The following is a 57,671-nucleotide window of genomic DNA, read 5'->3' as shown; positions in this document are numbered from 1 at the left end:
TTCGTATCGTAAACGTGAAAAATCTTTTCATTATTTCCACCCGCTGGTTTTTGAGAAATCGCTAATGATTGTAGCGATTCTTCTGGCACATCATTTGCTAGTTCAGCAATTGCCTCTTCAATTTTTGGTAATATTACATCTTTAAATTCATCTTCAATTACCGGACCAATTTTAGTCCCAAATTTTTGCATCGACTGCTTCTCTGCTTCTTGCATTGCATACGTAATAAAAGTATCGGTGGTTAACCTGTCATTCGTTTCTTCATATGTATAGGACGTACTCTCCAAATTTTGTTGCCCAGCTGTGCTTGTAGGCTTGTCCGCAGCTTTGGCATTATCAAGCAATATGGAAGGAGGCGTCACTAGACCAAATGTAAATACGGTAATTAATGCGACTAAGGTTTTTCTAAACCAATTTGGCATGTATGTTTCCTCCCCTTTCACTCATTATATTTTATATAACGGTTGTTTCCTCTATTATACAAAATGATTGTAATTTTTGCACTTTACAATTTTGTTAACGTTCACATATTTTTCACTTGAATATGAAATTGTAAGATTTCATACAATAAAAATACAACAATAATGAGGAGGAGATTCGATGACTTTAGATGTCATGTATTCCGCCGCAAGCATAATCGTTTTAGTATATTTTATTTATCAATGTGTTACAGATTAGAAAAAAGAGCCATTTTTCGGCTCTTTTTTCTATGGTAAGAATACTATCCAACCAATCCATACTATAAAAATAATCCCGGCAATTACAGCTGGTAATAAATAAAAATGAGAAAGTATAACTATTCCATACAAAAGTATTACTGGAAACAATAAATAGCGATCTGCCTTCCATCTTAACAATAGTAATTTTCCTTCATCACAATATAAATGAAGAAACATTTTTTTCGTAAATTCGTTCCAATAGTCGCGCGCATAACGGGAAATTGCAAATAAAGCAAATGCAAGAATGATAGCGGCAATCCACTTCGGACTCATAATAATACTGACAGTGCTTATACATACAATTTGAATAGAAAATATTCGTGCACTACTTGTACGGAAAAATTCTTTCAAAAAGGATTCAACAATACGATCATCGGTTTTCTTCCATAAAAACTTTTTAGAACGCGGAAACATCCACGGCTTTTTATTCGAACTACTCGGTTTAGCCGCATGACCACCAACTTGCATAATCCCGCTCGTCCAGCGCATACTTTCTTCTTTTTCTTTCTCAATTTCTTTAAAAAAGAAATTTTTATAATTCAATTTTTCTTTTATCAATACGGTAATGAGAAAAACTGCTAGTCCGATACATAGTATAGAATAAAATGGATTTTTATAAATAAAAAATAGACTCACTCCAAAAAAGGATAGACTTATAGAAAATATTACATTTTTGATAACCCATAGTAACCATCGTTTTCCCACACGTACATGAATACATCTCGTTAATAACGACAACATAAATCGAAATACAGTAAAGAATAGCCAAAATAATACGACTTGTACCTTCGTCACTCCAATACTTTTCAGCAAAACTGGTAACATAACAACTACTACCACTACATTCGTTATTGCTATTCGAATAAACGTATATGTCATGCCATACTGGATTAATTTTTGCATGTGAGCAGGATACGAAATTAAAAATAAACTATCCGCTTGCTCAAAAAATGAGCGAATTCCTCTTCCATATGTAATCACATAAAATGCGAGTAGACCTAATCCGAAATAAACAGTCTCTCCCATCGATAATTCTTCCGTCCATAGTGAACGATAATAAATCCCCATAAATATAAATGCTGGAATAATAATATATAGCGCAACTGTCCAATCCGTTATAGAACGTATGGACTTCCATTTGCGGCCCAGTTCATGGCGCAATCTTTTATAAAATTGTTGTTTAATCATGTTGTTCACGCCTTACAATTACATCAAAACAGTCTAATAATGAACTCCCTGGCATTTCTGCTAACGTTTGAAATGCCTCTAAATGGCCATCTGCGACTAATGTACCTTGTGAGATGAGTAAAAATCTTTCGCAAATTCTTTCAGCTGTATCTAATACGTGCGTACAAAGTAAAATTCCTGCCCCGCGTTCTTTTTCTTTATATAAATAACTTAAAAACTCTTTCGTAGCTACCGGATCTAAACCGATAAAAGGTTCGTCAATGATATAAAAATCTGGTTCAGTTAAGAACGCCAAAATGAGCATCGATTTTTGTTTCATCCCTTTTGAAAACTTTGATAAATACTCATGTTTATGCCTATCCATTCGAAACATATGTAATAACTCTTCCGCTTTCCGTTCCCAGCTTCCGGCTTCGTTCTCGCGAGCAGCCATTAATAATTCAATATGTTCCCAGAGCGTCAAATAATCATAATAAGTTGGATGTTCGGGCACGTATGCATACGGATTTTTCTTTTCACCAAATGATATTTCACCATTCACATTTACAAGTAACCCGAGCATCGTTTTAATCGTCGTACTTTTCCCGGCACCATTTGCGCCAATAAGAGCAACTAATTCGCCTTGCTCAATCGAAAAGGCAATATCATGAATTGTTTTTTCACCTATTTCATATCCAGCAGAACGGATATTTACTTCTAACATACATTCCCCTTCTTTCCATTTCCAATACAAACTAGGAAAAGAATAACATATAACTATCTATATATCATTATAAAATATTTATTTTCATAGCAGGAATACATATTTTTTAGCAGAATATTTAATGTTTGATTACATTTTATTGGAGTGGATAATATGTCTTTTCAAATTCGTGAAGCTACGATAGACGATATAGATGCACTTTGCTCTTTAACAACAGAACTAAAAGGTTCCTCTATTTCATATGAAGATATGAACAATCGATTACAATTCGTACAAATGAGTCCTTTTGATTTTCTATATGTTTATGAAGAAGAGGACACTATATTTGGATTACTTGGGTTTCGTATACGTGAAAATTTAGAAGATGTAACTCGGTACGGGGAAATTTCAATTATTAGCGTTGATTCTACAATACGACGGAAAGGCATTGGGCAAATATTAATGGATTACGCAGAGCAATTAGCAAAGAAGCATAATTGCATTGGCACATGGCTAGTTAGTGGAACAAAAAGAGTAGAAGCTCATCCTTTTTACAAAAAATTAGGATATGAAGTGAATGGATATCGATTTGTAAAACATTTTTAAACTACTTGTTAATTGAAAGGACTATAACTATGACAAACATTCAAGCAATTTTCATTGATCGTGACGGTACAATTGGTGGCGATACTACCATACATTACCCAGGATCCTTTACATTATTTCCTTTTACAAAAGCATCACTGCAAAAATTAAAAGCTAATCATATAAAAATTTTCTCTTTTACAAATCAACCAGGTATCGCGGATGGGATAGCGACCATAGCCGATTTCTCACAAGAATTAAAAGGCTTCGGTTTTGATGATATTTACGTATGTCCTCATAAACACGGTGATGGTTGCGAATGTCGTAAACCAAATACAGGCATGCTGCTACAAGCAGCCAAAAAACACGGGCTTGATTTAACACAATGTGCTGTAATTGGTGATCGCTGGACTGATATCGTTGCAGGAGCAAAAGTGAATGCGACAACGATTTTAGTACGAACAGGCGCTGGATACGACGCTTTACATACGTACCGAGACAAGTGGGCACATATTGAACCAAACTACATTGCAGAAAACCTTGAAGATGCGACAAATTGGCTTTTAAGTCAACTATAATGCAAATGAAAAGAGACGCCTTCAAAATGAAAGCGCCTCTTTTCATTTAATATTATTTAAAACGTTAATTCATAATGGAAATAACGATTATCTCTCAAATATCCATTTTCAGCGTATAATCGCTGTGCTGATAAATTATCAATCTCTGTTTGTAATTTTACACCTTTTGCACCATTTTCTAAGGCGAATCCTTTCGCAGCTTCTAATAATTTTTTCCCTGTTCCTGCCCCGCGCTTAGCAGCTTGTACAAATAAATCATTTAAAATCCATAATTCTTTCATCGAAATAGAAGAAAATGATGGATATAATTGTGTAAATCCAATATATTCACCATCTTCAACTGCTACGAAGATAACAGATTCTTTTCTCTCCATTCGATTTCGTAAAAATACTTTTGCTCCTTCTAGATCGGAATCTTGTCTATAAAACATACGATAGTTATTAAAAACTGATGCTAGTCCATCTAAATCTGCAATTGTTGCCTCATATATTCTCATTTTACTCCATTCCCCTTCCAATACTGTTTCATTATATCCGTTGCCCATTTAGGCTGTACAATTTCTTCTTTCGGCATAAACTCTTTCATTATTGGCTTTATATCCAATACAGGGGTGCCATCAATAGCATCTAACCCCTCAACAATAATTGATTTACCTTCTCTTTTGATTACCTTTACAATGGTTGCTCCTATACGATTCGGACGATTTTTTCCACGCTGTGCAAAAATACCTACTTTAGGATAATCATGATTATTTCTAGGATATCTAGCAAAATATTGAATTTGTTCATCAGTTACTTTATGAAAATAAAAAACAACTTCAATATGAGAAAAATCTTCAATCCCTTGTATACTTTCTTCTGTATACATTTCAGTTAAAGTAATATAGGATTTTACTTCTCCCCACTCATCATCTTTTATTTCCTTTCTTTCATTATGTACAAATGCGATTGGTTGAACTGAAAACACACGCATTCCCCCTTACATGTAACCACTTACATTATAAAATATTTTCTGAATGTTTTCCACATATACAAATTAGGTTACATAATATAATTATAATCTATTTTATAAGGCGAAATGAACTGCTTCAACTGCATGTATATAAGTTGTATCGAATATTGGAACTGATACGTCTTCCTGTTTAACTAATAATCCTATTTCTGTACAACCTAATATGATTCCTTGTGCCCCTTCTTGTACTAACTCTTCTATAACTCTCTTATAATACTCTCTAGATTGTGATACTATTTTTCCTAAACACAATTCCGTATATATTACTTCATTTATCTTATCCCTATCCGTTTTCGATGGAACTGTTACTTTTATATGATTTTCTTCAATACGTGACTTATAGAAATCTTGCTCCATTGTATATTTTGTTCCAAGTAAACCAACAGTTTGAATACCTTTTCTTTTCATTTCTTTCGCAGTTGCATCTGCGATATGTAAGACTGGAATATGAATATTCTCCTTTATTTTCTCAACTACTTTATGCATAGTATTTGTACAAATAATTATAAAATCTGCCCCTGCACTCTGTAACGAATATGCTGCATTCCCTAATACCTCTCCTGCTCCATTCCAATCTCCGTTAGATTGGAACCGTTCAATCTCTTCAAAGTCCACACTATTGATTATACATTTTGCTGAATGTAACCCTCCTAATCTCTTTTTTATTTCTTCATTTATGATTCGATAATATTCAGTAGTTGATTCCCAACTCATACCACCAATTAATCCTATTGTTTTCATAACTACTACACCCACCTCACACTATTTTTATAACCTGATTCAAACATTTTATTATATATATTATACATAATAAAACAAGACTTTACGTTGAAAATATAAAGTCTTGTTTTAACTATTTCCAAGGAAATTTTATAAGAATATTCTGAAATTAAACACCTAATGTTTTTATAGAATCTTCATATCGATAATGAAAACATTCTCGATACAACTGTTTAATTTCATCATATGATGGCACACGTGGGTTATTTGCTGGACTTCCACTTTCAATTGCATCAGATGCCATTTTAGAAATAGCTTTTTCAAATTCAACTTCACCAATTCCGTATTCTTTTAAATTTGGAATACGAAGATCAAAGCAAAGTTTTTTTATTTCCCTGAGCGTGTAATCGGCTACTTCTTCATCACAATAAGAATACATATCTTTATTTAAACAACGTCCAATTTCCGCTAATCTTTTTACCGCACTACCTTTTGTATATTCTAAAACTGTAGGTAATAGTATTGCATTTGATATACCGTGTGGTACATGAAATAATGCCCCAACTGGCCTCGACATTCCATGAACTAACGTAACAGATGCGTTTGAAAATGCAATTCCAGCTTGTAAGGAAGCAATCATCATCGCTTCTCTTGCCTCCATATTCTCTCCATCTTCATATGCAATACGTAAATATTTCATAATACTTTCAATAGCGGAAAGAGCGAGTACATCTGTAAGTGATTGTGAAACTTTAGAAATATATGCTTCGACTGCATGACATAATGCATCTATCCCTGTTGCTGCTGTAATATGAGGTGGTACAGAACGTGTTAAAATCGGATCAATAATCGCTACTTGCGGGGTAAAACTCGGATGTTTCATCATCATTTTTACATCTGTTCGTTTATTCGTAATTACTGCTACACTTGTTACTTCTGACCCAGTACCCGAAGTTGTTGGAATTGCAATGAGCGGTAGCGGATCATTGTCTATTTCCATATCCTTTTGGACATAATCTTCTACTTCTCCGCCATTTGTATATAACACCGCAACTGCTTTTGCTGCATCAATACAACTTCCACCACCAAGACCGATAATAAAATCACACTTTTCCTCTTTACAAATAGTTAACGCCTCTAACACGTGTATATTTGTAGGCTCAGCATTTACTTTATTATATGTAATAACGGTAATACCTTTTGTATTTAATTGTTGTATACAACTCTCAACATATCCCAAATTCTCCATAATTGTATCAGTTACTATAAAAGCTCTTTTTCCAAACTTCTTGGATTGTTCCCCCAGTTTTTCAAGCGAATTTCTTCCATATAATACGGACTTCGGCATACGAAATTCAGCAACTTCTTGCAAGTACTCCACCTCTTCTTTCCCTAATTAATATTTTCGTCTATAAAATATCTATTTAATAAATTCCTGTTAAAGTATAGAACGCGATAACTAAAAATACAGCAAGCGTTTTCAAAACTGTAATAGCAAATATATCTTTATAAGATTGTTTATGTGTTAACCCAGTTACTGTAAGAATAGTAATGATAGCTCCGTTATGTGGTAATGTATCCATTCCTCCTGATGCCATTGATACGATACGATGCATTACTTCTAACGGAATATCGAATTGATTAGCTGCTGCAATAAATTTATCACCCATTGCACTTAAAACGATTCCCATTCCTCCTGATGCAGAACCTGTAATGCCAGCTAAAATATTCGTCGTGACTGCTCCGTTCACTAGCGGATTTGTAAACGTGGCAGAAATGCCATCTCTCATAATCGCAAAACCTGGAAGTGCTGCGATAACACCACCGAAACCAAACTCAGCTCCTGTATTCATTGTCGCAAGTAACGCTCCGCCAATACTTGTATTCAATCCAGCTTGAAACCCTGTTACTACTCGTTTCCAATATAATAATAACGTTGTTACAATACCTATGATAAGTGCCAATTCTACCGACCAAATTCCAACTACTGCACTTAATTCTACTTTTCCAAATGCTTTCATACCAATTGTAGAAAAATCAAAACCATTCGGATACCACTTCGGTATCATGATAGTAAAAACTTTATTCATTACACCTACTAAAACAAGTGGTATAAAAGCAATTACTTGCTGTGCTCTTGTAATTTCAATATTTTTAACCAACGGCATATCTTTTTGTTCTGCTTGTAAAGAAGCTGCCATTTCAGTATTCCCATCGTTAAAACCAAAATATCCTTCTCCAGCTGCTTTCGCCTTCTTACGTCTACTCTCTAAATATAGTAACCCTAACGTAAGTACAAAAATTGCCCCTACAATACCAAGTATCGGCGCAGCATAAATGTCTGTTTTAAAAAACGTCGTAGGTATTACGTTTTGAATTTGTGGTGATCCAGGTAGCGCATCCATCGTAAACGTAACCGCTCCAAGAACGATTGTTCCAGGGATTAAACGTTTTGGAATATTCGCTTGTCGAAACAACTTAGCTGCGAACGGATATACAGCAAACACTACTACATACACACTAACACCACTATACGTTAAGATAGCACCCATTAATACAATCGCTAATATTGTACGTTTTTCACCAACTAACTCTATAATTGTCTTTGCAATTGAGTCCGCAATCCCTGACATTTCTACTACTTTCCCAAATATTGCCCCGAGTAAAAATACAGGAAAATATAGTTTAATAAAACCTACCATTTTCTCCATAAAAATATTCGAAAAGAAAGGTAATACAAAACTAGGCTCTGTCAAAAACACTGCAAATAAAGCAAAAATCGGTGCAAATAAAATAACAGAAAAGCCTCTATAAGCTACAAACATAAGTAAACTAAGTGCTAATAATATAATAACTAGCTCCAATTATACCCCTCCTTTAACAGAAGATTCAAACTTTTATTGATAAACTTCTACTACTAATCTTTTGATTCTGACATCCCTCCTCTTATTCATACAAATTTTTCATGCTAAAAATGTCTAATTATAAGTATTCGATTACATATGAAAAATCCCTTTAAACAAAAAACGATTTCATCATCATACGTTATAAAGGGATTATTAGTCTCTATATTTACTTCTTTATCAAACTATTTTCTAAACAAAAATGATGTAGTTCTTTTACATCATTTACGATATGAGTCGCACCAACTTCAGTCAATTCCATTTCACTACCATAGCCATATAAAACGCCGATCGATGCAATTTCATTATGATTCGCGCCGATTATATCGTGCTTTCTATCTCCAATCATAACAATTTCTTCTTTATTAAGTTCTTCATTTGTTTCTAAAATATGAGCAATGATTTCTTCTTTTTTTATTCTTGTACCATCTAAATTACTTCCAATGATACCTTCGAAATAATTTGTTAGTTGAAAATGCTCTACAACTTGTTCAGCAAATATAGTAGGCTTTGAAGTTGCTATAAATAAACGATTTCCAGTATCTTTTAATTGTTTTAAAAGATTTGGAATACCCTCGTAAACATTATTCTCCAACAATCCACGTTGCTTTAAATATTCTCTGAAATAAAAAACAGCTCGTTCAACTTCTCCTTCATTCATATTATATCTCTCTACAAATGATTGCTGGATGGGTGGACCAATAAATGAATCTAACTCGCTTATATGTAATTCTTCAATGCCAACCTTTTTTAATGCATACAATACTGAATTGACAATCCCTTCTTTCGGATCCGTCAATGTTCCATCTAAATCAAATAAATATGTTGTGTACACGTTTCAATCCCCCACTCATTTTACTTTATAAGTAACCTATAACAGATCTCCCCTCTTTCCCTTCTATTATAATACTATCATTATCTTTTTTTCTGAAAAATTACTTTTCCTATGTCACATACTTTCAGTTACAAAAAAAGATACATATGGTAAAGTGAAAAAGTTACAATCATTTTAATAGAAACTGGTGAAACAAATGTCAATTACGTTAATTTTTATAATGGCTTTCACAATTATTATCCATGCGGTTGAAACTAGCTCTTATAGTATTCGATTAGCTGGTGTACGTTTAAAAAAGATTGCCGTTGCCTTATCCGTCGTAGGAATGGTACTGCTTATTTCTAGAACATCTAACTTACTACAAGCCTTTTTAATCGGTGGTATTGTCGATGAAGCAAAACTAGATTCTTCTATTGATTTAGAGCATATTATACGTCTCGTTCTATTATCTGCTTCTATCGGTACATTACTTGCGATTATACTGTATCCAACTTTGACAAAACTATTTGGATACGTCATTCAAAATTTTGAAACAGATGGTTCATTCATTCGAATGATGAAGACGAATAACATTCAAAAGTTAAAGTACACAAAAAAATATGTACGCTTTCCAAAGTTAGAAATGATTCATAGACTACGCATTGGTGGTATTCCAAAACGTATTATGCTTATTAATATGTTTGCTACTGCTATTTATACAGCAGGTGTTCTTTCTGCCCTTTACGCTTCATTTCTAAATCCAGATTATGCAACAAACGCAAGTACAGCTTCTGGTCTTGTAAATGGTTTTGCTACAATTTTATTAACCGTACTACTCGATCCACGCATCGCTCTTTTAACAGAACGTGCTTTACAATCAGAGAATGGTGCTGAGTCTATGAGTAAAATGTACGGTTGGCTAATGATTTCTAGACTTTTCGGTACATTATTAGCACAACTACTATTTGTACCAGGTGCTTACTGGATTTTATGGATTATTGAACTAATACATTAATTTACTAGAAAGGTGAATATATCAATGAATATCCAAACAGAGCAACATATCATTCGATTAATAGAAAACGACGAATGGATGATGGACGTATTACAATTAGCAAAATCACTAGAATTACCTGATTGGTGGATTTGTGCCGGGTTTGTTCGTTCTAAAATTTGGGATACTTTACATAACTATGAAGCTAAAACGACTATGCCTGATGTTGATGTGATTTATTATGATAGTCTACATAAAGATGAGATATACGAACAATCATTAGAAACGAAATTAATGAATATGGATGCTACTATCCCTTGGTCTGTAAAGAATCAAGCTCGTATGCACGTAGTAAATAATATGCCACCGTATTCTTCTTCTGTTGATGCTATTTCTAAATTTCCTGAAACAGCAACGGCGTTAGGAGTTACATTAGACGAAAAAAACAAAGTTATATTAACAGCTCCGTGCGGCATTGAAGATGTTCTTTCCTTACAAGTGAGACCAACAGCTCATTTTCTGGAATCGAAAGAGCGTATACATATGTACAAAAACAGAGTTATTAAAAAGAACTGGCAAAGTAATTGGCCCAACATTACAATCACATATCCATAAATTAAAAAAGGTGCTTCTCATTTATAGAAGCACCCTTTTCTTCATTTCAAAAAATGTATGACTGTTTCTGCAAACCTATCTGCTTCCTCATAATGAGGTGAATGACCACTTTCTTCAAATACGATATACTTGCCGTTTCGGGCATCTTTATTAAATATTTCAATTTGTTTTTCACACGTTACAACATCATGTTTTCCTACAATTAATAACATTGGATTCTGTACATCTTTTATTTTAGATAATAATGACGTATGACATGCTCCCTCTAATTTTAATCTATCAAAGTGAATTTTGGAACGCTTTGAAAATATTTCCCACTCTTCATCACTATATAAACTCTCATCTGTCTCATCTTCCTTATTATTGTAAATCTCCATTCTTTTTTCTTCTAATTCATCACTTAATCTTATATAAGCTTCTAACAACTCTTCTGAACAAGCATTGCTAGATGAATAAAATAAACACGCTTTTGCTACTTCTTCTTTTCCATACTTTTTTAATAAGTCCGCTGTCTTTTGTAACAAAGCTTTACTTGTTAATGCAAAATCGAAAGTTGGTCCTTCAAATATTATTTTCTCTATTGAACTTGGATATATCGACGCATATAACAACGCTACATATCCACCGAAGGAATGTCCAATTATAGACCACTTTTCAATTTGTAATGATTTTCTTAATTCCTCACAGTCTTCAATCAAATCATGTAATCCAAAAGCTTCGTCTTCAGTAATTTCTTCTGAGCGACAAACACCTCTTTGATCTATCATAATTACATATAAAGAATTTTTTAAACGTTCTGCTTGATGAAATGAAAAATCATAACAACTTTCTCCTGGTCCACCATGCAAGTATAGAACTGGTTTATTTTTAGGATTCCCATGCGTTTCAACGTATAGCTTTTTCCCTCTAATATTTATATATTCCCCTGTTTCTATCAAATTCGCCATAAACATCATCACCTTCTTTTTTTACTGAATATTATAACATTTATTATTAAATAATCCCTATTACATTTAAAAAGACGATGATGATTGCAAGTGGCGCTACAAATCGAAGTAAAAATGCCCAACAAGTAAATACTTTCTTTCCGTAATTTCCACCTACAAAAAACTCTGCTTCTAGCACCTTCTTCTCCATTTTGAATGAAACGAAAATACTAATAAATAGTGCTCCAAGCGGCATTAATATATTACTAGATAAAAAGTCTACCGCATCAAAAATATTCTTTCCGAAAATCGTAATATCACTCCATATTCCAAATGATAAAGCTGATGGTATACCTACTAAGAAAATGCCGAAACCGATCATCCATGATAATTTCGTTCTCTTTTCTTGTTCCCCATTTGCTAATGCTGAAACAACTGTCTCTAGTAAAGAAAATGCCGATGTTAATGTCGCAAATGTAAATAGTGCAAGGAATACTGTTAAGAAAAACCCACCAAATGGAATTTGACTAAATACTGATGGTAATACGATAAAAAGTAATCCAGGCCCTTCTGTTGGCTCCATTCCTAATGAAAATACGGCCGGAAAAATTGCAAGTCCTGCAAATAATGAAACAAATAAATTCAATCCAACAATTGTTATTGCTGATTTTGGTAAACTTTCTTTTTTATTTAAATAGGAACTATACGTGACCATAATCGAGATTCCGATACTAATCGCAAAGAATGATTGACCCATTGCGAACAAAATACTTTCTGAAGTAATCTTTGAAAAATCTGGTTGTAAGAAAAACTTCACACCTTTCATTGCATTATCAAGTGTTAATGAACGAATAATAAGAGCAACAAATAAAACGAACAACGCTGGCAACATATATTTACTTGCTTTTTCAATTCCGTTTTGTACACCTTTTGATACAACCCAAATCGTAATGAACATAAAAGCGAAATGTCCCATAATTGCCCAAACGGGATTTCCAATTGTTTCAGTAAATAATGAACCGTAATTTTGTCCTGGAGTAATAAGTTGTCCCGTTACTCCTCTGAATAAATAAATGAATACCCATCCACCTACAACACTATAAAACGAAAGTAGTATAAAACACGTTCCGACGCCAAGGCGTCCAATCCAGTGCCACCCTGTATTTGCTGCAATACTTTTAAATGCACCAATTGCTTGTTTCTGCGTACTACGTCCAATCATAAATTCAGCTATAAGTAGTGGTAATCCAATTAATACAGTAAATAATATAAAGATTAAAAAGAATGCTCCTCCCCCGCTCTTGCCGGCGATATAAGGAAACTTCCATATTGCGCCAAGTCCAATTGCCGATCCGGCTGCAGCCATTATAAAACCTAATTTCGAAGTCCATTGCTCCGTCTGTTTCATCTCATTTTCCTCCTAATAGAATCATTTTATATAAATAATTAAATTTTATAGACCAATCCGAATAAACCCTCCATTTCTATTTCCATAAAATAAAAAATGGCTCAACGTCTCTATATAAAGAGACGCTAAGCCATTTACTTAACGCGGTACCACCCTTATTGATTCCATTATGAATCCACCTTAGTAGTAATCGTTTGATTACAAACCTAATATCGAAGGTTAACCGTTAAGATTTACTAAGAATGTGATTCCGTTCCACCTTACTGCTCCTAGGCGAGTTCAGGATGTCATTTGACTATGTCACACCAACCCATAGCTCTCTGTACAAATATACGACCTTACTACTCCTATTCAACACATTTAAATATTTAGAATATATTTTCTTTTGAAATTAATATGAAGTATATCGGTTATATTAGTAACTGTCAAGGGACATATTAAATTTTAATGAGAAAATGCGGAATTCCTTCCCCTATTATTAAGGGATAAGCCTTGTACAGTCCCTTGGAAAAGCACTCGCCTCTCGTACGTTTGTTAATTCTAACAATTTGCAAACAACTCTCTCTAAGCCAATTCCAAAACCACCGTGCGGGGGACAACCGTATCGAAATGTATTTAAATACGATTGAAACTTATCGGGATGTAATCCTTTTTCGTTAAACGAAGCGAGTAACATTTCATAATTATGAATTCGCTGTGCCCCTGATGTTATTTCTAATCCTTTATATAGTAAGTCGAACGAATCAGTAATAGATGGATTCTCGTTATTCGGCATCGTATACATCGGTCTCGCTTCTTTCGGATAATGTGTAATGAAAACAAATTCACTCTTATATGTTTCCTTCACATATTTCCCTAGTAACTTCTCACCTTCTGTATCTAAATCCCCAATTGGCGATTCTTTCCGATACTTACTTTTCAAAATTTCTTGCGCTTCTAACAATGTGATTTTCGGTATTTCTGTAATGACAGGTACTTCTATTTGTAATAGTTGTAGTTCTTTCTCACAGTTTTTTGCTACTTGTTGAAACATATATCGTAATACATCCGTTTCTAATTGCATCACTTCATGAAAATCATTTATAAAGCCAATCTCTACGTCTAACGATATATATTCATTTAAATGACGGGAAGAATTGTGATGTTCCGCTCTATATACAGGTGCAATTTCAAAAACACGTTCTAATCCTCCCGCTACCATCATTTGCTTGTAAAACTGTGGTGATTGAGCTAAATACGCTTCTTTTTGGAAGTATGGAAGCTTAAAAACATTTGCTCCTCCTTCTGCCCCTTGCGAAACAATTTTTGGAGTAAATATACGTGTGAAATCGTTCTCTATAAGGAATTCACTAAAGCTCTGGACGAGCGTAGATTTCACTTTAAATATAGCCGCGATTCTCTCATGTCTTAATGATAATACCCGTTCATTTAGTAGTTGATCTAAGCCAACTTGTAACTTCTTTTTATTTATTTCAAATGGAAGTGGTTCTGCGCCATTTAATATTTTCACTTCGTGAGCAAGCACTTCAATCCCTAATTCTGTTTTCGAAGTCTCTACTATTTGGCCTACGACTTGAACAACACTCTCCACATCTACTTTAAATCCAGCTAGCTCGTTTTCTAATACGCATTGCATAACCCCTGATCGATCCCTTATTAATAAAAAACTAACATTACCTAGATGACGAATCTTTTTTACCCATCCTTGAAGTAATACAACCTTTCCGCTTTGCTTCGTACATTCTTTTGTGAGTGAACGCTTCATTATTGACTCCATTATTTTGCCCTCCAATAATTTTATATTTATTTACGTTATTGTTGTCATCGTCATCATCCACGGTCACTCACCTCCCTTCAAAGAATACAAAAATCCGCCCCTATAAATAGGGACGGATTTTTCCGCGGTACCACCCAAATTGTCATAATGACCATCTTAGCCCTGATAACGGTAGGTACCGTTTGCTTTTACTAATTATCACGTTCAAAGCAACACTCACAGGTGTCTTTCCATCATGCGGTATCGCAATCTTCTCAGCAACCGATTGCTCTCTGTAGACCTTTGCATCATGTACTTTTCCTGATCATCACTTTTTATATTTACAGAGTATTCTATCTCTTCGCACTATAAAATGCAAGCACTTTTAAATATATTTTAATTTTTCACATCCACTTTTGTACAATTTCCTCTAAAGCCATTCCGCGTGAACCTTTCAATAAAACAACATCTTTTTTCGTTACTACTTTTAATACTTCCTCTGCTATCTCGGCTTTATTATCAAATGATTGTACTTTTCCTGCATGATAGTTCTTTCTTGCTTCTTCCGCTACAATTTTGGCTAACTCTCCATACGTAAATACATATTGAATGCTCTCCTCATTTAACATTTTACCAATTTCTCTATGATATGTTTCACCTTTCTTCCCTAACTCCAACATATCCCCAATCACTATCATTTTTTTCTTATAGGCATTTAAATTCTGTAACGTTTCAATTGCAGCCTTCATGGAGGAAGGACTGGCATTCCATGCATCGTTAATAATTGTAAAACCTGTTTTAGCGGTTAAAAACTGAAAGCGCATTTGTGTAATATTTATTTGTTGCAATGCTTCTTGTATTTTTTCTGTAGAGACTTTGTAAAATTGCCCTACAGCGATTCCGACAATCGTATTAAAAATATTATGTTCTCCATGTAAGGGAACATCGTACTGTATTTTTGTATGATTTAATTTAAAATGAACACCATATTCATCTAATTGTACGTTCATTGGAAACAAATCATTTGTATACTTTCCACCAAACGACTTACTTTCTATACCTAGCGTATTAATATGTTGAGAAAGTAATGGCTCGTCGCCATTATATAGGAACAGTCCATCGTCATTTAATCCGTCTATAATTTCAAATTTAGCCTTCGCAATCTTTTCTCTTGATCCAAGCGTCTCTAGATGTGACTGTCCAATCATTGTAATAATCGCTACATCTGGCTGTGCGATTCGTGATAAATTTCGAATTTGTCCTTTTTCACTCATTCCCATTTCAAGTATTAAGAACTCAGTATTTCGTTCCATTTCTAAAATTGTTAACGGCAAACCGATTTGACTATTAAAATTACCTTTTGTTTTATGCACTCTATAAGTTGAACTTAAAATGCCTCCTATTATATCTTTTACGGTAGTCTTGCCATTACTACCAGTAATTCCGATCACTTTTACATTTATCTCGCTTCGATAAAATTGTGCCAATTGTTGCAAAGCAAACAAAGTGTCATCTACAAATATAATTGGAATCCCTTTTGGCGGAGTACCGTAAGACTTTTTCCATAAGGAAGCGACAGCTCCATTATCCATTGCTTCTTTCACATACTCATGCCCATCTTTCACCCTAATGATTGGAACAAATACATTTCCTTCTTTCATGTTTTTGGAATCTATGCAGACACCATGCATCTCTATAAGATGAAACGATTCTTGTAATCCTTCTCCATTTACTACCTCTTCAAGTTTTTTCAAATTCATTTGAATCATAGCATCACCTATTTTCCATTTAATTACATATTTACCGTTTGATTTACGCATATTAATAAAAATTTTATAGTGAGGTGTTAATATGAAAAAAGCGATTAGTTTCTTTCTTCTTTTGTTATGCTTAATTGTAGTGAATGAAACGTACGCCTATTCACCAAAATCTTTACCTATCTCTCAAAACTCTGATCAATGGCAAGTGAATATTGATGAACCGAAAAAAGTAAACAAAAAAAAGCTTCAAGCTAAAAAAGATGAATTTCAAACATATCAATTTTCAGTAAAAAATGTTGGAAACAGTGAAGTATATAACGTACAAGTCGAAGTATTCCGCAACGAGCCAAAAACAAAAACGAAATATGAACTCTTCTCCCTAAAGGAAAGTCGTTTAGCAAGTGGAAAAACCGGATTTGAACATGCTAATTTTCCACTTGCTACAAAAGCAGATGAAGTTGATGTAATCATTACATGGCAAGAACACCCTTTCCGCTCCATGAGAAATGGTCAAAAAGTGGAGTCTAGAAAATTTAAAGAGCATTTTGTTTTTAAAGATGAAAAAAAATAAAGTGAAACTTTAATCAGTGGGGGTTTTGTTCATCCCCCACTGATTATTAGTTGAACCAATCGGACTTTTACGGACAGTTGATCCCCCACCTAACTTCTTTGCTTCCGCTGAATTTTGAGGTGGGGGTCTTACTGCCCGTTAAAGCGGGATAAATGGAATGCGAATAAATTCACATTATCATCTATATAGCTTACTTTACTAGTACCAGTTCTAAAGCAAATTAAAAAGTCGTGGCTTATACATGCCACGACTTTTTATATTAATTCGTACTAATTCCTCTCGCTGCCCAAATACGATCGATATCCGCAGCATGTTGTCCGCCATATAAAAGAGCATCCGCTTGCTTAATTGCTTTTGCTCCATCACTGAATTTAGAGTTTGGTGTTAACGACCAGTGCGATTGTAAAATAATTTTCGTTGCTACATCACGACCAAATGCTTGCGCCATCTCATATTGTCCTTGAGCCCAAATTTCTCCATCATCATGTACTTCATTCGTAATATCTTTCGGATACACTTTATTATTATCTAATCGGCGTAAGCACGTCGGATCTGAACTAGAATAAGCAGTCGCATCCCATTCTCCAACACATGCTTTTCCGTAGCCTGTTGTCGATACTGCATCTTCATACGTAGCACCTAAGAAATCACCAAATCCTTCTCCCATCGCTCCACCTTCTGCAGAACTACCGAAGCCAGGAACTTGGTTATCTTGAATTGAATGTCCATATTCATGTGCGATAATACCTGCATCTTCTGCATCATCTACTCCGCCAGTACCAAAGGTTAAAGCTTTCGTTGTCGGAGAATAAAATGAGTTGTCCGCCGTTGTTCCATTCACATTCACTTTAATAGAGCGATTATTAATATTTTTAAAACCTAGACTTTGAATGTAACGTTGTAAAGTATCGATATGATAATACGACATCACATCTTCAAAGCTATCATTTGCACGTGTATAGTTAAATTGTAAGTTTGTAGATTTCGTTTTTGCTTTTGAGGAAATCGTTACATACTCTCCAATTAAAAATCCTGTCCCATCTAAGCCTTTTAACGTAACAGTCTTTAATTGGTTCGTTAATGCTGTTGAATCTGCATCATTGTTATCTTTTAAACCTACTTTACTACCGCTAGATACGACTGGATTAGGTAAAAATACTTTTCCTGATCCTTCTGCTTTACGGTTTATATCAACTTTTTTAATTAACTTTCCATTTTCTGCATCAATAAATGTTTCCCATGCACCAAACGGATTATTAGAATGTACTACAACTTTGTATACTGGACGAGCAATTCCTTCTTCAACAATATATCCAAATTCTTTCTCTGTAGGAGCCCATAAGTTTTGTTCACTTACTTCTCCAACATACGCCATTGATTTCTGTATTGCATCTTTTTCACTAATTTTTGTTGTAACTTCCTTCACACCTTTAACAGATTGATAATCAGAAACAGCAAGTACTCCCTTTCCCTCTCCGTTAAGAGTAACTGTTATTTGTTTTGAAAATACAGGTGCACCATTAACCACTTGTTGGAACCTAACATATGAAGCTACTGACGTTTCTGTTGTAGAAATATATTGTAAGTCTGAAAGGTCTGGCTTTAATCCGTACTGATTGGCATTCCCTTTTAAATATTCAATAGCTTTTTTCTGTGGCGAATAAGCTTCCACCTTTACTTGTTTCCTTGTCTCTACTGCAGAAACAGTAGAAAGCGTTCCCATTACTAATGGCACAGTCATCGCCATTGCCACCATTTTTTTATTAAACATAGAACCACTCCCCCTAATAAAGTAGCTCAACCTTTTCCCATTCCCACTAGGCAATCATTCTTTACAAAATGGATGGATAAAAATTGAATCTACGTTTAATTCTCTATAAACAATTCTATTACCTTTCCATTTAGGGTGAGTGAAAGTTTCTCAATATTTATGTGTAAAGTGAAAACAATACTGTAGAAATATACTTCTACAGTATTGTTTTTGGTAAGATATGTGCTAGAGGTTCTATCGAATGGATTATGCGGAAAATAACCGGATACATTTCCAGCACACAAAAAGGAAGTTGGAATCATTCCAACTTCCTTTTCTTTAATTAGCTGAACTTAATTTAATGCGGACTTTTGTCTCACCTAAAGAAAGTTCATCGTCTTCATTCGTTAAGTGACCAAATGTAAATTGTTTAACGAGTAAGTTTTCTTCCAACAACTCTTTATGATTCGTTAACGTTTGCTGTAGCTCTTCCTCTGTATCAAGAATAACATCCACTCGTAAATTTACTGGTAAATTCAACTGCTTACGATATTCTTGAACGGCGCGAATAAACTCACGTGCTACTCCTTCTTGTAACAATTCTTCCGTTACATTCGTATCTAACATAACTGTATATTGTCCGTTAGTTGTATTAGAGAATCCAGATTTCGCAACTTTCTCTACTAATACATCTTCAGTCGTTACAACTACTTCTTCTCCTGATGCTGCTTCGTAAACCGCTCTTTCTGTAGAGACAAAGTTTTGTACCTCGTCTTGTGATAATTGTTTTAACCAGCCATTTACTGCATTTACATTCTTACCAAACTTCGGTCCTGCCGTTTTAAAGTTCAGCTTTAATTGATATGATGTGTATTTCGTTTCATCGAGTTCAACATGGAACGCCTTCACATTTAACTCATCCATGACGATATCACGATAAGATTCCCAGTCCATATCACTTTCATTATGCTCAAGTAGTACAAGTTCCGCTAACGGCTGTTTTACTTTTAAAGAATGCTGATTACGGTTACTTCTTCCAAGTTCAACAACTTGTAAAACTGCATCCATCTCTGTTTCTAATTTCGGCTGAAGTAGTGATTCATTTACAATTGGATAATCCTCTAAATGAACGCTACTTTCAGTTAAATTCAAATGAATATCTTCAGCGACAAACGGTGTAAACGGTGCGATTAATTTACTAATTGTCACAAGCACTTCGTGAAGTGTCTCATACGCAGCTGCTTTTTCAGCATTCATACCAGATTCCCAGAAACGATTACGTGATCGTCTTACGTACCAGTTACTTACTTCATCTACAAGTGCCGCAATTTCACGAGCCGCATTCGTAAATTGATAATCATCAAGTGCTGTTCTCACTTTTTTCGTTGTACTATGCAATCTTGATAATACCCATTCATCCAATTTCGTCCGCTTTACGTCATATGTTTCATTCGGATTATACTCATCTAAATTTGCATATAAAACGTAGAAGCTATACACATTGACTAACGTATCTACAAATTTAGATTTCGCTTCCAGTACTGTTCTTTCAGAAAAACGTTTCGCATTCCACGGAGCACTATCAACAAGTAGAGCCCATCTTAAAGCATCTGCACCAAACTGATTTACTAAATCAACTGGATCTAGTGCATTCCCTTTACTTTTAGACATTTTCTGTCCTTCTTCGTCTAATACATGCCCTAGTGATAACACTCGTTTATAAGGCACTTTTCCTGTATATAGTGCTGATACTGCTAATAAACTATAAAACCAGCCACGTGTTTGATCAATACCTTCTGCAATTACATCTGCTGGAAACTGTTCTTCAAATAACTCTTTATTTTCAAATGGATAATGATATTGCGCAAATGGCATGGAACCACTATCAAACCAAACATCAATTACTTCTGGTGTACGATTCATCGCACTTCCGCATTTTTCGCAGTTAACTTGCACTTCATCTACATACGGCTTGTGCAATTCTAAATCTTCAGGTGTTTCTTTCGTACTATGCTTTCTTAAATCACCAATGCTTTTCGGTGCGAATTGATGATCGCAACTTTCACATTCCCATACGTTTAATGGTGTTCCCCAATATCTATTTCGGCTAATATTCCAGTCCACCATATTTTCTAAAAACTTACCAAAGCGTCCATGTTTCATATGGTCTGGATACCAAGTAACAGAATCGTTATTTTGTAAAAATGTATCTTTAATTGCAGTTGTTCGGATTAACCAACTCTCTCCTGCATAATAAAGAAGTGGTGAATCACAGCGCCAGCAATGTGGGTAACTATGTTCATACTTTTCTTTATGGTATAGTAAGCCTTCCTTCGCTAAATAACGAACGATATCCACGTCACAATCTTTTACAAATTTCCCTTTCAAAAATGGTACTGCTTCTGTATACTCACCTTTCTCATCTACAACATGCAAAAATGACAACCCTGCACTTTGAACGACTCTATAATCGTCCTCCCCATATGCTGGAGCGATATGAACGAGTCCTGTACCACTATCTGCCGTTACGAAATCTGCTGCGATAACGTGGTAGCCATTTGTAACTTCGTTCCTTGGAAATGGCGGCATATAAGATGTGCTTACTAATTCTTCTCCTTTATGAACAGATAATACTTCATAGTTTTCTTTTAATACATCTCGTACACGTTCTTTCGCAACAATGTATACATGACCTTCTTGTTTCGCTTTCACGTATTCCATATTTGGATGTACAGCGAGCGCGACATTTGCTGGAAGTGTCCAAGGTGTTGTTGTCCAACCTAGGAAGTATTCATTTTCACTATCTTTCACTTTAAACTTAACGGTTGCACTTAAATCTTTTACTGTTTTATACCCTTGTGCAACCTCATGTGAACTTAGTGAAGTTTGACAGCTTGGGCAGTATGGTGAAACTCTATGTCCTTTATACAATAAACCTTTTTCATGAATCGTCCCTAAAATATGCCATACACTTTCGATATATGGATTCTCTAACGTAACGTATGGATCATCCATATCGACCCAATAACCGATGCTTTCAGTGAATTCACGCCACTGCTTCTCATATGTGAATACACTCTCTTTACACTTCTGAATAAAAGGCTCAATTCCATACTCTTCGATTTCATGTTTACCAGAAATACCAAGTTGTTTCTCAACACCTAATTCTACAGGTAAACCGTGTGTATCCCATCCCGCTTTTCTTAACACTTTATAACCAGACATCGTTTTATATCTTGCTACTACATCTTTAATTGTTCGTCCAAGTGCATGACCTACATGCGGTAGTCCGTTCGCCGTTGGTGGTCCTTCATAAAACACAAAAGATTGTGCGCCTTCTCGATTCTGAATTGATTGCTCGAAAATACTTTGCTCGTTCCACTGTTTACGAATACGTGTTTCTCTCCCTACAGCTGACTCTTTTACATCTACTTTCTTCATCTACAATCACTCCTTTTGAATGTTTTAAAGCACACAAAAAACCCGTCCCTATAAAATAGGGACGGGTTTACCCGCGATACCACCCTAATTCTATTAGCTCTTCACTAATAGCACTTAGCAACGTACGATCATACGTGTTCTTTGTAACGGTAGACATCCGTCCGGGCTTACTCTCTTTCAGCCTCGGCTCCTCGGAGATGATTTTCAAATAACGTCTGCACACCGGCTTTCAGCAACATACCGGCTCTCTGGGGAACAGTACACTATTTTACTCTTTCTCGTCTTCAGATTTGTATACTTTGTTAAAAGCTATTTTATGCCATTTGGTAACCAATTGTCAACTAATTCGAAATATATATTTAATTATGCCCTTTTTTCACTATTCTTATACAATTACTTTTCAAATTCTCGCAGTGCTGCTAAATTTTCATCATCCTCGATAAGTTCAGCGAAAAATCCCGACTCATCCTCACGAAGTACAATTTCAAGCTCTTCCTTCGCCTCTTTATTCCTGTTTAACTGTGCTAAATAACAAGCACGATCATATCTTGCTAACAAATCACTCGCATCCATTGTTACTACTTCATTTGTTATTTTTTCTGCCTTTATCGTTTGGCCAGCACCATGATATGAAGATGCTAAAGAAAGAAGAATTGCTGTTCCATTCGGATGATGGATAGAGGCATTTTCTAATACGTGAATTGCCTCTTCAAACCTCTCTTGACTTTGATATATTTCTCCTAAAGCAAGAAACGCTCTACTTACAAACGGTGTTTGCTCCGTTAATTGTAAGGTAATCTTTTCTGCTTTTCTTTCTTCTCCTGCTTTAAAGAATACTTGTGCCTGAAGAAGAAGCGTATCGTAATCATCTGGTAACTCTCGAACCATTTGCTTCGTTAATTCCATAGCATCTCTTAACATACCTTCTTCCTCGCACTCAACGAAAAGATTTACAAGTTGCTTCGCTACATCGTAATCCCATTTACTTTCTAATGATGTTTGCAATACATCTATCGCCTCTTTATACATCGCCACATTCTCGTAAAATAGTGCAAATCGCTGCGCTGCCATACTATTTTTTTGATTCAACTTTAATGAGATTTCATATAAATCAATGATTGTAGTAATAATCGAAATTTCTTTCGCACGGTTTTTCATGCGATAAAAAGCTCTTGTAATTATGGATTTCTTTGGCTGTTCATTTTGTTGACGTTCAATCCATCTTTCCGTCACCGCAGATGCTGCATACATAAATGCCATACTTCTTTCTGCCTTTTTCACTTTTAATATGTGAAGAAAATCTCGTATGTTAGACCATTTCTTATGTTGTTCTATCGCTTTTACATATACATCAAATATACGTTCATTATTTACATCTTTTTGTATAACCTTCATTGCAATTTCAATTGCTTTTGCATTTCTTTTTTTCACTAATACTTTTGCATAATGATATAAAACTTCTGTATGCTCACTATCTAATTGTAGTGCCTCTTCAATCTGTGCTTGTTCTTTATCTATTTCATCCATCGCTCCATACACATATGCAATCGCATCTAATCGCCATATTTCAGGTACTTCGTTCGCTAATTGTTCTAGCTCAGTCAGCAATTCTTCCTGAAGATTCATTTCTACTGAAAGTTGTGCCAAATATTCCATATTAATATGCAACGGCTCTTCTTTCATCGCCTGAACCATATGACTTTGTTCTTTAGAACGATTTTCTTCTTTTTCGTATATTTCTGCAAGCTGTAAATGTACACCAATGAAATTCCCATCAAGCTCTAAACATCTTTCATACGCTTGTTTTGCTTCCGTTAATTGTCCTAATGCCATAAGTGTTTCACCAATTTGGTAATACGGTAATGCCGTTTCCTTTTGTTCTATCGCCTTATTATATCTTTTCATCGCTTGGCCATACTGTCCGATAGATTCATATAAAATACCTGTATAACAGCCATATTCACTTACGTCATTTCTTTCTTTTTGTAACGTTCTTAAGAATGCTATTCCTCGTTGTACAAATACGGTTCCTTTCATTCGATTCACATATTCATCTAACGCACTTGCTACATTATATTCGCTCTGCTTTATACCACTCTCTAACTTAGACAATGCTACTTTAAACCCTTCTTCACTTCCACCAAGTTCAACTTCAGCATCCCATAAAACCATTCCCGCATTCATAAGAAAATCTTGGCTCTTTTCAATTTGTTTTTCAATACCGAGAATATATTCTTTTGCTTCCTTATATTGTTCTCTTGCCATATAAACTTGCGTAAGTCCGAAGTGAGAATAAACATCATCATGATTTTCTTCTAAAGCACGAGTATACAACGATTCTGCTTCTTCCAGGCTATCATTTTGAAAATGATAGTCACCCAGTTTTACATATAGAGGTGCCTTATCATCACAATTCTCAATACCTTTTAATAAAATTTCTTTCGTACTTTCCTCATCCTTCAAATCAGATTCGTATATTTCCGAAAGTTTCGTATAAATGTAAGGTGCATTACTATCCAAATGAATCGCTATTTTAAGCCCTTTTATCGCTAAATGTAATTTCCCTAATTGATGTGCACATCTCGCTCGCTCATACCATACATGTGCTTCATTTTTATATTCTTTTAACAAATCATTAAAGATTTCATACGCTTCTTCATATCTTTCTAAATCTATTAATATTAACCCGTGATTCGTTAAAGTAAATCTTTCTGGACTACGTTCTAAAGCAACTTGAGAAAACTGCAATGCCTTATCAGATTGATCGATATACATATAGGATAACGCAAGGAAACTCCAAGCAATCGGCTGATCTGCGTCTAATTGTAACGAGGAACGAAAACTTGAAATTGCTTCTAAATAACTTTCCTGCTCAAAAGCATACCTTCCGTTTATGAAATGATATAAGGCACGACTATTTTTCTTCTCAACACTCGCAAGCATGTGCCCAGCTTTTTCTAACTCTTCCAGGCGAATAAAGCACTGTGCACCATGTAATTTAACAAAATCTGAGTTAGGAAATTTCTCCATTAACTTTTCTATACAATATAAAATAAATTCTTTATCTACTTCAACATCTAAATGCTTAACCGTATATAACCACGTATTCGGATTATCACTTGTCTCTTTTAAAAACTGTACTAACTTATGAATCCCCTCTTTATCTTGTTCATCTAAATGATCCGTTAAAGAAAAAATTGATTTGAAATAAGTATTTTCTTCTTCATTTAAAAATGATAGTTGTTCCTTCTTTTCTTTTGGAACAAACGTAATCGCTAAACAACCTGTATAACGATATTTTTCTTGTAACTTACTATATTCCACAATAACTGGCTCTATAAAGTTCGGATCTTGAACATAAAAGGCCTGCAATGTATCATCATATCCAGATAGTACTTGTACATGTGAAGCATGCTCAATATCTATACTTAATAAAACAGGAATTCCTTCATCAATCAGTCTCTTATAATTCTCTTCATTACCTTTAAAATAACGATATTCATAACCTAATTCTTCTAAATAAGAAACAGTATCTGAAAACTTCGATCCTGTCATATCAAAAATAAACTCTGCTATTTCATCTTGTGTACGTTTTTCTCCCCAAATTTGCAACATCATTTCTAAACTTGTTGGTACGCAATAATTATCCTTTTGTACAATTGGAACGATTGGTAAGTGAACCTTTTTTCCATTTGGATTTTTTGCTAAATTATGATATAAAGACCCTTTTAAACTTTTTTCTTCTTGTAATAACTGTTGTAAATCTATAAGTTTATTCATTTTGTACAGTGCTTCTGCTCGTAAATGTACGAAATAAGCTTTATACGCATGATAAGGAAGCTGTTTATTTATGTTATCTATTACCGCTAACATTTCTTCATACTTTCCTAAATCTAATAAATATTTTACCTTTTCAAAATGAAAATATGGTACTTGCGGGAACTTTACAATCGCATCATCAATTAACTGTAATGCACGTTTTTGTTCTCCTTTATTCGCATATAACTGTGATAATAAATAGGTAGATAACTCTTCACAATCTTTATGCTGCATACCAACTATAAATTGTTCTTCTGCTTTCTCCCATTCACCTGTATGCATATAGACGTAGCCCCATTTATCAAATACAGCACGTTCACTGTACTCTTCTGCCTTTTTCATATAAAAAAGGGCTTCTTCATTTCGTTTCATTTCCAACAAACATCGTACTAATGTAAAATATGTTTTCGCTAAAAGATCAACGTCCATCTCTTCTTTATTTACCTCTTCTAATGAGTCTTTTAGCAACTGTTCTGCTTCAAGAATTTTCCGCTCATCAATTAACTCATCACAATATAAAGAGAGCGTTCTCATATTTGGGAATTTTTTATAAGCGTAGCGAATGAGGAATGAACTGTATTGGTGCATAAGCCCTTCATCAGTAAGGCGAATTAATATATCAAACTCCTTATGTGAAGGAATATTAGCAAGCCAATTCTTCACATAAGATAAAGTATTCTTTTCTTTTATATATGAAATTTCATTATTTATTTCCTGTAATCCCTCTATAAATCTCTTGTCTTTCAAACAAGCATCTAACTGCTTAAAATCTAGCATGTATTCACCTCGAATATTTATTTATACTGCTACTTGCTTAGATTTTACACATCATATTGTATGTATTCAACTAAAATCTCCTATAATGGATAGTATTATTTAATATTATTCAAATTTATAACAAAATATAGTAAAAATGATTGTTTTCCTCTGTATTTTGTTTGATTATATGGAATAACGTAACATGTGGATCTTATTTTTATATAGCTGTAATCAGTACATGAAATTATATCGGCGATAATTCAAATATATCAGCGATTCTTAAAATATATCGGCGATTTTCTAGATATATCAGCGATTATACGGTGAATATCGACTTATCGACAAAAAATACATACTTCGACACACAGCTATCTTTCAACATTCTACGTCACCAAATGTAATTTTCATATTCGGAGCATATACTAAAGAAGAATATAGATGAAATGCTTTAAAAAATCGTAGTTCAGCTTCATATTGAGCTAGCGCATCATCATATGTTAATCCTCTGTCTATTAAACGTCCTATAAATTGCTGATTATCACCTGGATTCCCCGCAATCCCCTCTTCCTTTAATGAATGATACAACTTCGCTTTACCATTATGGGGCATATTAGAATCTAAAAAGTTCACTTTATCGCTTACTCTACATTCAATATTTTTCACGCCTAATTCACTTAAATATATCGGTATTTTCATGCCTATATTTCCATCTTTTCCGTTTCTCTGTGTGTCACTTTCAAATAACTTCTGCAAAGTGCCTAACCTAATAATTTCCGATTGATTCTCCCCATCTAAAAAGTATGAAGACATATTTGATATCCAATGTGGTTCAAAACAGATTATTTTTCCACCCTTTTTAACTGAATGCATCATTTTTTGTAGCATCGTTTTTGGTGAACTCATATGTAATAAGAAGGCATGACAGATTGCTATATCATATGTATCGTTCAATTCAATTTCTGTAGCATCTCCTTCAAGAAATTGTGTCTCATATGGAAGTAAACGAAACAACTCTCTCGCTTCAGCAAGTAATGTTTCTCCACTATCAACGCCTGTATACTTTGAACCTATTGGAAGTAATGGCATTAATACTAAGCCTAAATAACCATATCCACAACCGAAATCAACAATATGTACTGGCTTAGTAATCTTCCAAACTGTATTTACTAAAAAGCTTACATAATCGTCGTTGTAATATAGATCTCTCGTATTCTTTAAATACGCTAGTTTACTGTTCCAATCGTACGTTTCCAAGTTTAACGCCTCCTTTAATATACACCTATTACAATTCTCCATTTAACAAAAACATTCCTACGCTTTAAACAATCCTTCAAATATAGTTTTGATAATGTGAAAATACTGCTTACACCGTTCCTATACAAAATAAAAAAGGCATACATATCTGTAATGATACATACACCTTTTTATGTTACATCTCCTCAGGTGCCTCCACCCCAAGTAAACGTAACCCCTCTTTTAATACAACCGTCACAGCATACACTAACGCCAGTCTACTGTCTTTCTCTTCACTCTCTTCTAATATACGCACATTCCCGTAGTATTTATTAAACGATTGTGCTACATCTAATACGTATTTCGAAATAACCGATGGTTCATTTTTGTTGAAGGCTATTTCAATTACTTGTGGGAATTTATTAAGTAATTTTACAACGCTCCAGCTATGATCATCTTTTAATGCAAACGTACACGTTTCAAATTCTACGCTTTCTTTTCTTAAAATAGAGCAAGCACGTGCATGTGTGTATTGTACATATGGACCTGTTTCCCCTTCAAATTTCAGCATATTTTCTAATGAGAATTCAATATTATGCATACGCTCATTTTTTAAATCGTGGAAGATAACTGCGCCAGCGCCGACTTGCTTTGCTACTTCTTCTTTTTGTTTTAAGTTTGGATTTTTCTCTTCAATATTTTGTTTTGCAAGTTCGATTGCTTCCTCAAGTACTTCTTCTAGTAAAATAACTCTTCCTTTACGTGTCGACATTTTCTTACCATCTTTTAAAATGAAACCAAACGGTACATGTTCCATGCCATCAACCCAATTGTAGCCGAGCTTTTTTAATACAGTGAAGAATTGATTGAAGTGTAAACTTTGTTCTGGGCCAACTACGTATAACGCTTTATCAAAACCAAATGTGTTTTGACGATATAGAGCTGCCGTTAAGTCACGCGTTGCGTAAATCGTCGCACCATCTGATTTTCTAATTAAGCAAGGCGGCATGCCCTCTTCTTCTAAATTAACGATTAATGCACCTTCTGACTCTTCAAGTAAATCATGTTCCTCTAAAATCCCAATAAAGTCTTCCATTAAATTATTATAAAAAGCTTCTCCTTGAAAATTAGTAAATTCCACACCGAGAAGTTCATAAATACGAGAAAATTCTTTTAAGGATTCGTGGCGGAACCAATTCCAAAGCTCAACTGCTTCTTCATCACCTTCTTCTAATTTCTTAAACCAAGCGCGTCCTTCTTCTGCTAATTCTTCGTCGTCTTTTACCTCTTCATGGAATTGAACATATAACTTAAATAGTTCACGTATTGGATCCTCTTTCACTACTGCTTCATTTCCCCATTTTTTATAAGCGGTAATTAACTTTCCAAACTGTGTTCCCCAGTCTCCAATATAATTAATCCCTACAACTTCATACCCACATTTTTCAGCGATATGTTTCAATGAATTTCCAATCATTGTAGAACGTAAATGCCCCATTGAAAAAGGTTTCGCGATATTAGGAGAGGAATAATCGATAACGACCGTTTTTTCATATCCAAAATGATTTTTACCGTACTCTTCTTTCTCCGCTAAAATCGTTTTTAATACTGTATCACTTACAGTTTCACGATTAAAAAATACATTTACATAAGGACCAACGGCTTCTACTTTCGTAAAAAATGGATCGCTTAATTTCTGTGCAACTTCCTTTGCAATAATAGCCGGTGCTTTTTTATATTGCTTCGCTAATGAAAAGCATGGGAACGCTGCATCTCCAAATTCATCTTGTTTCGGTGATTCAATTAAATCTAAAATTTGTTTTTGCGTTAATTCATTCGTGAAAATATTAGATAAACTTTCCGCAAAATGCATTTTATAATCCATAATTTAACCTCCTTATTTTTTAAAACACAAAAAACTCGTCTCTAAAAAAGAGACGAGTTTGAACCCGTGGTACCACCCTTGTTGTTCGTTACGAACCACTTTCCCGTTTATAACGAGGACAGGGGGCCTCGGCTTACTCTACTATTCGTTCAAGAAGCATCTCCAAAGTGCGCTTCATCTTTTTCTTCCGTACTAGGCTCACACCCTCCCTAGCTCGCTTTCCTTCTAAAAAAGACTACTCTCTTCATCACAGACATTATATTTAATTAATTATTGCTTATTATACATCTTTTCAAACAATTAGCAAGGGTCAATTACACCAAAGTGAAACTTAGCACTTTTTCTTTTGTATACGTGAAAATTGTGTTTTTCAAATCTAGAACTACGGAAATGATCTTTCAGAACGACACGTTTTTTCGCCACACGCTTCGCTTCCGCAATTGTTTCGTCGGTAATATCATGATACAAAGCGAAGTGTTTTAATCCTTTAATTCCATCTGATTCTATAACAGTTTCTTCAAACATCGGATCGAGATAAACGACGTCATAGCTATTATCTCCACATTGTTTTAAAAATGCGAAGTGTTCCGTTTGCTTTACATCAATTCGTTGCATTGCTTCATCAATTTCAGAAACGGATGAAGACCATGTTTTCAAACCATTTTCCATAATATAAGCCATATACTCATTGCCTTCAAGTCCTGTTACTTTTCCGCTTTCCCCAACAATATAACTCGCTACAATACTATCTGATGCCATCCCGAGCGTACAATCTAACACTGTCAATCCTCTCTCTAATTGCGTGGCTTGTACAAACGGATCGTGTTCTCCGCGCATTAACCTTTTCACACGAAACATCGCTGAGTTCGGATGAAAGAAAAACGATTCTTCCGTACCTTTTGGATAAATAGCTAATCGGTTCTTCCCTACGACAAGTACATCTTGTTCATACTGTTCATGCAGCTTATGTACTGGTATGTCATTACGTTTAACGAAAGAAGCATTTAATTCTGCTGCTACCCTGTTTGCATAAGCTGTCATTTCTTTGTTCGTTCTTCCTGCTGTTGTTACTATCATTGTTTCACCTCTATATAAAGAAAAGAGGGAGATTTACTCTCCCCCTTCTTTAGCAATTCTTTTCGAAAGCTTGTTCTAAATTCGTAATAATTTCGTCCATAGTTGCACCTTCAATTTCATGACGGTGAATGAAGTGAACAACTTCTTTTCCTTTTAATAATGCCATAGATGGTGAAGATGGAGGAATTTCTCCGAAGTATTCACGCATTTTTGCAGTAGCATCTTTATCTTGACCTGCGAATACAGTTACAAGATGATCAGGTTGTTTTTCAGCACGAACAACCGCTTGACCTGCTGATGGACGTGCTAAACCAGCTGCACAACCACAAACAGAGTTTACAACTACTAAAGTTGTACCTGATGTATTTTCCATAAATTCTGTTACAGCTTCTTCTGTAGTTAACTCTTCAAACCCAGAACGCACTAACTCTTGGCGCATTGGGATTACCATTTGGCGCATGTATTCTTCATAAGCATTTGACATCTTGTAATCTCTCCTTCAACTTTCATTCCAAATTCATCATATCACGCTCTATTAATAGGTGCAAAAGAAAGATAACGATGATTTCATTTTTTTGTAGGGATTTCACAAATCCCTTCGCGGCAATGTCCAACTGGGACAAGTTTTCTATTGTTAGCGATATAATCGTATACTTTACTTCCAAAACCAAGTACGATAGATAGCTTTATAAAAGGTACGGCAAACCAATAAGATGGAACGGCCTTTGCTAATACATATATGCTATGAATGCCGTCATACCACTTATTATTTTTTAAAATATACAATCTTTGTTCCATCTTACTTTGTAGTTCTTGAGAAAGTTCATACTTCTCAACTACATCTTCATCTCGAAATGAAAAAAATTTCACCTTACCCTTTTTATCTAATTTTTTCGTACGTTCTGCAACCGCCGTACACATCGGACACCAACTATCATAGAAAACAATCATACATTATTCCCCTTTACGAGACTCCGTCATTTGTTTCCATACAGAACCTTTTGCTTCTTCTCCGCCTTCAATACGCTCTAACGCTAGACGTGCTTGCATTGCTACTTCAAACTCTGGATCATCTTGCGCTGCTTTTAATGCTGGAATCGCACTTTCGTCTCCTAGTTCAAATAAGAACATCGCTGCACGCCATCGTACTAATTTACTTGGATCTTTCAGAGATTTAATCATAACGAACATCGCTGCTGGGTCACCTACGTCTGATAAGCAATCACCTGCTGTACGACGAACACTTACAGAGCGATCTAATAAGGCTTTATATAATAACGGTAATACTTCATTACCTTTTACCATACCTAAATATGCTGTTGCTAAACGGCGAATCGAAACTTTTTCATCATCTAACGCCATCTTCAACACTGGAATATCTTCTTCAGTAGGATCCATTTGTTCTAAAGCTGCAAAACGTTTTTTCCAGTCAGCATCTTTCATCATCTCTTCTGTTACTTTATATGGCTCACGCTTTTGAATCGTTACTTCAACAGCACCTGCCTGATTTAATAATTCTTTAACCGTTTCATTTACACGTTCTTCCGGATAAGCAGCAACAATCTCTTCTACTACTTCTTTCCCGATTTCTTCAAAATTACCGTAACGTGTACTTTGTTCCACCCATTTACGTTCTTTTACAACGTTTGGTGCAGACATTTGCACTTTCATAATTGATTCTTTAAAACGGTCAGGTAAACCAACACGTTCTTCCGTCGTTCCATCTGTTAACTTTACTTGCATTGGAATTGTAAAGAACATTTGAACAAACACTTTCACTTCCCCAAAATGAGCAAGTTGTTGTTCTTCACTTTCTTCCACTACTTCTTCGCCAAAAACAGCACGAACTTGCTGTAATAAAACTTTCCAGTCATACTTTGCATTTCGCTCCACTGCTAAAAAGTCGGCTACATGATATACACCTTTAATGCCTTCAATTTTCAAAATTTCTTGCACTTGCATTGGTGCTTGTTCTTTATTTTCATTTGTATAATTATTACGTGCTCCTGATGGTAATACTTCATTCAAAATAACTTTCATTGTATTTGGACTTGGCGTCGGTTCAATTGCTTTAATCTTCACGTAAAAAACTCTCCTTTATTGCATGTTCTTAGCTGTATTGTAACATGTTATCACGCTATACTCCTACTCGAATGCTTAATTTTACTATTTACCTTTCTACATTGCTGGAAAGTTTCATTCATTCTATTTTCACCTAATCATTCCATAACTATAGTTAAAAGTATAATTGACAATTACATAAAAAGGGATTAACCTTAACTCATAAAATGACCGTGGTCATTTTATGAGTTAAGTCATTCAAAGGTGGAGTGATAACAAATGAACAATGTCATAATTATTGGTGGCGGTATTGCTGGACTTTGCGCAGCAATTTCCTTACAAAAAATAGGAATAGAAGTAAAAGTATATGATAAAAACAATGAGCCTACTGTTGCTGGTGCGGGTATTATCATTGCTCCAAATGCAATGCAAGCACTTGAGCCATACGGAATTTCTGAGAGAATAAAAAAATTCGGCAATGAAAGTAACGGCTTTAAACTTGTATCCGAAAAAGGAACGATTTTCAATAAATTGATTATCCCAGCTTGTTATCCTAAAATGTACTCTATTCATAGAAAAGATTTACATCAATTGCTACTTTCTGAACTACAAGAAGATACTGTCGAATGGGGAAAAGAATGTGTAAAAATAGAACGAAATGAGGAAGACGCCTTAAAAATAGTATTTCAAGATGGTAGTGAAGCATTTGGCAATATACTGATTGCTGCCGATGGTATTCATTCTGTCGTTCGAAAACAAGTAACACAAAGGGATAATTATCGTTATGCAGGATATACGTGTTGGCGTGGCATAACTCCTACTAATAATCTTTCTTTAACAAATGACTTTATTGAAACTTGGGGAACGAACGGTAGATTTGGTATCGTCCCTCTTCCCAACAACGAAGTATACTGGTATGCGCTCATAAACGCGAAAGCTAGAGATCCAAAATACAAAGCTTACACAACAGCAGATTTATATAATCATTTCAAATCTTACCACAATCCCATACCATCTATTTTGCATAATGCATCGGACGTTCATATGATTCATCGTGATATTGTAGACATTATGCCAATGAATCAGTTTTTTGAAAAACGCATCGTTTTTATTGGGGATGCTGCCCATGCACTTACTCCGAATTTAGGCCAAGGTGCTTGCCAAGCAATTGAAGATGCGATTATTTTGGCTGAATGCATCAAAAATAATGCCCATTATCGTCAAGCATTTATAGAATACGAACAAAAAAGACGGGATAGAATTGAAAAAATCTCAAACACTGCGTGGACAGTTGGAAAAATGGCGCAAATAGAAAGTAAACCTTTAACTATAGTAAGAAATGAAGTAATGAAACGTATTCCAAAATGGATTTCTGAAAGGCAAGCACATGAACTATACAACTTTCATTTATAATAAAAATAAGAAACAGCATTCTCTATCCTTCTTTCGATTACATTAAACTTAATCATGAAGTAAGATTTCATTTGAGATTATCTATTAAACAGATATAATTGTTTGTGTTAGGAGTAGATTATATGCTGAGAGAAACGAGAAAAAAAGAATTAAAAGAACTTATATTCCTAAAAGCAGTACAACTCTTCCAAGAACGCGGGTACGAAAATGTAACGGTTCAAGATATTACTACTGCATGTGGGATAGCGAAGGGCACTTTCTTCAACTACTTTCCGAAAAAGGAAAACATATTATTATTTTTAGGTGATTCTCAAATTGAGCTATGGAATGAAAGTTTAAAAACTTACGAAAATGTGGAACATCCAAAAGAAAGAATCAAACTTGTTTTAGGCGATTTACTGGATCGATTTACTGGACATGGTGATTTAATGAAGCATGCCGTCTTTGAGATTATAAAGTCAAACTACTTAGTAGAAAATGAATTAAAAAGTATACAACAGCTACAAGAAGGTTTGTCTTCAATTATTACAGAAGCGAAAGAGGCAGGAAAATTAAACAGTCAATGGGATATACATATTATCACTTCTACTGTTATGAGCACTTATTTTTATACACTAATGTCGCATTCGCTACTACATGGAAATGAAATCAATGCGAAAAATATTCTCAATCAACAATTAGATGTTGTTTGGGAAGGTATTAATCAAAAGTGATAGAGGGCTATGTTACTAGACCCTCTTATTACGATGCCCCCTCCCGCCTTCTCTCCAAAAAGGTTATACTCTCAATCACAACTTCAGTTCTATATATTCTCTTGCCTTGTTCATCATCGTAATTACTCGTCTGAATACGCCCTGTAATCCCAACAAGTGAGCCCTTCTTACAATATTCAGTTACATTCTCAGCCGATTTTCGCCATACGACACAATTAATAAAGTCTACTTGTTGTTCACCTAAACTATTTCGAAATCCTCTATTCACCGCAACACATGCTCGTGCATACGCGACGCCTTGCTTTGTGTAGTATAATTCTGGCTCCTTTGTCAATCTACCGATTAATACAACTCGATTCATCATAAGTTATACCACCTCACATATTTTTCTTCATTGTAAATAAAAATGTATGAAGGGTAAAAAGCGTAAAATAATATATTTTAAAGTAAAAAAGATTATTTTTTATGCTATAAAAGAAAAAAAGAAACCTCACATATTTTAAACATGTAAGGTTTCAAAATTTATACTTCACTGCATGAAATGTAATATCCTCCACGGGCCATCTTTATTTCCGCACGATACAATACTTCTTCTAAGTAAAAAGTTATCGGTTTTACTTTACTCTCAAATTTAAGTTGTTCATTACATTCAGCCGCATAACTTTCAATAGCTGAAGTAATAACTTCTCCCGATGGATACGTTAAAGCATCATCTAGTTCTATGAAAAAACTTTTAGAAAATAGTTTTTTCATAATCCCTTTCTTCTCTTTCATCATATTCCATCCCCTTCAATTTAAGGTTACCAACATCCATATTATACCACATCATCAATTTATCTTTGAAAATAAAAAAATCCTGCATTTTTCATGCAGGATTTTTTATTAGTCATTTTTCGTAAAGTAAGAAACGAAACGAAGAATTTCTAAGTATAACCAAACTAATGTAAGCATTAGTCCCATTGCAGTGTACCACTCCATATATTTCGGAGCTTGACTACGTACACCATTTTCGATTAAATCGAAATCTAGTAATAAGTTTAATGCAGCAACTACGATAACAACTGCACTAATAATAATACCGATTGTACCGCCTTGGTGAATGTACGGAACCGTTACACCAAACATGTTTAGTAGAAATACGACTAAATACATAACCATAATTCCAAGTGTTGCTGCCATCACGCCTGTACGGAATTTATCCGTTACTTTTACTACACGTGTTGCATATAACACTAACATTGCAAATAGAATTGAGATTGTTAGTAAAACAGCATTTAAAACGATAGAATCGCCAAATTTCATTGTATAAACCGCTGAAATACTACCTAACACAACCCCTTCTACTGCTGCATAGATTGGTGCACCAAAAGGTGAAATACGTGGGAAGAACATAGACGCAAATGCGATGATTGCCGCAACGATTAAAGCGCCAATTAATACTGGCATCTTCATCGTACCCTCTATCATCTGTATGTATGAATAGACAGACGTTGCAAGTAGCAAGATAAGCATAATAAACGTTTTGCCTACTGTTCCGCCAATAGTCATCGCAGAAGCACTTGCTCCTTCTTTACGGAATGCCTCTTTTTTCAACATTGGATTAGATGTTCTCATTTTTTCCCTCCTAAAATAGGTTCTACCAATAGTGTAAAGTTTTTCTCTTTACTTTTCAATATATGCAGCTTGTTTTTATTTTAATCCTTCAACAATGTCCGATAGTTCACTCCATCTTTCCATCGTTTTTTCTAGCTCTTCTTCTGTTTTTTGCTGTGCTTCAGACAATTCTTGCGCTTTCGTAAAATCAGAACCAACATTCGCAAGCTCTTCTCCAATTGATTCTAGCTTTTCTTCAAGTTCCGCAATTGTATCTTCAATTGTTTCCCATTCGCGCTGCTCGTTATATGAAAGTTTACGCTTACGTTGTTGTTTCGGTGCTTCTTCTACTACTTTTTTCTCTTTCTGCACTTCCGCTTTCTCAATAAGTTCTCTCGTTTTTTCCATTTCTAAGTAATCCGTATAACTACCTAGAAATTCGCGCACTTCTCCTTCTCCCGTAAAGATGAACAATTCATCTACTACTTTATCTAAGAAGTAACGATCATGCGATACAGTTAAAACGACACCCGGGAAATCTTCTAAATAATCTTCTAACACTGTTAATGTTTGTGTATCTAAATCATTCGTAGGCTCATCGAGTAATAGTACGTTCGGTTCTCCCATTAATATACGTAATAAGTATAAACGTCTTCTCTCGCCACCAGATAGTTTGCCGAGCGGTGTACCATGTGAATGCGGCGGGAATAAGAAACGTTCTAACATTTGAGACGCACCAATTACTTTTCCATCTGTCGTATGAATAACTTCCGCGATTTCTTTAATGTATTCAATCATACGTTGATTTAAATTCATCTCTTCATTTTCTTGCGTATAGTAAGCGATTTTTACTGTTTGCCCAACTTCAATTTCACCACTATCAGGAGATATTTTACCTGCAAGCATATTTAATAGCGAAGATTTCCCGCTTCCATTTGCTCCAATAATTCCGATACGATCGCCTGGTTTCACGATATGATTGAAGTTGTTTAATACTGTTTTATCGCCAAATTTTTTCGTTACATCTTTTAACTCAAGTACTTTTTTCCCAAGGCGACTACCGCTAAGCGCAATATCAACTGACTGTTTTGCAGCTGGCCCTTCTTGACCTTTTAACTCTTCAAAACGTTGAATACGTGCCTTTTGCTTAGTCGAACGAGCTTTTGCACCACGGCGAATCCACGCTAGTTCACGGCGATATAAGTTTTGACGTTTTGATTCTTGTGCAAGTTCTTGTTCTTCACGAAGTGCTTTCGCTTCTAAAAACGTACTGTAATTCCCTTCATAACTATACAATTTTCCATTATCTAATTCGAAAATACGATTCGTCACACGATCTAAGAAATAACGATCATGGGTTACAAGTAATACCGCACCTGTGTACCTTGCTAAATATTCCTCTAACCACTCAACTGTCTCATGGTCAAGATGGTTCGTAGGCTCATCTAAAATTAATAGATCCGGTGTTTCAATAAAACACTGCGCCATCGCAATACGTTTTTTCTGCCCACCAGATAAATTTCCAACAATTGCTGTGAAATCCGTAATTCCTAGTTTCGTTAATAACGATTTTGCATTCGCATTTGCTTCCCACGCACTCATTGCGTCCATACGTTGTTGCACTGCAAATAATTGTTCCTGTACCTTTTCATTACTTGGATCTTTTTCGATATGTAATAGCGCCTTTTCATAATCACGAAGAAGACGAATTAAAGGTGTATCACCATGGAAGACTTGTTCTAATACTGTTAATTGTTCATCAAACTCTGGTTGCTGTGATAAATAACTAATTGTATACCCACGTGAATGAGTCATATCACCTGTGTCAGGAATTTCTGCCCCTGCAATAATTTTTAATAAAGTTGATTTACCAGTACCATTTACACCGATAATTCCGGCACGTTGTCCTTCTGCAATACTAAATGATAATCCATCAAATAACGGTTTCTCTCCATATGATTTTGATAAGTTTTCCACAGTTAACATTTTCATATTTGTGCATTCCACTCTTTCATAAATTGTTCAATAAACTGTTCCATATAACGATGACGAACTTCAGCCTCTTGTTTTGCTGCATTCGTATTCATTAAGTCTTTTAGTTTTAAAAGTTTTTCATAAAAATGATTTAAAGATGGGTCATTATTTTTTCTATATTCATCTTTCGTCATCACTTCACGAGGAGGAATAGTTGGATCATACATTAGTCTCCCTTTCGCCCCGCCATACGCAAATGTGCGAGCTATTCCAATAGCACCAAGAGCGTCTAAGCGATCTGCATCTTGAACAATCTTCCCTTCAATTGACTCCACTTTACCGCCATGACCACCTTTATAAGACATATTGGCGATAATATGAAGAACATGCTTACTTTCCTCTTCTTCAACATGTAACTCTTCTAACCAATCAGAAACTTTTTTCATTCCTGCTTCTTCACTTTCATTTAACTTCTCATCTGCCACATCGTGAAGTAATGCTGCCATTTCAATTATAAAACGATTTCCTCCTTCTTGCTCGGATAAAGAAATCGCCAGTTTATGTACACGCTCAATATGATACCAATCATGCCCACTGGCATCTTTTTCTAAAATATGTTTTACAAAAGTAATTGTTTTTTCTATCTTTTCTTGTTTTGTCATTTTATCTTCACCCAGTTACTTATTGTAACACGCCCGCATTTTTTCATCACATATTTTCTTGTCCGCCCATACACTAGGTGGTAGGCATCATCATGAAGGAGGAATAAATATGTTCTATAATAATCAACCGCCTTACCCACAACAACCATTTTACCCTCAGGTGCAAGAACAAGAACAAAGATATACAGAACAATATGAAGAACAAGAGCAACAATATGAACAAAATCCATATGCAGCGCCACAAACTCAAGAACAACAATTTCAACAAAATCCATATGACACACGTCCAAGTTACGAATATCCTCAAAATCCATATGCAGTACCACAAACTCAAGAGCAACAATTTCAACAAAATCCATATGTAGCACCGCAAACTCAAGAACAACAGTTTCAACAAAATCCATATGTAGCACCGCAAACTCAAGAACAACAGTTTCAACAAAACCCATACCCAACTCAGCCACAACAAACTCAAGTACAACAACAAATGTATCAACCAAACTACGACGCACGTGTCTCACCACCTAAACCGCCAACTTTCGATATTACACAACCACAAATTTTACCACCTGGACCAACATTGGATATTACACAGCCTCAAATTTTACCACCTGGACCAATTACAGAACCAACGCAACAACAGATTCAACAAGTTGTCGGTACACAGTTCTTACCTTTAAAGAAACCTGTACTAGATTTCGTAAAACCTTGGGTAGATTACGGTTTAAATGAAGCGAAACATACATCACACAAACACGCTTTAACAGAAGTTGCTGCGATTATGTTTTTAGTTGGGAAAGGATTTAATCCGACAATTGCTCATTATATTGTAGAATCTTGGGAGAAGAATGAGCAGTTTTAGTTTCATTCATTTTATGCTCTATAAAAAGATAAAAGTGCCACAAATGTCTGCTGTACAAACATTTGTGGCACTTTTTATTTTTCACGTTATATCTTTTCTAAAATAGTATTAAATTAATCTTGTCTTCCGCTCTTCTATCCGAATTACTTTTCCACTTTGATATATAAATGATTGTTCACCAAATCCACTTTTGGGTGGTTCTATTAGCTGAACCTGACCATTTTCAACAATATATATTCCGTTTATTTCTAAATCAATTTCAGCTGTCATTTCAACAAGATTTTCTTTTCTAATTCCCACCAAGATTACTCCCCTGTGCTATAATTACTTTGTCGAAGTAAGTGGTTTTATTCACCCACCACGCGAGTAAAGGTGTGAAAATTTTTGAGTAATATGAATAAAAGCCGAATTGAAATTCTAAAAATGAAAGCAAAAAGAACTGGTAGTAGAAAAGAACTCGTAGACGAACTTTCTAATATTGTTACAGTTTCTATGGACTCATTTATGGATCCAGAATCTAATGATTTATTTTGTAAAGACTTATTTAACATGCTAACACAAACTTCAAACATAAAAAACTTTGGTAGCACTAATTATGAAGAAAACAGAAGACTATCAATAGTACTGTTAAAAGAAACAGCTAAAACCATTAAATTTCCAGTTGATCAAGGGAGACTCTTTTTCTCTAAGGGTGGTAAATTTGAAGCAGTTAAACTGAACATTGGTGAAGTATTTGAGAATTTAGAAGAGTTATCAACCATATCAAAATTTCTAACTGGATATGCAGATTTTGTATTAGCTGGGGATGATTTAGAATTCGGGATCGTTATTGAGCGCACTGAATACCACTACGAATTCAGTATGTGGGGTGTATCCATAATATGAAGTACGAAAATACAAAAGACCACTTCAAAATGAGAGTGGTCTTTTTATTACTTTATCTATCAGTTTTTTCAAATCCCACTTATCAATACTCTTTTTAAGAACGTTTCTTCCTAGGACCTATAATCAATTTAATCGCCGTTCTTTCTTGATCATTAATAGTAACCTCTTGAAATGCTGGAACGAAGGCTAAATCGATACCACCTGGAGCAACAAATCCTCTTGCGATTGCAATTGCTTTAATCGCTTGGTTTAATGAACCAGCTCCAATCGCTTGAATTTCTACATTTCCACTTGTTCTTAGTACACCTGCAATTGCACCTGCCACTGAATTTGGTTTTGATTTTGAAGATACCTTTAATATATTTTCCATGTAAGTTGCTCCCTCTATTATTTAATCGCTCTTTTGTTACCGTATAAAATATTTCAACGTATCTTTTACTACTATTCACACCAAAAGCAAACAATACTACATATGTACATTCATTCGATACTTTTTCTCTTCTTCCTGCCGTGCTACGTAAATAAAGGTCAACGACTCCAAACCTTATATATACAAATATTTAAAAGATATAAATTCACTTAAACAATCACATCATTGTAACTGAAGATACTCGTTTTACTTTTGCAGGTGCAATTACAATTTAAAAAGCATCCCTACTACATTTCAAGAATTCTCTACCAAATACTTAACCTTTGTGCCTTCAAAAATTCCCATTATACCTTTCTGTTAATCTAATAAACATGAAAAAAGTACCGAGCTCTTCTACTACAAAAATTCGGTACTTTTTTCTCATTCTTTCTTATTTCTCCACATAAACCGACTTAACGATTGTACGATTATATGGTTGTCCTTCTTTATTCATCCCTTTTATATCCATCGTAACGTTATATACTCCTGGTTGCTTTATGTCCTTCAAAGCACCAGTAAATGTATTGTTATTCACATTTTGTAATTCATTATATTCAGAGACTAGTTTCCCTTCTTTATTCACGACTCTTACTGTTATGGAAAGATTTCCTTTCATTTCAGGTGCCATAGGTGATTTTTTCAGTTTATACTCAGATTTATTTGCTTTTACTTTTGTAGGCATTTGAAGAACAAATGGTGCGCTATTCTTGTAATCGCTTACAACTAAATATGCATCTTTCGACTGCTTCGCCATCATTTTAACTTTCCATTCTCCTACATCCATTTTATCAAATTTAAATGTTTTAATTGTCGCGCCACCAAAGAAAGATTCATCTTCACCAGTAGTTATAACACTATCTTTATTTGTATACACTTTTCCTTTTGGTGATATCATTTGTACTTCTACATCCGACGAAGCAGTTAATATAGAAACAATTCCTTCTGCCTTTTTATCAACCGCAACAGTTTGCTCTATCCACTGATTTTGTGGCAATTCCCCTCCTAAAATGCTTTGATTTGAAGTTGTATTTAATTGTTCTATATTTTCATTTGAACTAGTGCTGGATGCTACTAAAGCTGGAACCGGTACATTTGCTGTACGTAAATACGGTTCAATTCGTGAGAACACAGCAGATCCTTTTCGTATATTATCATGATCAAATCTAGAATCTGTAAATAAATGCGTTCCATACGGCAGCTTAGCACTCCACTCATTTACTAGTCCATCATTTGAACCGTATGATGACAAATATAATCCACCCATTGATAACGCCGAAAATACAGGGCCCCAGCTAGTCCCAGTAACTGTATAATAACGGTTTAATTTAGCTGCTGGATTATTATCAATCGTTGAACGAAATTTTGCCATTTCGCCCATTTGTAATGAATACGTACCATCATCTTTTTGACCTAATATAGAAGCAAGCCATCCTGCCCACCAACTATATGATAAATCCGCTAAGTTTGATCCATGATGTGGCGTCGCAAGTGTAATAACATTTCCGACAAATCGATTTGCCCCATATTCTACTAATGCAGCTTGTGTATCGATACCACCTTTACTATGTGCTACAATATTAACTTTTTTACCGAAATGATTATATATTTCTTCTAATTTTTGTGCTAACAATTTTCCGTTATCCCACTGACTAGCTGACCCTTTCCCAGCAGCATCATATAATTGTATAAATACTGTTTGATAGCCTGCTTTCAAAGCATAGTCATACATATCATTCATATCGTGATATACTGTCTTTCCATACCAACTATCAGCATTACCATTCCTTCCTTGCACAAAGAGAATTGGAGGCTTACTTTCATCATAATTAGCAGGTTTTTGACCTAAAAACCATTCTCCTGGTGTAAAGACTTCTTGATCTGGAAAGCCTGTTTTAAGCTCTTTTACAACTTCTGCTCGCACATTTGTGCTAATCATTGGAACCATGATAAAAAATACAATTAGTACGGCAACACATCTTCTCATCAATCGCATGTTACTCCCCCCACTTTTTTTGAAAGAAGGTGCTCGTTGTAATATTTTTTATCTTCTCTCTTAATACTAGATAATCTTTGTACTTAAACAAGACCCTGTCCCTATTCTTAAGAGATTACTAGTCCCCCTTCTTCCTTAACACACGTTATTCTCTTTGTTTCTATCTCTTCCTTTTGAGTGAATGCTACAAAAAAGTTTCTCAACAATTGTTAACTTTACTGAATCTAATATCCCCCAATTATTATTGTTTATATAAAGCATACAAATCTTGAAAAAACTTTAGTAAAAAAACACTTTATTACCAGCTAGTTATAAAAAAAGTTAATGAATATATGTGCTTTTATTTAATTAAATACAAACTAAACAAAATAGAAGCTAATATTGTAAGACTTTCCTATCATTAAATATTAAACTGAATTTTATGAATAGATACTAATATTTCCAGAAACATATATTATGATAATTTTCGCAGACTTGAATTAAACTTTTAAAAGTACTAACCTATCGGTGAGCAGAAGAAAATTCTGTAAAAAGAAAGGAGAATGCTTTATGATGACCGATTTACAAAAGGAGTTTTTTAAACGATTAAAAATTCCTGCAAAAGAAATAACATTTGATGATTTAGATGCAATTCTCTTAAAAATGGGATTGATTCTCCCCTATGAAAATCTCGATATTATGGCTGGTACTATTAAAAACATCTCAAAAAATAACTTAATAGAAAAGTTACTTATTCAAAAACGAGGCGGTCTTTGTTATGAATTAAACTCCTTATTGTATTACTTTTTAATGGATTGTGGATTTCAAGTATATAAAGTAGCTGGTACTGTTTATGACCTTTATGATAATAAATGGAAACCCGATGATGGTCATGTCATTATCATATTACATCATAATAATAAAGATTATGTTATAGACGCCGGTTTTGCCTCTCATCTACCTTTACATCCAGTCCCTTTTAACGGAAAAGTCATCTCTTCTCAAACGGGTGAATATCGAATTCGCAAACGAATTACCCGAAAAGGTACACACATTTTAGAAATGAGAAAAGGAGCTAACGGGGAATCTACAAATTTCTTGCAATCTGAACCTTCAGATGAATGGAAAATAGGCTATGCCTTCACTTTAAATCCAATAGATGAGAAAAAGGTTAATAATATCCAGAAAATCATTGTAGAACATAAAGAATCTCCTTTTAATAAAGGAGCTATCACTTGTAAATTAACTAATTATGGTCACATATCATTAACAAATAAAAATTATACAGAAACCTTTAAAGGCACCAAAAATAAACGTCCAATAGAATTAAAAGATTATGCTCGCATTCTTCGTGAATCTTTTGGAATAACGCAAGTGAAATATGTAGGAAAAACACTAGAAAGAGGTTAGTTGACTAAAAGTATTTCATAATAAAGCAGATTCCATATTTAGAATCTGCTTTATTTTATATTTTGTTATAAAGAAATTTGTTTTGCTCTTATCCTTTAATTTTCAATTATATACTCATCATCATATTTATCGTATTGGAGCCCTGACCCTATTTTTGATTCCGTAACTTGATCTCTTAAAAACGGTGCAGCTTCCATTTTGCTAGTTGCAATTTCAATTCCATATTTCTTCGTTAAATGGGCTAATTCTATTAAAAACCACTCTCTTCGCAATGTAACTGGAATATCAAATGTCCTTCTTTTCATATATAATAGCACCTCTTTAATTTTCATAACTTAAAAAACATTATAGTATATGCATGTCCATTTTAAATGTGCTATTAATAAAATATAATTTTAGTTTACATAAAATTATTATGTAATAGTAGAAAGAGGCTTGTCCTCCCCTTTCTACTGCAGAGATTTAAATTAAGAACATCTTGGTACACCGAAAGCTAAGAATAAACCTGCTACTCCCGCTGTAATCGGTACTTTCAAAGTAATTACATCGTCTACCTTCGTTACTAGAAAGTAAGCATTACCTTCTTGTAACACACAATTCACTAACAATTGAAATTCCATTCAAATTCCCTCCTCTCAATCTATATATTATACTTTATGGATTTTATTCAAAAATGTACTAGGAAATTCATCCATTTTCCCCTATATTCAAATAAATGTTTATCAGTCTATTAAAACTACTAATTTTATATAAATCGTGTAATACCCCATAAATCCCTATATAATTAGCAATGAAAATCTTACAAATGGAGGTATACAAATGGCGATTTTGAGTAATATTGGTACAGCTTTATTTTTAATTGCTTTTATTCTTTTCATTCTATGTATCATCTCGTTTTTCAAGAAAAATGGAAAAGCAAAACAGTATGGTCGTCCTGCCGTTATTCTTTTTATGATTTCGATTGTATTAATAATAACTAGTGCTGAGACTGCTAATAACCCAATTGTTGAATTTTTTTCTATTTTAAGTTTTGTTTTATTTGTTTTCTTCCTCGTACTAGCAATCTTATCTGTAATTAAAAAGACAGGTGTAGCAAAAAAACAATTTATTATCACAGCTATTTTATTTGTCATTTTTGTTGCACTCTCAAGTATTTCAGCTCCTTCTTCTGAAAAAACGACAGCAACTAGTAAAAAAGTTACTTCTAACAATGCAGAAGAAAAAGAGAGCAAGAAGAAAAAAGAACTAGAAAAGAAAGAAGCGGACGAAAAAGCTCAAAAGCAAGAAGATGAGAAGCGTCAAGCCGAGGAACAAGCTCGTAAGCAAGAGGATGAAAAACGTCAGGCTGATGAACAAGCTCGTAAACAACAAGAAGAACAAAAACGTCTTGCTGATGAACAAACTCGTAAACAACAAGAGGAACAAAAACGCCAGGCTGATGAACAGGCTCGTAAACAACAAGAAGAACAAATACGCCAAGCTGATGAACAAGCTCGTAAACAGCAAGAAGAACAAAAACGTCTTGCTGATGAACAAGCCCGTAAACAACAAGAAGAGCAAAAACGCCAAGCTAATGAACAAGCTCGTAAACAACAAGAGGAACAGAAAAAAGCACAGCAAGCTCAAACACAACCTGCTGCTGGAAATACTAGTAATGCATACTACAAAAATTGTGCCGCAGTTAGAGCTGCTGGGAAAGCTCCCCTATATAAAGGACAACCAGGTTATGCCTCACATCTTGATCGTGATGGCGATGGAGTCGCATGTGAAAAATAGCAATAAAAAAGAAGCTTCTAGTAAGCTTCTTTTTTATTATTACGTATAAGATCTAATTACTCTTCCATTCTTTTAAGCCCTATATCAATTCAAAATGGCATCTTATTTTTTAAATACTTGTACTATTAACCATTAACTGGAGCAATACTCCAATTAATGATTTCAATATTTTTCACCTCCACTTTCCCTTTGACAAGAACATGTGGAATTAAGTGAAACATCCCAAATCTTCTACTATTTTTGTATTCATCTCTATAATATTCTTTGGTGCAGGTATTTAATTGCTTTAATTCTTTATATTCATTAAAATTGATGAATTCTATTTCACATTCTTTTAATTCGCTATTTGCTCCACCCCAATTGTGCTTTGAGTACTTGTATATTGCCATACACTGACCCTTCAATGCGCTAATAGGAATTTTATAAAACAATTTATTTGTATGAATGTTTACTCCTATTTCCAACAATACTTTATAAATCTCATAAGGATGCAGTGGTAAAAAATGCACGACATCATTCCATAAACATTCTAGTTTTGGTATTTTACGTGTTAATAAGTTCTCTCTTTGAGTATGATCTTTATATTTTTGTATATACTCACGATATAAATTTGGATATACCCTTTTCAATTCATTTAATAGGATTAAATATTCTCCTTTTAGTTCTTCTGGTACCATATGATAAACATATTCCATAAAAACCTCCTATAAAAGATATACTTCCTATCCCAAAATTCTTCGCCATCTTTTCTATAATGTCCTCTGTTGAAGAATAATCCTATTATTCTCAAATCAGACACATAATAAGTGATTTCAATCACCACGTTGTTTTTCATTTATCGCTATTCTTAATTTAGATATTACATTTAAACTTTATGGAGGCATTCATATGGAACATACATTTACTGAAACTTCTATTGTCGGTGAGATTGTTACACAGTTTCCGAAAGCTAGTGATCTTTTTAAATCCTATAGAATAGATTTTTGTTGTGGCGGTAATAAGCCACTTATTGATGCAATTCATGAAAGAAATTTATCAGCTACTGAAGTAATTACAGAGTTAAATACGCTTTATCATAATACGAAACGATTAAATGAATCTGAAATTGATTGGAAAAATGCTTCTTATCGTGAATTGATTGATTATGTAATTCATAAGCATCATCGTTATTTAAATGAAGAGTTACCACAGTTAAGTCCTTATGTGACGAAAGTATTACGTGTTCATGGAGCAAATCAGCCGCATTTAGCTAAGATTCATAAGCTATTTCATGAACTTAAAATGGAATTAGAACAGCATTTAATTAAAGAAGAAACAGAAGATTTCCCATTAATTTTAGAATTTGAAAAAAATCCAACTGATGAAAACTATGCAAAGTTACGTAAAGTAGTAGATGAACTAGAAAATGAACATAACCACGCTGGCAACATTATTAAAGAGCTTCGTAAAGTTACACATGACTTTACTCCTCCAGAAGGAGCTTGCGGCACTTATCGACTTGTTTACAATCGCCTTGAAGCGTTAGAGTCTGATTTATTTGAGCACATTCATTTAGAAAATAATATTTTATTTCCACGTGCCATTACGAGAGCGTAAATAAAGTGCAGGACATGAGTATACATACTGATGTCCTGCTTTTTCATTTTGCGAAACCTATCCACATCACCCTCACATAAATCCGAATTTTAACAATTTGTGAATCATTATAAAAATGTGATAAATATCACATCTCCCCCTTTCTTGATTTTCTATAATAAAAATATAATCCTTTGTTCAACATTTCACATAAAAAGGGGAAACGAAAATGAAAAAACGTTTAGTTATGATCGGAAATGGTATGGCTGGCATACGTTGTATGGAAGAAATATTAAAACATGATTGTGATTCATATGAGATTACTATTTTTGGAGATGAACCACACCCAAACTATAATCGCATTATGCTCTCTCATGTTTTACAAGGTAAAACAAATATACAAGATATCATTATGAATGAATACAGTTGGTATGAAGAAAACGAAATAACTTTGTATACAAATGAAAGAGTCCAAAGTATTGACCGAGAAGAAAAAGTTATTATTACAGAAAAGAATCGTACTCTTACATATGACAAACTTATTATTGCAACAGGTTCTAGTGCTTTTATTTTACCGGTTGAAGGTTCCACTCTTCCTGGTGTAACAGGTTTTCGAACTATTGAAGATACACAGTTTATGATGGATACTGCTAAAGAAAAGAAAAAGGCCGTTGTCATTGGTGGTGGATTACTTGGTTTAGAAGCAGCAAGAGGTCTTATTGACTTAGGAATGGACGTACATGTTGTTCATTTAATGCCTAGCTTAATGGAGCAACAACTAGATACGAAAGCAGCTTCTCTACTGCGTGAAGATCTAGAAGCACAAGGCATGAAGTTTCTAATGGAAAAGAAAACTGTAAAAATTCTTGGTACAAACCATGTTGAGGGCATTCAATTTGAAGATGGTGAAGTTGTAGATTGTGATTTAATCGTAATGGCTGTCGGAATCCGACCAAATACGCAAATAGCAAGAGATGCTGGTTTAATTGTCAATCGCGGCATTGTAGTCAATGACTATATGCTAACAAACGATGAGTCCATTTATGCAGTTGGCGAATGTGCAGAACATGACGGTATCGCATATGGACTTGTTGCCCCTCTTTATGAACAAGGTGCAATATTAGCAAAACATATAACAAATTTACAAACTGATGGATATTCGGGCAGTATCGTCGGTACGCAATTAAAAGTTGCTGGTTGTGATTTATTCTCTGCAGGCCAAATTTATGAAGATGATCAAACGAAAGCAATATCCATCTTTAATGAATGCAAACGTTCCTATAAAAAAGTATTAATTCGTGACAATAAAGTCGTCGGTATCGTTTTATATGGTGACACAGCTGATGGTACACGCCTCTTTAGCATGTTAAAGAAAGAAGAAGATATACAAGAATATACACCAGCGTCCATTCTTCACAAAGCTGGTGAAGAAAGTGAACTTGATGTTGCTACAATGAGTGCGGATGACACAATTTGTGGATGTAATGGTGTTACGAAAGGAACAATCGTACATGCCATTTTAGAACAAGAGTTAACGACTTTTGAAGAAGTTAAAGGCTGTACGAAAGCCGCAGGGTCATGTGGTAAATGTCGTCCACTTGTAGAACAAGTTTTATCTCATACACTCGGAGATGCTTTTGATGCCTCAGCCCAGTCTGCTGGTATGTGCGGATGTACACCTTTATCACGTGATGAAGTCGTAGCGGCAATTCATGAAAAAGGCTTAAAATCACCAAAAGAAGTACGAAATGTTCTTGGTTTTGTACATGAAGATGGCTGTTCGAAATGTCGTCCTGCTTTGAACTACTATTTACGTATGGCGATTCCAGAAGAATATGAAGATGATAAAGCCTCCCGTTTCGTTAATGAAAGAATGAATGGTAACATCCAGCACGATGGTACATTCTCTGTTATTCCACGTATGTACGGAGGCGTTACAACAGCAGATGATTTAATGAAAATTGCTGAAGTTGCGAAAAAGTATAATGTTCCACTTGTGAAAATTACCGGTGCAAGTCGAATTGGCTTATACGGTGTTAAGAAACAAGATTTACCTAACGTATGGGCTGACTTAAATATGACTTCTGGATATGCGTATTCAAAATCTCTTCGTAATGTAAAATCATGTGTTGGCTCTCGTTTCTGCCGTTTCGGTACGAAAGATTCATTAGGACTTGGTATGCTCCTTGAACAATCCTTAGAAATGGTAGATACACCTCATAAAATGAAGATGGGTGTAACGGGCTGTCCGCGTAACTGTGCGGAAGTACTTACGAAAGATTTTGGCGTTGTTTGTGTCGAAAATGGATATCAACTTTATATTGGTGGAAATGGTGGTACAGAAGTACGTAAAGCTGATTTTGTAATGATTGTCCCTACTGATGATGATGTTCTTCGCATCGCTACAGCTTACATGCAATATTATCGTGAAACTGGTATTTACGGAGAGCGTACTGCCTACTGGACAGAACGATTAGGCTTCGATCACATAAAAGAAATACTGCAAGATGTAAATATCGTCACTAAGTTAAATGAACGTTTCCAAACAGCTCGTGGCACATATAAAGAAGCTTGGGGACAAGCACTAGAAACAAAATCATTAAAAGGGATGTATGAAGTAGAAACTGTGAAATAAGGAGCTGTGATCTATATGATACAAACGAAAGAAAAAATAAAAGTTATGCGTGCAGAAGATCTTCCTATTCAAATCGGTAAAGAGGTACAAATGAAAGGTATGTCTATCGCCCTATTCCGCCTTTCAAATGGTGATATTCGAGCTGTAGAAAATCGTTGTCCTCATAAAAACGGACCGTTAGCAGAAGGAATTGTATCTGGTGAATTCGTCTTTTGTCCACTGCATGATTGGAAGATTTCATTACTAACAGGTGAAGTTCAACAACCTGATGACGGTTGTATTCAAACGTACGAAGTAGAAGTCATTGATGGTGACATTTATATATATATGTAATTTACAAAAGGAAGCCTCCCCCCTGGCTTCCTTTTAAATAAAACTAGATGAGGTGCAATTATATGAACGGATATGTATATTTAGTTGGTGCAGGACCAGGTGATGAAGGGCTTATTACAAAGAAAGCGATAGAGTGTTTAAAACGTGCAGATATTGTTTTATATGACCGTTTACTAAACCCTTTCTTTCTTAGCTATACAAAACAAACATGTGAACTTATGTATTGCGGAAAAATGCCAAAGAATCATATTATGCGACAAGAAATGATTAACGCACACCTTCTTCAATTTGCAAAAGAGGGAAAAATTGTTGTCCGATTAAAAGGCGGAGATCCATCTATTTTTGGCCGTGTTGGTGAAGAAGCAGAAACTTTAGCAGCAGCAAATATTCCATATGAAATTGTACCAGGCATTACATCTAGCATCGCCGCTAGTAGCTATGCAGGTATCCCCCTTACCCACCGTAACTACAGTAATAGCGTTACTTTACTAACCGGACATGCAAAAGGTCCTTTAACCGATCATGGAAAATATAATTCATCTCACAATAGCGATACGATTGCCTACTACATGGGTATAAAAAACTTACCTACAATTTGCGAAAACTTACGACAAGCAGGAAAGAAAGAAGATACGCCAGTAGCAGTCATTGAATGGGGTACAACTGGTAAACAGCGCGTTGTCACAGGGACACTATCTACCATTGTTTCTATCGTCAAAAATGAAAATATTTCTAACCCTTCTATGACAATTGTTGGTGATGTCGTTTCCTTACGTAATCAAATCGCTTGGAAAGAACGTAAACCATTACATGGTAAAAAAGTTTTATTTACATCCGCAACAAATAAAACAAGTGTAATGAAGCAAAGGTTACAAGAAGCTGGTGCAGAAATATATCAAATTCCAACTTTCAAAAAGGAAGAATATACATTAACACTTGAACAAATCAATGAAATTTTTAACGTTGATCGCCTTGTTTTTTGTTCAGCTAAAAGTGTAGAAATTTTGATGCAATCATGTAGTAAATACCAGAAAGATATTCGTTCTTTACAGGCAGAGCTGCAACACATGAACGTTGCCACTCAAGAAAAACTTATGCAATATGGCCTACTAAGTAAAGAAGCAAAGTTCTCTTCCGATACAACTGTTTATTTAGGCAGAAATATTAATCGGATTGCTTTTATTCAAGAGAAAATTGGTGCCGGCTCCTATATGATGACTCATAAGTATACAATTGATCATCGCTTCGATGAAGTCCATTCTCGTATGCTTTCAGAATTCTTATGGGATAGCATTGTATTTGAAGGACGCGCTTCTATTGATACGTTTCTAGCAGAAGTAAAACGTCTTGGCTTTATCGATATTGTTACTCTCCCATTCTCGTATACCGACGTTCCAACTTTACACTATGCAAATAAAGTCGGGTTTCATAACGTAGATCATCAATTACAAGAAACTCTTATGAAAAAAGATATGGTAAGACAATGAAAGGAATTGTATATGTTGGACACGGGAGCCGGTTACAAGAAGGTAACGAACAATTCATTCACTTTATTCAATCTGTTATGAAAGAACGTAACGAAAGAATTCAAAAAATAGCTTTTCTAGAACTAACGACACCTACCATTTCGGATGCAGTTACAGAAACGATACTAGAGGGAGCAACTGAAATAATGATTGTACCTGTTTTATTATTTGCAGCAGCTCACTATAAATGTGATATTCCTTTTGAGATAGAACAAATGCAAAAGCAATATCCACATATAACATTTTCAGTTGTACCACCTTTTAGTACGCATCCGCATATGGTTGAACTTGTAGTGAAAAGAATACGTGAAGCTATGCCAATGCAAAATAGTAGTATTTTACTCGTAGGAAGAGGTAGTAGTGACCCCCAGCCCATACATGAGTTACAGCAAATTGGAGTAGCTGTCGAACAAAAACTCAGTATACCAGTATCGTGCTCCTTTTTAACGAAAGGAACGCCCTCTTTTACTGCTGAGCTCAAGACTATAACATCGACTGCATCTCATGTATATGTCATGCCGTACCTTCTCTTTACTGGATTATTGCTTCAAAAAATTAAGTTGCATACAAAAAAATACGATCACGTTACAACTTGTAACTGTCTTCAGTTTGATACATATATGAAATTAACATTGTTAGAACGAATGGAGGAATATGTGTATGTATAACATGTACCCTCTTATGTTTAATCTACATAATAAAGTGGTCGTTATCATTGGTGGAGGTAAAATCGCATATCGAAAAGCGTCTAGATTAAAAGATACAGGCGCTTTTGTCACCGTTGTCAGCCCAGAAATTTGCAAGGAAATGAAGGAACTTCCTTATATTACTTGGAAGCAAAAAACTTTTAGTAATGATGATATTAAAGATGCTCATCTTATTTATGCAGCTACAAATCAACATGCTGTAAATATGATGGTCAAACAGGCCGCCCATGATTTTCAATGGGTTAACGTTGTAAGTGACGGTACAGAATCATCGTTTCACACACCGGGTGTCATCCGAAATGGTGAATATGTTGTAACGATTTCAACTTCAGGTAAAGATCCATCTTTTACGAAGCGTATGAAGCAGGAACTAACATCTATTTTTCCTACTCTTATAAAAAAGCTTTCTCGTACTCACAAATTATAATCTATTTCTTAGCTAAAATAGTAATTACCTTTGGACGAACGTTTTTTAGAAGCGTTTGTTCTTTTGGTTTTGGTTTCCTTTTTTGAATTAAACCGCTTAATTATCAGACATGATACAATTGTAAACGACACCTAATATATGAAAGACTGCTTTTTCTCATATCAATCCCCTTCCATCACTCGCCACCTCAAATCTATTCGTTTTTGCATGTAAATTCAAAACAAAATATATGACAAATAAATAACGACAGTTACTGTAACAATACTAAAAAGTGTTGAAAATAAAACGATTTGCGCATGTAGTTCAGGCTCTATTTGATACTCCATAGCAATGGTTGCTGTATTTCTTGAAGTAGGAAAAGAACTTGCAATAAATAATGATTGTGCAACAATACCATCAATCTTTAGTAGGTAGATCATGGTAAGTGCTACTAATGGCCCCATCAGTAACCTTCCAATTAAAGCCCATGTTATGACTCGATGGAAAAATTTAAGCTTAATGTTGGATAATTGCGCCCCTAGCAATATGAGTGCTATTGCAACAAAACCATTCGCAAGCTGATTAAGAGGTAGCAAGATAGAATTAGGTAATTGAATTGTAAAAGATTGAAAGAGAATCCCTAATACGAGCGCATGAAATACAGGCAGTCTTAGAAATGATTGAATAATACCTCCGATTGTTTTTGTTGCTGATAGTAAGTTATATATTCCATATGAATAGGTTAAAAGATTCTGGAAAATAACAATGAAAATCTGAATGGAAACCCCCACTGGATTGTGACTGAAAATCAATTGACTTACTGGTAATCCATAATTACCGGAATTCATTAACGAAATGCTATTTTTTAGAGCTGCACTTTCTCCTTTTTCTAACTTTAATATTTTTGAAATAAAATGACTTACTATGATCAGACTTAGACTGTAAAGCATTAAATAGTATATTATCTGGAGCAACAAATCTATTTCTATACGAATATCATATATATTCACAAATACAGCCGCAGGCATCAAGCAATAAGTAATAAGTGTAGATAGTTGCTTTAAGTCAAATTGAAACTTTCTTTGTAAGATTGCACCAATTAGCATCAATATTAATATCGGTAATATTACGTCTAATATAATAAAAACAAACATTTACAACCTCATTCTACATATATTTTAGTTGGATTAAACACTTTACTACATATGGACCACATTTAATTCATCGGAAAACACATTCAGTTCTCAATAATCAGAAAAAACACTTATTTTATTCCCCCCCCTCTCTTTTCTTTAACATAACAAATATGAGCCATAAAGAAAATTATGGATTATTTATAGAAATTTATAATTTTATCTTATCGAACTGAACTGTATTCTTTAGTTTAAGTATACTTTTTCACAATACCCATTAGCCTTATCAAAAAGCTGGTTCTAATAAAATATGAAGTTTTTTCTTGTTATAGATACCGTCATATGTTTTTTAAAATTCCGAGGAATTTCAATTTTTATATTTCTTGATATAGATTGATAGATATTCTTTAGAAAGGAGTGACTATTAATCGATTTATTAGCGATCAATAGTCATATCGTTTAATTCAAAAGTTATTGTTTTCATTCTCGATATATTCCGAATGTTTTATGAAGATGTTTCGTTTATTCATTTCAGTCTTATAACAATCGTACTGTTTCTTTTACTTTGGAAACTTTCAATAGACAAAAAACTGAGTTCTCGATTGTAGAATTAGATTTAAGGTCATACATTTATCCCTTAATTTCTTTATCTGTAGGCAAAACAATTGCAGCTATTATATAAATTAACACTGTAAATCCGCTAGTAAAAAAGGCTGATAATGCAGTTACTATGCGAAGGATACTAACATCAATTCCATACTTGTCACTTAAGCCACCTAACACACCTGATACTTGTTTATCTTGAGTGGACTTATATAACTTTTTCATCTAAACACCCCAATTCAATTAAATATTTGCTTTCTAAAAATTAGTTTAATCTTTGTGCTTGAACTAACCTGCCCTTTAATTGAATAACATCTGATATCTATATTTTAACATAAAATCCCATTACTCTTCTGTTTTTCATTTTAAAACCACATTATTTTAGAAAACAAACGTTCGTTAAGATATCAATAGAAAACATGTTGAAGCCTATTACTAAAAGAACCATCCCAAAATACTTTGGGACGGCTCTTTTTCTTTATTAATGATTCTTTAACATCACTAACAGCTTTTCTTGACTATACATCCATACTGTAATGATTAAACAAGCAAGTGCGACTTCTGATAACGCCATAAACCCAATTGCATAATGACCTGTTAGTTGGAACAGTAATGTTAAAATTAGTGGCGGGAAGAATCCTCCAAGTCCGCCTAAAGCTGAAACGAGCCCATTTACAATACCAGCTTGTTCTGAGAAGTACATTGGAACGAGCTTGAAGATTGTACCATTACCGATACCTGCACAAAATGCGACAAGTAGGCAACCAAATGTATATACGTTCATGCTAGGCATAAATGATAAAATAATACCTGAAAGTGTTAAACCGATAAATACGAAGATTAATATTTTAAATGGATTAAACTTATCACCGAGCCAACCACCAATCGGACGCATAATTGTTGCGAGTACGATGAATCCGGCTGTCCGTATACCTGCATCTACTTTCTCTAATCCGAAATGAGATACTAAAAAGTTTGGTAAATATACTGTAAATGCAACAAATGATCCGAAAGTTAAAAAGTAAAAGATACATAAAAACCAAAGTTTCTCATTTTTATATACACCTTTTATTTGTTCCATTAGTGGTGTATTCACTTTTTTCTCTTTACGATCACCTAATAAAAAGTTCATAAGTGCAAACGCTGCAAGTAAAACTAAATAACATTGTACTGTCGTTCTCCAGCCAACTGAAGTTGCGATAACAGGCGCTAAAAATGAAGTAATTGCTGTTCCAGCGTTACCGACACCGTAAATACCATTTACAAAACCGTGACTCTCTTTTGGAAAGTATTTTGGTAAAGAAGTTACTCCTACAGAGAATACAGCACCACCGATTCCTACAAATAATCCACCAATAATTAAATCCATCATAGAATTGGCAACACTAATATAAAAAACAGGAAATAATAATAGAATAAAACTAATAAAGAATAATTTTCTTGCTCCGAAACGATTTGTCCAATAACCAATTGGAATGCGAAGAACAGAACCTAAAATAACGGGTACTGCTGTTACCATAGAAATTTGTCCCGCAGTTAATGGGATATCCACTTTAATATAGGGCATTAATGATGATAAAATAACCCACACCATAAAACCGATAATTAGATTAGAAGTTTGTAAACTTAATTGAAAATTAGGACTTTTCATCCTGTTCCCTCCTATGTATACGTAGTTATATTCATTCCCTCCAGCCTAATCACGTTCTTACATGATTAGGCTGAAAAGAATCAACCACCACTTACTGGCGGAATCATTGCTACGACATCACCAGTTTGAATGATGTCATCCTCATTTGCGTATTCTTCATTTATTGCGACCATAATC

Annotated in this window: 54 protein-coding genes and 4 other annotated features (2 of these 58 only partly in view); of the genes, 17 read left to right on the top strand and 37 right to left on the bottom strand. The window is 34.5% G+C overall.

Annotated elements, in window-relative coordinates:
* The 3 genes from MR147_RS03205 to MR147_RS03195 form a co-directional block, all read right to left on the bottom strand.
* Positions 1-422 carry the 5' portion of a YpjP family protein gene (locus MR147_RS03205; protein ID WP_001134414.1) on the bottom strand. 166 nt of this gene lie to the left of the window's left edge, so the window shows 422 of its 588 coding nt (coding positions 1-422); its start codon is at positions 420-422; its stop codon lies beyond the left edge, outside the window.
* 285 nt (positions 423-707) lie between these two features.
* On the bottom strand, positions 708-1,907 hold the full coding sequence (locus tag MR147_RS03200; protein ID WP_242303645.1) for an ABC transporter permease: 1,200 nt from the start codon (positions 1,905-1,907) through the stop codon (positions 708-710).
* The gene (locus tag MR147_RS03195; RefSeq protein WP_242303644.1) at positions 1,900-2,610 is read right to left on the bottom strand and encodes an ABC transporter ATP-binding protein; all 711 of its coding nucleotides are present in this window, start codon (positions 2,608-2,610) and stop codon (positions 1,900-1,902) included. Before MR147_RS03195 ends, MR147_RS03200 begins: the two co-directional genes overlap by 8 nt.
* 153 nt (positions 2,611-2,763) lie before the next feature.
* On the opposite strand from MR147_RS03195, the gene MR147_RS03190 reads away from it, so the two are divergent.
* Together MR147_RS03190 and MR147_RS03185 are read left to right on the top strand one after the other, a co-directional pair.
* Positions 2,764-3,195 (top strand): GNAT family N-acetyltransferase, encoded by a 432-nt coding sequence (locus tag MR147_RS03190; protein WP_242303643.1) that lies wholly within the window; start codon positions 2,764-2,766, stop codon positions 3,193-3,195.
* 29 nt (positions 3,196-3,224) lie between these two features.
* A complete protein-coding gene (locus MR147_RS03185; RefSeq protein WP_074607820.1) occupies positions 3,225-3,752 on the top strand; it encodes an HAD-IIIA family hydrolase in 528 nt (175 codons plus the stop codon).
* A gap of 56 nt (positions 3,753-3,808) precedes the next feature.
* On the opposite strand, the gene MR147_RS03180 is transcribed toward MR147_RS03185, so the two are convergent.
* The 6 genes from MR147_RS03180 to MR147_RS03155 all read right to left on the bottom strand — a co-directional run bounded on the left by MR147_RS03180 (position 3,809) and on the right by MR147_RS03155 (position 9,222).
* Positions 3,809-4,249, bottom strand: coding sequence for a GNAT family N-acetyltransferase (locus MR147_RS03180; protein ID WP_001223874.1), 441 nt, complete (start codon positions 4,247-4,249; stop codon positions 3,809-3,811).
* On the bottom strand, positions 4,246-4,719 hold the full coding sequence (locus MR147_RS03175; protein WP_074607821.1) for an SAM-dependent methyltransferase: 474 nt from the start codon (positions 4,717-4,719) through the stop codon (positions 4,246-4,248). Before MR147_RS03175 ends, MR147_RS03180 begins: the two co-directional genes overlap by 4 nt.
* Positions 4,720-4,818: 99 nt before the next feature.
* Positions 4,819-5,505 (bottom strand): aspartate/glutamate racemase family protein, encoded by a 687-nt coding sequence (locus MR147_RS03170; RefSeq protein ID WP_242303642.1) that lies wholly within the window; start codon positions 5,503-5,505, stop codon positions 4,819-4,821.
* Positions 5,506-5,653: 148 nt separating this feature from the next.
* Entirely contained in the window at positions 5,654-6,856 is a 1,203-nt protein-coding gene (gene eutG, locus MR147_RS03165; protein ID WP_242303668.1) for an alcohol dehydrogenase EutG, read from the bottom strand.
* A gap of 52 nt (positions 6,857-6,908) precedes the next feature.
* The gene (locus MR147_RS03160; RefSeq protein ID WP_242303641.1) at positions 6,909-8,348 is read right to left on the bottom strand and encodes a GntP family permease; all 1,440 of its coding nucleotides are present in this window, start codon (positions 8,346-8,348) and stop codon (positions 6,909-6,911) included.
* A gap of 208 nt (positions 8,349-8,556) precedes the next feature.
* On the bottom strand, positions 8,557-9,222 hold the full coding sequence (locus tag MR147_RS03155; protein WP_242303640.1) for an HAD family hydrolase: 666 nt from the start codon (positions 9,220-9,222) through the stop codon (positions 8,557-8,559).
* 196 nt (positions 9,223-9,418) lie between these two features.
* Here MR147_RS03155 and MR147_RS03150 point away from each other — a divergent pair, with 196 nt between their 5' ends.
* The gene (locus MR147_RS03150; RefSeq protein ID WP_000028910.1) at positions 9,419-10,216 is read left to right on the top strand and encodes a lipid II flippase Amj family protein; all 798 of its coding nucleotides are present in this window, start codon (positions 9,419-9,421) and stop codon (positions 10,214-10,216) included.
* A 24-nt stretch (positions 10,217-10,240) separates the two neighbouring features.
* Positions 10,241-10,810, top strand: coding sequence for a nucleotidyltransferase family protein (locus MR147_RS03145; protein WP_074607826.1), 570 nt, complete (start codon positions 10,241-10,243; stop codon positions 10,808-10,810).
* Between the two features lie 41 nt (positions 10,811-10,851).
* Here the strand turns inward: MR147_RS03145 and MR147_RS03140 are convergent, their stop codons facing one another.
* The 4 genes from MR147_RS03140 to MR147_RS03125 form a co-directional block, all read right to left on the bottom strand.
* Positions 10,852-11,757: an alpha/beta fold hydrolase gene (locus tag MR147_RS03140; protein ID WP_074607827.1), complete on the bottom strand. Its 906-nt coding sequence runs from the start codon at positions 11,755-11,757 to the stop codon at positions 10,852-10,854.
* A gap of 46 nt (positions 11,758-11,803) precedes the next feature.
* Entirely contained in the window at positions 11,804-13,144 is a 1,341-nt protein-coding gene (locus MR147_RS03135; RefSeq protein WP_242303639.1) for a sodium-dependent transporter, read from the bottom strand.
* A 115-nt stretch (positions 13,145-13,259) separates the two neighbouring features.
* Positions 13,260-13,508: a binding site (T-box leader), on the bottom strand.
* 114 nt (positions 13,509-13,622) lie between these two features.
* Positions 13,623-14,921 (bottom strand): aspartate--tRNA(Asn) ligase, encoded by a 1,299-nt coding sequence (gene aspS / locus MR147_RS03130; RefSeq protein ID WP_242303638.1) that lies wholly within the window; start codon positions 14,919-14,921, stop codon positions 13,623-13,625.
* Positions 14,922-15,026: 105 nt separating this feature from the next.
* Positions 15,027-15,238 (bottom strand) — a binding site (T-box leader).
* Positions 15,239-15,304: 66 nt separating this feature from the next.
* Positions 15,305-16,669 (bottom strand): UDP-N-acetylmuramoyl-tripeptide--D-alanyl-D-alanine ligase, encoded by a 1,365-nt coding sequence (locus MR147_RS03125; RefSeq protein ID WP_242303637.1) that lies wholly within the window; start codon positions 16,667-16,669, stop codon positions 15,305-15,307.
* Positions 16,670-16,751: 82 nt separating this feature from the next.
* Here MR147_RS03125 and MR147_RS03120 point away from each other — a divergent pair, with 82 nt between their 5' ends.
* Positions 16,752-17,231, top strand: coding sequence for a cupin domain-containing protein (locus tag MR147_RS03120; RefSeq protein ID WP_074607833.1), 480 nt, complete (start codon positions 16,752-16,754; stop codon positions 17,229-17,231).
* Positions 17,232-17,490: 259 nt separating this feature from the next.
* Here the strand turns inward: MR147_RS03120 and MR147_RS03115 are convergent, their stop codons facing one another.
* From MR147_RS03115 to MR147_RS03075, 9 genes are all read right to left on the bottom strand, one after another.
* The gene (locus MR147_RS03115) at positions 17,491-19,002 is read right to left on the bottom strand and encodes a M36 family metallopeptidase (protein WP_242303636.1); all 1,512 of its coding nucleotides are present in this window, start codon (positions 19,000-19,002) and stop codon (positions 17,491-17,493) included.
* Positions 19,003-19,320: 318 nt separating this feature from the next.
* Entirely contained in the window at positions 19,321-22,422 is a 3,102-nt protein-coding gene (gene ileS, locus MR147_RS03110) for an isoleucine--tRNA ligase (protein WP_242303635.1), read from the bottom strand.
* Between the two features lie 54 nt (positions 22,423-22,476).
* Positions 22,477-22,716: a binding site (T-box leader), on the bottom strand.
* 99 nt (positions 22,717-22,815) lie between these two features.
* Entirely contained in the window at positions 22,816-27,018 is a 4,203-nt protein-coding gene (locus MR147_RS03105; RefSeq protein WP_242303634.1) for a bacteriocin-processing peptidase family protein, read from the bottom strand.
* Positions 27,019-27,375: 357 nt separating this feature from the next.
* Entirely contained in the window at positions 27,376-28,254 is an 879-nt protein-coding gene (locus MR147_RS03100; RefSeq protein ID WP_242303633.1) for a class I SAM-dependent methyltransferase, read from the bottom strand.
* Between the two features lie 175 nt (positions 28,255-28,429).
* Entirely contained in the window at positions 28,430-30,118 is a 1,689-nt protein-coding gene (gene argS / locus MR147_RS03095; RefSeq protein ID WP_242303632.1) for an arginine--tRNA ligase, read from the bottom strand.
* Positions 30,119-30,163: 45 nt separating this feature from the next.
* Positions 30,164-30,378, bottom strand: a binding site (T-box leader).
* Positions 30,379-30,418: 40 nt separating this feature from the next.
* Positions 30,419-31,195: a class I SAM-dependent methyltransferase gene (locus tag MR147_RS03090; RefSeq protein ID WP_242303631.1), complete on the bottom strand. Its 777-nt coding sequence runs from the start codon at positions 31,193-31,195 to the stop codon at positions 30,419-30,421.
* Between the two features lie 49 nt (positions 31,196-31,244).
* A complete protein-coding gene (locus MR147_RS03085; RefSeq protein WP_000063706.1) occupies positions 31,245-31,679 on the bottom strand; it encodes a BrxA/BrxB family bacilliredoxin in 435 nt (144 codons plus the stop codon).
* An 83-nt stretch (positions 31,680-31,762) separates the two neighbouring features.
* On the bottom strand, positions 31,763-32,146 hold the full coding sequence (locus MR147_RS03080) for a thiol-disulfide oxidoreductase DCC family protein (RefSeq protein WP_076873648.1): 384 nt from the start codon (positions 32,144-32,146) through the stop codon (positions 31,763-31,765).
* A 3-nt stretch (positions 32,147-32,149) separates the two neighbouring features.
* Entirely contained in the window at positions 32,150-33,277 is a 1,128-nt protein-coding gene (locus MR147_RS03075) for a conserved virulence factor C family protein (protein ID WP_242303630.1), read from the bottom strand.
* 258 nt (positions 33,278-33,535) lie between these two features.
* Between MR147_RS03075 and MR147_RS03070 the strand changes: the two genes are divergently transcribed.
* Together MR147_RS03070 and MR147_RS03065 are read left to right on the top strand one after the other, a co-directional pair.
* Complete coding sequence (locus tag MR147_RS03070; protein WP_074606076.1) at positions 33,536-34,669, top strand: FAD-dependent monooxygenase; 1,134 nt, start codon at positions 33,536-33,538, stop codon at positions 34,667-34,669.
* Between the two features lie 122 nt (positions 34,670-34,791).
* Positions 34,792-35,382: a TetR/AcrR family transcriptional regulator gene (locus MR147_RS03065; protein WP_000943171.1), complete on the top strand. Its 591-nt coding sequence runs from the start codon at positions 34,792-34,794 to the stop codon at positions 35,380-35,382.
* A 28-nt stretch (positions 35,383-35,410) separates the two neighbouring features.
* Here the strand turns inward: MR147_RS03065 and MR147_RS03060 are convergent, their stop codons facing one another.
* From MR147_RS03060 to MR147_RS03040, 5 genes are all read right to left on the bottom strand, one after another.
* Positions 35,411-35,746, bottom strand: coding sequence for a single-stranded DNA-binding protein (locus tag MR147_RS03060; protein WP_000982010.1), 336 nt, complete (start codon positions 35,744-35,746; stop codon positions 35,411-35,413).
* Positions 35,747-35,904: 158 nt separating this feature from the next.
* Positions 35,905-36,159 carry a DUF4318 domain-containing protein gene (locus tag MR147_RS03055; protein ID WP_000975123.1) on the bottom strand — a complete coding sequence of 85 codons (255 nt, stop codon included), beginning with the start codon at positions 36,157-36,159 and terminating at the stop codon, positions 35,905-35,907.
* Between the two features lie 105 nt (positions 36,160-36,264).
* Complete coding sequence (locus MR147_RS03050; RefSeq protein ID WP_001260642.1) at positions 36,265-36,996, bottom strand: Bax inhibitor-1/YccA family protein; 732 nt, start codon at positions 36,994-36,996, stop codon at positions 36,265-36,267.
* Positions 36,997-37,071: 75 nt separating this feature from the next.
* Entirely contained in the window at positions 37,072-38,967 is a 1,896-nt protein-coding gene (locus tag MR147_RS03045; RefSeq protein WP_014893791.1) for an ABC-F family ATP-binding cassette domain-containing protein, read from the bottom strand.
* Positions 38,964-39,611 (bottom strand): HD domain-containing protein, encoded by a 648-nt coding sequence (locus MR147_RS03040; RefSeq protein WP_000165940.1) that lies wholly within the window; start codon positions 39,609-39,611, stop codon positions 38,964-38,966. Before MR147_RS03040 ends, MR147_RS03045 begins: the two co-directional genes overlap by 4 nt.
* Positions 39,612-39,720: 109 nt before the next feature.
* Here MR147_RS03040 and MR147_RS03035 point away from each other — a divergent pair, with 109 nt between their 5' ends.
* Positions 39,721-40,473: a hypothetical protein gene (locus MR147_RS03035; RefSeq protein WP_242303629.1), complete on the top strand. Its 753-nt coding sequence runs from the start codon at positions 39,721-39,723 to the stop codon at positions 40,471-40,473.
* A gap of 108 nt (positions 40,474-40,581) precedes the next feature.
* On the opposite strand, the gene MR147_RS03030 is transcribed toward MR147_RS03035, so the two are convergent.
* On the bottom strand, positions 40,582-40,773 hold the full coding sequence (locus MR147_RS03030) for a DUF3954 domain-containing protein (protein WP_078417153.1): 192 nt from the start codon (positions 40,771-40,773) through the stop codon (positions 40,582-40,584).
* A gap of 84 nt (positions 40,774-40,857) precedes the next feature.
* On the opposite strand from MR147_RS03030, the gene MR147_RS03025 reads away from it, so the two are divergent.
* Complete coding sequence (locus MR147_RS03025; protein WP_074606071.1) at positions 40,858-41,358, top strand: YxiF family protein; 501 nt, start codon at positions 40,858-40,860, stop codon at positions 41,356-41,358.
* 94 nt (positions 41,359-41,452) lie between these two features.
* On the opposite strand, the gene spoVS is transcribed toward MR147_RS03025, so the two are convergent.
* Both spoVS and MR147_RS03015 read right to left on the bottom strand, forming a co-directional pair.
* Positions 41,453-41,728, bottom strand: a complete 276-nt coding sequence (spoVS, locus tag MR147_RS03020) for a stage V sporulation protein SpoVS (RefSeq protein ID WP_000427791.1) — start codon at positions 41,726-41,728, stop codon at positions 41,453-41,455.
* A 430-nt stretch (positions 41,729-42,158) separates the two neighbouring features.
* On the bottom strand, positions 42,159-43,760 hold the full coding sequence (locus MR147_RS03015; RefSeq protein ID WP_242303628.1) for a lipase family alpha/beta hydrolase: 1,602 nt from the start codon (positions 43,758-43,760) through the stop codon (positions 42,159-42,161).
* A gap of 549 nt (positions 43,761-44,309) precedes the next feature.
* Here MR147_RS03015 and MR147_RS03010 point away from each other — a divergent pair.
* The gene (locus MR147_RS03010) at positions 44,310-45,149 is read left to right on the top strand and encodes an arylamine N-acetyltransferase family protein (RefSeq protein ID WP_000988051.1); all 840 of its coding nucleotides are present in this window, start codon (positions 44,310-44,312) and stop codon (positions 45,147-45,149) included.
* A gap of 95 nt (positions 45,150-45,244) precedes the next feature.
* Here MR147_RS03010 and MR147_RS03005 read toward each other — a convergent pair whose 3' ends face one another.
* Together MR147_RS03005 and exsG are read right to left on the bottom strand one after the other, a co-directional pair.
* Complete coding sequence (locus MR147_RS03005; RefSeq protein ID WP_000830253.1) at positions 45,245-45,454, bottom strand: hypothetical protein; 210 nt, start codon at positions 45,452-45,454, stop codon at positions 45,245-45,247.
* Between the two features lie 162 nt (positions 45,455-45,616).
* A complete protein-coding gene (exsG, locus tag MR147_RS03000; RefSeq protein WP_000395675.1) occupies positions 45,617-45,769 on the bottom strand; it encodes an exosporium protein ExsG in 153 nt (50 codons plus the stop codon).
* A 199-nt stretch (positions 45,770-45,968) separates the two neighbouring features.
* On the opposite strand from exsG, the gene MR147_RS02995 reads away from it, so the two are divergent.
* Entirely contained in the window at positions 45,969-46,925 is a 957-nt protein-coding gene (locus MR147_RS02995; protein ID WP_242303627.1) for an excalibur calcium-binding domain-containing protein, read from the top strand.
* Positions 46,926-47,050: 125 nt separating this feature from the next.
* Here MR147_RS02995 and MR147_RS02990 read toward each other — a convergent pair whose 3' ends face one another.
* Positions 47,051-47,620 carry a group-specific protein gene (locus MR147_RS02990; RefSeq protein ID WP_242303626.1) on the bottom strand — a complete coding sequence of 190 codons (570 nt, stop codon included), beginning with the start codon at positions 47,618-47,620 and terminating at the stop codon, positions 47,051-47,053.
* A gap of 193 nt (positions 47,621-47,813) precedes the next feature.
* On the opposite strand from MR147_RS02990, the gene ric reads away from it, so the two are divergent.
* The 6 genes from ric (at position 47,814) to MR147_RS02960 (ending at position 54,128) form a co-directional block, all read left to right on the top strand.
* Positions 47,814-48,521, top strand: a complete 708-nt coding sequence (ric, locus tag MR147_RS02985; RefSeq protein ID WP_074541289.1) for an iron-sulfur cluster repair di-iron protein — start codon at positions 47,814-47,816, stop codon at positions 48,519-48,521.
* Between the two features lie 208 nt (positions 48,522-48,729).
* Positions 48,730-51,135 (top strand): NADPH-nitrite reductase large subunit, encoded by a 2,406-nt coding sequence (gene nirB, locus MR147_RS02980; protein ID WP_242303625.1) that lies wholly within the window; start codon positions 48,730-48,732, stop codon positions 51,133-51,135.
* Between the two features lie 15 nt (positions 51,136-51,150).
* Positions 51,151-51,468 carry a nitrite reductase small subunit NirD gene (nirD, locus tag MR147_RS02975; RefSeq protein WP_074606059.1) on the top strand — a complete coding sequence of 106 codons (318 nt, stop codon included), beginning with the start codon at positions 51,151-51,153 and terminating at the stop codon, positions 51,466-51,468.
* 62 nt (positions 51,469-51,530) lie between these two features.
* The gene (locus MR147_RS02970; protein WP_074606057.1) at positions 51,531-52,955 is read left to right on the top strand and encodes a uroporphyrin-III C-methyltransferase; all 1,425 of its coding nucleotides are present in this window, start codon (positions 51,531-51,533) and stop codon (positions 52,953-52,955) included.
* Positions 52,952-53,662 (top strand): sirohydrochlorin chelatase, encoded by a 711-nt coding sequence (locus MR147_RS02965; RefSeq protein ID WP_242303624.1) that lies wholly within the window; start codon positions 52,952-52,954, stop codon positions 53,660-53,662. Before MR147_RS02970 ends, MR147_RS02965 begins: the two co-directional genes overlap by 4 nt.
* A complete protein-coding gene (locus MR147_RS02960) occupies positions 53,655-54,128 on the top strand; it encodes a precorrin-2 dehydrogenase (protein ID WP_242303623.1) in 474 nt (157 codons plus the stop codon). The genes MR147_RS02965 and MR147_RS02960 overlap by 8 nt, the downstream gene beginning before the upstream one ends.
* A 215-nt stretch (positions 54,129-54,343) precedes the next feature.
* Here MR147_RS02960 and MR147_RS02955 read toward each other — a convergent pair whose 3' ends face one another.
* From MR147_RS02955 to moaD, 4 genes are all read right to left on the bottom strand, one after another.
* A complete protein-coding gene (locus MR147_RS02955) occupies positions 54,344-55,261 on the bottom strand; it encodes an AEC family transporter (RefSeq protein WP_000497478.1) in 918 nt (305 codons plus the stop codon).
* 609 nt (positions 55,262-55,870) lie between these two features.
* Positions 55,871-56,068, bottom strand: a complete 198-nt coding sequence (locus MR147_RS02950) for a PspC domain-containing protein (protein WP_000737852.1) — start codon at positions 56,066-56,068, stop codon at positions 55,871-55,873.
* A gap of 256 nt (positions 56,069-56,324) precedes the next feature.
* Entirely contained in the window at positions 56,325-57,494 is a 1,170-nt protein-coding gene (narK, locus tag MR147_RS02945) for a nitrate transporter NarK (RefSeq protein WP_000841850.1), read from the bottom strand.
* Positions 57,495-57,574: 80 nt separating this feature from the next.
* Positions 57,575-57,671, bottom strand: the 3' portion of a protein-coding gene (gene moaD / locus MR147_RS02940; RefSeq protein ID WP_000573674.1) for a molybdopterin converting factor subunit 1. Its footprint extends 137 nt past the window's final position; 97 of the gene's 234 nt are visible here — the last part of the coding sequence; the start codon falls outside the window, past its right edge — the gene reads right to left on this strand; the stop codon is at positions 57,575-57,577.

The sequence above is a fragment of the Bacillus cereus group sp. BfR-BA-01350 genome (genome assembly GCF_022663775.1).
Lineage (GTDB): Bacteria > Bacillota > Bacilli > Bacillales > Bacillaceae_G > Bacillus_A > Bacillus_A paranthracis.
This window is presented reverse-complemented; position numbering and strand designations above follow the sequence as displayed.

Coding starts and splice junctions, on each gene's coding strand:
- MR147_RS03200 (WP_242303645.1), bottom strand. CDS start 1,907: ATGATTAAACAACAATTTTATAAAAGATTGCGCCATGAACTGGGCCGC.
- MR147_RS03195 (WP_242303644.1), bottom strand. CDS start 2,610: ATGTTAGAAGTAAATATCCGTTCTGCTGGATATGAAATAGGTGAAAAA.
- MR147_RS03190 (WP_242303643.1), top strand. CDS start 2,764: ATGTCTTTTCAAATTCGTGAAGCTACGATAGACGATATAGATGCACTT.
- MR147_RS03185 (WP_074607820.1), top strand. CDS start 3,225: ATGACAAACATTCAAGCAATTTTCATTGATCGTGACGGTACAATTGGT.
- MR147_RS03180 (WP_001223874.1), bottom strand. CDS start 4,249: ATGAGAATATATGAGGCAACAATTGCAGATTTAGATGGACTAGCATCA.
- MR147_RS03170 (WP_242303642.1), bottom strand. CDS start 5,505: ATGAAAACAATAGGATTAATTGGTGGTATGAGTTGGGAATCAACTACT.
- MR147_RS03150 (WP_000028910.1), top strand. CDS start 9,419: ATGTCAATTACGTTAATTTTTATAATGGCTTTCACAATTATTATCCAT.
- MR147_RS03145 (WP_074607826.1), top strand. CDS start 10,241: ATGAATATCCAAACAGAGCAACATATCATTCGATTAATAGAAAACGAC.
- MR147_RS03140 (WP_074607827.1), bottom strand. CDS start 11,757: ATGGCGAATTTGATAGAAACAGGGGAATATATAAATATTAGAGGGAAA.
- MR147_RS03135 (WP_242303639.1), bottom strand. CDS start 13,144: ATGAAACAGACGGAGCAATGGACTTCGAAATTAGGTTTTATAATGGCT.
- aspS (WP_242303638.1), bottom strand. CDS start 14,921: ATGGAGTCAATAATGAAGCGTTCACTCACAAAAGAATGTACGAAGCAA.
- MR147_RS03125 (WP_242303637.1), bottom strand. CDS start 16,669: ATGATTCAAATGAATTTGAAAAAACTTGAAGAGGTAGTAAATGGAGAA.
- MR147_RS03120 (WP_074607833.1), top strand. CDS start 16,752: ATGAAAAAAGCGATTAGTTTCTTTCTTCTTTTGTTATGCTTAATTGTA.
- MR147_RS03115 (WP_242303636.1), bottom strand. CDS start 19,002: ATGTTTAATAAAAAAATGGTGGCAATGGCGATGACTGTGCCATTAGTA.
- ileS (WP_242303635.1), bottom strand. CDS start 22,422: ATGAAGAAAGTAGATGTAAAAGAGTCAGCTGTAGGGAGAGAAACACGT.
- MR147_RS03105 (WP_242303634.1), bottom strand. CDS start 27,018: ATGCTAGATTTTAAGCAGTTAGATGCTTGTTTGAAAGACAAGAGATTT.
- argS (WP_242303632.1), bottom strand. CDS start 30,118: ATGGATTATAAAATGCATTTTGCGGAAAGTTTATCTAATATTTTCACG.
- MR147_RS03090 (WP_242303631.1), bottom strand. CDS start 31,195: ATGATAGTAACAACAGCAGGAAGAACGAACAAAGAAATGACAGCTTAT.
- MR147_RS03085 (WP_000063706.1), bottom strand. CDS start 31,679: ATGTCAAATGCTTATGAAGAATACATGCGCCAAATGGTAATCCCAATG.
- MR147_RS03080 (WP_076873648.1), bottom strand. CDS start 32,146: ATGATTGTTTTCTATGATAGTTGGTGTCCGATGTGTACGGCGGTTGCA.
- MR147_RS03070 (WP_074606076.1), top strand. CDS start 33,536: ATGAACAATGTCATAATTATTGGTGGCGGTATTGCTGGACTTTGCGCA.
- MR147_RS03065 (WP_000943171.1), top strand. CDS start 34,792: ATGCTGAGAGAAACGAGAAAAAAAGAATTAAAAGAACTTATATTCCTA.
- MR147_RS03060 (WP_000982010.1), bottom strand. CDS start 35,746: ATGATGAATCGAGTTGTATTAATCGGTAGATTGACAAAGGAGCCAGAA.
- MR147_RS03055 (WP_000975123.1), bottom strand. CDS start 36,159: ATGATGAAAGAGAAGAAAGGGATTATGAAAAAACTATTTTCTAAAAGT.
- MR147_RS03050 (WP_001260642.1), bottom strand. CDS start 36,996: ATGAGAACATCTAATCCAATGTTGAAAAAAGAGGCATTCCGTAAAGAA.
- MR147_RS03045 (WP_014893791.1), bottom strand. CDS start 38,967: ATGAAAATGTTAACTGTGGAAAACTTATCAAAATCATATGGAGAGAAA.
- MR147_RS03040 (WP_000165940.1), bottom strand. CDS start 39,611: ATGACAAAACAAGAAAAGATAGAAAAAACAATTACTTTTGTAAAACAT.
- MR147_RS03035 (WP_242303629.1), top strand. CDS start 39,721: ATGTTCTATAATAATCAACCGCCTTACCCACAACAACCATTTTACCCT.
- spoVS (WP_000427791.1), bottom strand. CDS start 41,728: ATGGAAAATATATTAAAGGTATCTTCAAAATCAAAACCAAATTCAGTG.
- MR147_RS03015 (WP_242303628.1), bottom strand. CDS start 43,760: ATGCGATTGATGAGAAGATGTGTTGCCGTACTAATTGTATTTTTTATC.
- MR147_RS03010 (WP_000988051.1), top strand. CDS start 44,310: ATGATGACCGATTTACAAAAGGAGTTTTTTAAACGATTAAAAATTCCT.
- MR147_RS03005 (WP_000830253.1), bottom strand. CDS start 45,454: ATGAAAAGAAGGACATTTGATATTCCAGTTACATTGCGAAGAGAGTGG.
- exsG (WP_000395675.1), bottom strand. CDS start 45,769: ATGGAATTTCAATTGTTAGTGAATTGTGTGTTACAAGAAGGTAATGCT.
- MR147_RS02995 (WP_242303627.1), top strand. CDS start 45,969: ATGGCGATTTTGAGTAATATTGGTACAGCTTTATTTTTAATTGCTTTT.
- MR147_RS02990 (WP_242303626.1), bottom strand. CDS start 47,620: ATGGAATATGTTTATCATATGGTACCAGAAGAACTAAAAGGAGAATAT.
- ric (WP_074541289.1), top strand. CDS start 47,814: ATGGAACATACATTTACTGAAACTTCTATTGTCGGTGAGATTGTTACA.
- nirB (WP_242303625.1), top strand. CDS start 48,730: ATGAAAAAACGTTTAGTTATGATCGGAAATGGTATGGCTGGCATACGT.
- nirD (WP_074606059.1), top strand. CDS start 51,151: ATGATACAAACGAAAGAAAAAATAAAAGTTATGCGTGCAGAAGATCTT.
- MR147_RS02970 (WP_074606057.1), top strand. CDS start 51,531: ATGAACGGATATGTATATTTAGTTGGTGCAGGACCAGGTGATGAAGGG.
- MR147_RS02965 (WP_242303624.1), top strand. CDS start 52,952: ATGAAAGGAATTGTATATGTTGGACACGGGAGCCGGTTACAAGAAGGT.
- MR147_RS02960 (WP_242303623.1), top strand. CDS start 53,655: ATGTATAACATGTACCCTCTTATGTTTAATCTACATAATAAAGTGGTC.
- MR147_RS02955 (WP_000497478.1), bottom strand. CDS start 55,261: ATGTTTGTTTTTATTATATTAGACGTAATATTACCGATATTAATATTG.
- MR147_RS02950 (WP_000737852.1), bottom strand. CDS start 56,068: ATGAAAAAGTTATATAAGTCCACTCAAGATAAACAAGTATCAGGTGTG.
- narK (WP_000841850.1), bottom strand. CDS start 57,494: ATGAAAAGTCCTAATTTTCAATTAAGTTTACAAACTTCTAATCTAATT.